This is a genomic window from Bradyrhizobium sp. CCBAU 11386, from assembly GCF_028128955.1.
Lineage (GTDB): Bacteria > Pseudomonadota > Alphaproteobacteria > Rhizobiales > Xanthobacteraceae > Bradyrhizobium.
Genome location: NZ_LBKA01000250.1, coordinates 111,245 through 153,624, shown reverse-complemented (window position 1 = coordinate 153,624; position 42,380 = coordinate 111,245). Strand labels below are relative to the sequence as shown.

Genomic DNA, 42,380 nt, shown 5'->3' with positions numbered 1-42,380 from the left:
GCTCGTTGCTCAAAACAACTAGCCGCACTGCAAAACCTGTGGCCCTGATGGCACGGGAATTGCTGAAATGTTAGGCTGATGGCAGAACAGGCAACGACCGCTGCCGCCGATTTGACTCTAATCTGACGGATTTAACTTGCTCGGATATCTCCTACGCCGAATCTTTGCCGCCGTGCCCGTGATGGGCGTCGTCGCGCTGTTCGTCTTCCTCCTGCTCCGCCTCACCCCCGGCGATCCCGCCGCGATTCTCGCCGGCGACAACGCCACGCCCGAACGGCTGGAGCGCATCCGTACCTCGCTCGGCCTCAACGAGCCCCTGATCGTGCAATTCATCACCTGGGTGAACAAGCTGCTGCACGGCGATCTCGGGACCTCGCTGATCTCCAACCTGCCCGTCATGAAGATGATCGGCCAGCGCGTCGAGCCGTCGATCTCGATCGCGCTGTCGACCATCATCCTCGCCGTCATCGTCGCGGTCCCCTTGGGCGTGATCGCGGCGTGGAAGCACGGCACCTGGATCGACCGTTTCGTGATGGGTCTCTCGGTGCTCGGCTTCTCGGTCCCGGTGTTCGTGGTCGGCTATCTCCTGATCGAGGTTTTCGCCATCGACCTGCGCTGGGTGCCGGTGCAGGGCTTCCGCAGCATCTCGAACGGCTTCGGTCCGTTCTTCGAGCGCATGATCCTGCCGACCTGCGCCCTCTCCTTCATCTACATCGCGCTGATCGCGCGCATGACGCGCGCGGCGATGCTCGACGTGCTCGGCGAGGACTATGTCCGCACCGCGCGCGCCAAGGGCATCAACGAGGTCGCCGTGATGATGCGCCATGCGCTGCGCAACGCCGCCGTGCCCGTGATCACCGTGATCGGCACCGGCTTTGCGCTTCTGATCTCGGGCGTCGTCGTCACCGAGAGCGTGTTCAACATCCCCGGCATCGGCCGCCTCACCGTGGACGCGGTGCTGGCGCGCGACTATCCGGTGATCCAGGCGATGATCCTGCTGACGTCGCTGATCTATGTCGTCGTCAATCTTCTCATTGACGTCGCCTACACCCTGCTCGATCCGCGGATCCGGTACTGAGGCAAGGATAAGGACAAAATGTCGGTCGATACCCTTCCCCAGTCGTCCATTCCGATCACGTCGCCGCTGCGGCCGCGCTTCGGATTCCTCACCTCGACGCCCATCATCGCCACGGCAACGGTCCTGCTCGCGCTGATCGTGCTGATCTCGATTCTGGCGCCGCTGATCGCGCCGCATGATCCGATCCAGCTCGCGCCGTCGCTACGATTGAAGCCGACCTCGGCGCAATTCCTGCTCGGCACCGATGCCTACGGACGCGACCTGTTGTCGCGCGTGATCTATGGCGGCCGCATCTCGCTGCTGATCGGGATCGGCTCGGCGATCCTGTCGATCGTCATCGGGCTGGCGATCGGCCTCGTCTCCGGCTTCTTCAAGCTGGTCGATGCCGTCCTGATGCGGATCATGGACGGCCTGATGGCGATGCCGAGCATCCTGCTCGCGATCGCCGTGGTGTCGCTGTCCGGCGCCAGCATCTGGACCGTGCTGATCGCGATCACGATCCCCGAAGTTCCGCGCGTCGCACGCCTGGTGCGCTCGGTCGTGCTGTCGGCGCGTGAAGAGCCCTACGTCGAAGCGGCGATCTCGGTCGGCTCATCCCTGCCGAAGATCATGTGGCGGCATTTGATGCCGAACACGATCGCGCCTCTGATCGTGCAGGGCAGTTACGTCTGCGCCTCCGCGATCCTCACCGAGGCGATCCTCTCCTTCCTCGGTGCCGGCATCTCGCCGGAGACGCCGACCTGGGGCAACATCATGGCCGAGGGCCGCCAGTACTTCCAGATCAAGCCGTCGCTGATCTTCTGGCCGGGCCTCCTGCTCTCGATCGCCATCCTCAGCATCAATCTGATCGGCGACGCCGCCCGCGACGCCCTCGATCCCCGCATGAAGCAGCGGGAGGGGAAGTGATGCGAGTACCACGGTCATTCCGGGGCGCGCCTTTTGGCGCGAGCCCGGAATCCATTTCACCGCTTGCGCTGACGCCCGATGGATTCCGGGTTCGCGCTGCGCGCGCCCCGGAATGACGAAAGATCCTGCATGACCAGCACCATCCTCGACATCAACAATCTCGTCGTTTCCATCGGCAAGAAGCCGAAGGGCGCGAACATCATCGACGGCATCTCGATCCAGGTGCACGAGCGCGAGACGCTGTGTCTCGTCGGCGAAAGCGGCTCGGGCAAGTCGGTGACCTCGCTGACCACGATGGGCCTGCTGCCGAAGGGCACGCTGGTGCCCACCGCCGGCAGCGTCAAGCTGGTCGGCGAAGAGCTGCTCACTGCAACCGACCGCCGGCTGCGCCAGCTCCGCGCGACGCAGATGGCGATGATCTTCCAGGAGCCTATGACCGCGCTCAATCCGGTCGTGCCAGTCGGCCGCCAGATCGACGAAGTGCTGCGCGCGCACACCAATCTCGATGCCAGGGCACGGAAGAAGCGCATCCTCGACATGATGGAGCAGGTGCGCCTGCCCCAGGTCGAGCGCATCTTCGCCTCCTACCCGCACCGCCTCTCCGGCGGCCAGCGCCAGCGCATCATGATCGCGATGGCGCTGGTGCTCGAACCGAAGCTGCTCATCGCCGACGAGCCGACCACCGCGCTCGACGTCACCACGCAGAAACAGATCCTGACCCTGATCCGCGACCTCCAGCGCGACCACGGCACGGCCGTGCTGTTCATCACCCACGACATGGGCGTGGTGGCGGAAATCGCCGACCGTGTCGCCGTGATGCGGCAGGGCCGCCTCGTCGAGACGGGTGCGCTCGAGACCGTGCTGCGCAACCCGACCATGGAATACACCCGCAACCTGCTCTCTGCAGTGCCGAGCCTGGTGCCGCGCGCGGCGCGGCCCGAGACCAAGGAACCGGTGGTGCTGGAAGCCAACGAGCTCAGCAAGGTCTACAAGGAGCGCGCCTTCTTCGGCAAAGGCCGCGAGGTCGTCGCCGCCGATAAGGTCACGCTGACGCTGCGCAAGGGCCGCACGCTCGGCATCGTCGGCGAGAGCGGTTCGGGCAAGTCCACGGTGGCACGCTGCATCGTCCGCCTGATCGACCCGACCTCCGGCGGCGTGCGCTTGTCCGGCCGCGAGATCTCCGACATCTCGCGTCGCCTGCTCCAGCCGCACCGGCAGAAGATCCAGATCGTGTTCCAGGATCCCTATCGCTCGCTCAACCCGCGCGTCACCGTCGGCGAGAGCATCGCGGAAGGCCCGATCAATTACGGCGTCTCGCATGCCGATGCGATGAAGCGCGCCCGCGAGCTGCTCGAGCTGGTCGGCCTGCCGGCCGATGCGGTGTCACGCTATCCGCACCAGTTCTCCGGCGGCCAGCGCCAGCGCATCGCGATTGCGCGTGCGCTCGCGCTCGATCCGGACGTGCTGGTCGCGGACGAAGCTGTCTCCGCGCTCGACGTCTCGGTGCAGGCGCAGGTGCTGGAACTGCTCGACGAGATCCAGAAGCGGCTCGGCATCGCGATCCTGTTCATCACCCACGATCTGCGTGTCGCCGCGCAAATCTGCGACCAGGTCGTGGTGATGCAGCACGGCCGCGTCGTCGAGCAGGGCCCCGCCGCAGAAGTGCTGACGCATCCGAAGGAGGCCTACACCAGGGCCCTGCTGGAGGCAGCCCCCGGCCGCGGCTGGGACTTTGCGAACTTCCGGCCGGTGTCGGAAGGCGTGGTGGCGACGGCGTAAGGTCTCTCCACATCGTCGTCCCGGTCTAGTGCGCAATTGCGCACTAGGCCGGGACGACACCGAGTGTGCGGTTGGCTGAATGGCTCACACCAACACCATCGCATCCGCAGCATTCCCAAAACGATCTGACCCTATGCACGGCGCGCTTGCTTCTCACCTTGCTCTCGCCGCAAGGGCAAGGCTAACGTCGAAGGCTAACGCGCGCTCTTTCAATCGCCTGGACTTGAGTTGATGACACGTATCGCCGTCGGCGGCTTCCTGCACGAGACCAACACCTTCGCTCCGACGAAGGCGACGTTTGCGGACTTCCAGCATGGCGGCGGCTGGCCGGCGATGACGCAAGGTGCCGACGTGCTGAAGGTGATGCGGCGCATCAATGTCGGGCTCGCCGGCTTCGTCGACAGCGCCGAAGCCAATGGCTGGGAACTCATTCCGACGATCGCCTGCGGCGCGAGCCCGTCGGCGCATGTCACCCGGGACGCCTTCGAGCGCATCGTGAAGGTGATGGTCGACGGCATTGCGGCGGCGGGTCCCATCGACGCGGTCTATCTCGACCTGCACGGCGCGATGGTGACGGAGCATCTCGACGACGGCGAAGGCGAGATTCTGGCGCGGGTGCGCCGCGTCATCGGCGAGAATGTTCCGCTGGTCACCAGCCTCGACCTGCATGCCAACGTCACGCCGGACATGATGGAACATGCCGACGCGCTGATCGCCTACCGCACCTATCCGCATGTCGACATGGCCGAGACGGGCCGCGCCTCGGCGCGACATCTCGCACTGCTGCTGAAGACCAAGCAGCGCTTCGCCAAGGCGTTCCGGCAACTGCCGTTCCTGATCCCGATCAGCTGGCAGTGCACCAACGACCAGCCGACCAGGGGCATCTACGAGAAGCTCGCCGCGATCCAGAGCGACGCGGTCCCGACGCTGTCCTTCGCGCCCGGCTTCCCTGCCGCTGACTTCCGCGATTGCGGGCCGAGCGTGTTCGCCTATGGCAAGACGCAAGCCGACGCCGATCGCGCTGCGGATGCGATCGTCAAGCTGATCGAAGGCCACGAGGACGATTTCGACGGCAAGATCTGGTCGCCCGACGACGGCGTGCGCCATGCGATGGAACTGGCGAAGGGCGCCAGCAAGCCGATCATCATCGCCGACACCCAGGACAATCCCGGCGCCGGCGGCGATTCCGATACCACCGGCATGCTGCGCGCGCTGGTGCGCAACAAGGCGAGCGCCGCGACCGGCGCGATCTACGATCCGGAATCGGCGAAGGCCGCGCATGCGGCCGGGGTCGGCGCCACGGTGACGCTGTCGCTCGGCGGCAAGTCCGGCATTCCAGGCGACGAGCCTTATCGCGAGACCTTCGTCGTCGAAAAATTGTCCGACGGCCGCTTCATCGCACCCGGCCCCTATTACGGCGGCCGCGAGATGGAGATGGGTCCTTCCGCGGCCCTGCGCATCGGCGACGTTCGTGTCGTCGTCTCCTCGCACAAGGCGCAGCTCGCCGATCAGGCGATGTACCGCTATGTCGGCATCGAGCCGACCGAACAGAAGATCCTGGTCAACAAGAGCTCGGTGCACTTCCGCGCCGATTTCGAGCCGATCGCGGAACGGCTGATGATCTGCGCCGCCCCGGGCGCAATGCCGGCCGACACGGCCTCCCTGCCCTGGACGAAGCTGCGCCCGGGCATTCGCATCAAGCCGAACGGCCCCGTTTTCAATCCTCCTTCACGCTAACCGGACAGGATACATGCCCACGATCGATCGCATCGACGGCTATGCCGACGAACTCACCGCCATTCGCCGCGACCTCCACGCCCATCCCGAGATCGGCTTCGAGGAAGTGCGCACCTCCGGCATCGTCGCCGACAAGCTGAAGAGCTGGGGCATCGAGGTGCATCGCGGTCTCGGCGGCACCGGCGTGATCGGCGTCATCAAAGGCAAGGGTTCGAGCGGCAAGCGCATCGGGCTGCGCGCCGACATGGACGCGCTGCCGATGGAAGAGAACACCAATCTGAAATGGAGCTCAAAAATCCCCGGCCGCTTCCACGGCTGCGGCCATGACGGCCACACCACCATGCTGCTCGGCACCGCGCGCTATCTCGCCGAGACGAAGAACTTCGACGGCACCGTTCATTTGATCTTCCAGCCGGCCGAGGAAGGCCTCGGCGGCGCCCGCGCCATGATCAAGGACGGCCTGTTCGAGAAGTTTCCCTGCGACGAGCTCTACGGCCTGCACAACGCGCCCGACCTCAACCATGGCGAGATCGCGATCCTGCCCGGCCCGGCGATGGCCGGCGCCGACTTCTTCGACCTCCGCATCACCGGCTACGGCGCGCATGGCGCGATGCCCGAACGCTCCAAGGACGCGGTGATCATCGCGACCACGCTGGCGCAGGCGATCCAGACCATCGTCAGCCGCAACGTCGAGCCGCTGCAATCCGCTGTCATCTCGATCACCCAGATCCATGCGGGTTCCGCCTACAACGTCATCCCCGGCGAAGCGCATCTCTGCGGCACCATTCGCACCTTCTCGAACGAAGTCCGCGCCATGATCAGCGAGCGCATCCGCACCATCTGTGCCGGCATGGCCGCCGCGTTCCAGTGCGAGATCGAGGCCGACATTCGCGACACCTTCGGCGTGCTGATCAATCAGGTCGAGCAGTCCAAGGTGGTCGAGGAGGTCGCGCGCACCGTCGTCAACCCCGCCAACGTAATCACCCGCGCCCAGCCGAAGATGGGCAGCGAGGATTTTGCCGACATGCTGCAGACCATCCCCGGCGCCTATTTCTGGGTCGGCCATGACGGCTCGGTGCCGGTGCACAATCCCGGCTTCGTGCTCGACGACAAGATCCTGCCGATCGGCGCCAGCATGTTTGCCCGCATCATCGAGACGCGCATGCCGGTAGGTGCTCATGCATAAAAAGAGCGTCGAGGAGGCGGTCACCTCGCTGCACGATCTGTCCGCGGTCGATCTGATCGCAGGCTATCGCGCCAAGCAGTTCTCGCCGAGCGAGGTGCTGGAAGACGTGCTCACGCACGTCGCTGCGTGGGAGCCGCACCTCAAGGCGCTCTATGCGTTCGATCCCGACGGCGCGCGGGAGGCGGCAAAGGCCTCGACCGCGCGCTGGACCGGCGGCGAACCGTCCGGCCCGCTCGACGGCGTGCCTGTCACGGTGAAAGACAACATCGCGACCAAGGGCGTACCCGTGCCGCTGGGGGCAGCCAGCGTCAAGCTCGTGCCGGCCGAGAAGGACGCCCCGCCCGCCGCGCGCCTTCGCGAGGCCGGCGCGATCATCTTCGCCAAGACCACCATGCCCGATTACGGCATGCTATCCTCGGGGCTCTCCAGCTTCCACGCGCTCGCGCGCAACCCCTGGGACCTCTCCAAGAATCCCGGCGGCTCCAGCGCCGGTGCAGGCGCAGCCGCCGCCGCCGGCTACGGTCCCCTGCATCTCGGCACCGACATCGGCGGCTCGGTGCGCCTTCCCGCGGGCTGGTGCGGCCTCGTCGGATTGAAGCCGAGCTTCGGCCGCGTGCCGATCGACCCCACCTATGTCGGCCGCGTCGCCGGCCCCATGACCCGCACCGTGGACGATTGCGCGCTGATGATGAGCGCGATCGCAAAGCCCGACCGGCGCGACGGCATGAGCCTGCCTGCCGAACCCCTCAACTGGAAAGGGCCGGAGAAGTCACCGCGCAAATTGCGGATCGGATTGATGCTCGATCCCGGCGTCGGCCTGCCGCTGGAAAAACCGGTGCGCGAAGTCGCGGTGAAGGCGGCAAAGGCATTTGAATCCGCCGGCGCAGTCGTCACCGAGGTCGATGGCATCCTCACGCGCGAGATGCTCGACGGCCTCGACAATTTCTGGCGCGCACGGATGTGGGACGATCTGTCCAGGCTGACGCCGGCCGAGCAGGCAAAGGTGCTGCCCTACATCTTCAAATGGGGCGAGTCCGGCGCAAAACTGTCGGGCGTCGACGTGATCCGTGGGTTCAACCAGACCATGGCGATCCGTGCCGCGGCCTCAAAACTGTTCTGCGAGCTCGACTATGTGATCTCGCCGACCGCGCCGAACGTGAACTATCCGGCGGAACGGGCCTCGCCCACCAACGATCCGACGAAGCCGTTCGAGCACATCGCCTATACCGTGCCGTGGAATATGTCGGAGAACCCTGCCGTCTCCATCAATGGCGGCTTCGACGCCAAGGGCTTTCCCATCGGCGTGCAGATCGTCGGCCGCCGCTTCGACGACATCGGCGTGCTCGGCATGGCCAAGGCCTTCGAGAGCTTGCGCGGCCCGCAGCGCCCCTGGCCCAAGCCGCCTGCGCGCTAGCGCCTCAGCGCAACTCGTCATGCGCGGGCTCGACCCGCGCATCCATCCTCTTCAAAAAAGATGGATTGCCGGGTCAAGCCCGGCAATGACAGAATTGATTCAAGAAATGACAGGGAAGGAAACCACCAATGGCGTATGAGACGATCAAATACGAGGTCGCGGAGCAGATCCTCACCATCACGCTGAACCGGCCCGACAAGCTCAACGCCTTCAACGCGCAGATGCAGGCAGAGCTGATCGACGCCTTCGACGCCGCCGACAAGGACGACAATGTCCGCGCCATCATCGTCACCGGCGCGGGCCGCGGTTTTTGCGCCGGCGCCGACCTCTCTTCCGGCGCCGATACGTTCGATCGGGACGCGCGGCGCGGGCCCGTGAAGCGGTTCGCCGACGGCAAGGTCGATTACAGCGATCCGCAGGTGCGCGACGGCGGCGGCCAGGTGACGCTGCGTATTTTCAAATGCCTCAAGCCCGTGATCGCCGCGGTGAACGGCCCTGCCGTCGGCATCGGCGTCACCATGCAGCTCGCGATGGATATCCGCATTGCCTCCGACGCTGCTCGTTTCGGCTTCGTCTTCTCCCAGCGTGGCATCGTGCCGGAGGCCGCCTCGAGCTGGTTCCTGCCGCGCATCGTCGGCATCTCGCAGGCGCTGGAATGGTGCTATTCGGGGCGTGTCTTCCCGGCGCAGGAGGCGCTTGCGGGGCGTCTCGTCAGCAAGGTGGTGCCGCCGGACGATCTCTTGCCGACCGCGCGTGCGCTCGCCAAGGAATTCGCGGCGAAAACCGCGCCGGTGTCGGTGGCGCTGATCCGCCAGATGATGTGGCGCATGATGGGTGCGGACGACCCGATGGAGGCCCACAAGGTCGACAGCCGCGGCATCTACGCCCGCGGCCGCTCGGACGACGTTCGGGAAGGCGTGGTGTCGTTCCTGGAGAAGCGCCCGGCGCAGTTCAAGAACAAGGTGTCCAGCGACATGCCGGACTATTTCCCGTGGTGGACGGAGCGGGAGTACAAGTGACGCGGAGCGTAGGGTGGACAAAGCGAAGCGTGCCCACCATTCCGGCTTCGATCGCCGATAGATGGTGGGCACGGCGCAGAGCGCCTTTGCCCACCCTACGGCATCGTCACTCCATCACCAGCGCCACGCGCCCGATCGCCTTGCGGTCGATCAGCAAGCGCATCGCCTTCGCGTAATCCTCAAGCGGCAGGCGGTGCGAGACGTTGGGGCGCAGCTTGCCTTCCTCCGCCCATGTCAGGAGCGCCTTCAGGCGCGCCTCGCCGAGCGCAGGGTTCTTCCGCACGGCCTCTCCGGCGCGCACGCCGAGCACGCTCGCGCCCTTGATCAGCAAGAGATTGGTCTTCGCCGAGCCGATCCCGCCGGTGAAGCCGATCACCAGCAGCCGCGCGCCCCAGGCGATGCAGCGCATCGAATTCTCGAACACCTCGCCGCCAACGGGATCGAACACCACGTCGGCGCCGCGCCCGTCGGTGATGCGCTTGACGGCATCGCGAAACGGCTCGCGGTCGTAGCGCACGAGATGGTCGACGCCGCGCGCCTTTGCAATGGCGAGCTTCTCGTCGCTGGAAGCGGTCGCGATCACGGTCGCACCCAGCAGCTTGCCGATCTCGACGGCGGCGAGGCCGACGCCGCCGCCGGCGCCATGCACGAGCAGAACTTCGCCCGGCTCGAGCTTGCCGCGATCGATCAGCGCGTGATAGGCGGTGCCGTGGCCGGCGAGATAGGTCGCAGCCTCCGCATAGTCGAACGTCGACGGCATCGGCACGAGCTGCGACGGCGCGACGACCGCTTCATCGGTGAAAGCGCCGTGGCGCATCTTCACGATGACCTTGTCGCCGACAGCGACGCCCCTCGCCTCCGCGCCCAATTCGGTCACGTCGCCGGCGGCCTCCATGCCGGGCGTGAACGGCAACTCCGGCTTGAGCTGATATTCCCCGGCCGCCATCAGCACATCGGGAAAGTTCAGCCCGGCGGCGCGGATCGCGACACGCACCTCGCCCGGCTTCAGGGCACGCGAGGGAAACTCCTCCAGCCGCAGCGTCTCGGGCGCGCCGAGTTCGCGGCAGACGACAGCGCGCACCATCAGGCCGCGCTCGCCCTGCGGCGCAGCAGCGCCTCGCGGATCAGCGGCAGGCGGTCATTGCCGAAATACATGTCGGTCTTGCCGACGAAGATCGTCGGCGAGCCGAAGCCGCCGCGCGCGACGACCTCTTCGGTATTGGCCTTGAGCTGGTCCTTGATGCCTTGCTCCGCGATCCCGGCGAAGAATTTCTGCTCGTCGATGCCAACCGTCTTGCAGATCTCGGCGAGCACCGCGTCCTGCGAGATGTCCTTGTCGCCGCCCCAATAGGTCTCGAACACGGCGGTCGCGAACGGCACCATATCCTGACCCAGCCAGATGCAGCCGCGCATCGCCTTGACGCTGTTCACCGGGAACACTGTCGGCGGCATCTTGATCGCGAGGCCCGCGGAGCGTGCCCAGTCCTCGAGATCCTTCTTCATGTAGCGCGCCTTCAGCGGCACCGGCGTCTCCCGCTGCGCGTAGACGCTCGGGTTGACCGTGTTGAAGATGCCGCCGACCAGGATCGGCCGCCAGACGATCTCCGCGCCGAGCTCCCTGGCCAGCGGCTGGATGTTGTGGAAGGCGAGATAGGTCCAGGGGCTGGAACAGTCGAAGAAGAATTCGATCATGGCGTTTCCTTTTTCTCTCGTCATTCCGGGGCGCGCCCTCTTGGCGCGAGCCCGGAATCCATTTCACAGCATTCGCTGCAGCTCGATGGATTCCAGGCTCGCGACTTCGTCGCGCCCCGGAATGACGCCGTGGCTGTCACTTCCTTCCCAACAATTCCTTCGCACGCTGGCCGAACATGATCTTGCGTGATTCCTCGTCGAACGGCTCTTTGACGAACTTGCCGATCGCAAGCCCCGCCTGCACCTGCGGCCTGGCGCGGACCTCCGCGTACCAGCGTTTCACGTTCGGATAGTCGTCGAGCGTAAAGCCTTGCGCCTTGTGGGTCATGGTCCAGGGAAAGCAGGCGATGTCGGCGATGGAATAGTCGCCGGCGACATAGGCCCCGGTCTTGCCGAGCTGCCGGTCGAGCACGCCATAGAGTCGCGCCGCCTCGTCACGGTACCGCTCGATCGCGTAAGGGATCTTCTCGGCCGCATAGAGCGCGAAATGACCGTGCTGGCCGAGCATCGGTCCCAGCCCCGCCATCTGCCACATCACCCACTGGATGGTGGTGGAGCGGCCGCGCAAATCTCCGGGCAAGAAGCGTCCGGTCTTCTCCGCCAGATAGATCAGGATCGCGCCGGTCTCGAAGGCCGAGAAAGGTGCACTGCCATCGGCGGGGTCGTGATCGACGATGGCGGGAATGCGGTTATTCGGGCTGATCGCGAGAAACTCGGGGCTGAACTGCTCGCCGGCGCGGATGTTGACCGGCTTCACGCTATAGGGGAGCCCGAGTTCCTCCAGCATGATCGAGATTTTCCAGCCGTTCGGCGTCGGCGCATAATAGAGATCGATCATGACCTTTCCCTTGGCCTTCCCCGTCGCCGCCGCTGGAATAGAGAGCGACTTTTGTTGTTCTGTACCTTGACGTTAGGACATGGCAGGAAGAGGCGCAACATAACCTGCCGGGAGGGCCGCCATGCTGTTTCCAACCACGATCGCCGGCTCCTTGCCGAAGCCCGAATGGCTCGCCGAGCCCAACATGCTCTGGGCGCCCTGGAAGTCGCAGGGCGACGAGCTCTTGCGCGCCAAGCGCGACGCGACGCTGATCTGGCTGAAGGTCCAGGAGGACGCCGGCATCGACATCGTCACCGAGGGCGAGCAGGCCCGCCAGCATTTCGTGCACGGCTTTCTGGAGAAGCTCGACGGCATCGATTTCGCCCACAAGGTCGAGATGGGCATCCGCAAGGACCGCTACAAGGCGATGGTGCCACAGGTGGTCGCGCCGCTCCGGCTCAAGGGCCGCGTCCATGCTTTTGAGGCGTCCGTCGCGCGTACGCACACCAGGAAGAAGCTGAAATTCACCCTGCCCGGCCCGATGACCATCATCGACACCATTGCCGATCGCTACTATGGCGACCGCGTCAAGATGGCCTTTGCGTTCGCCGAGCTGCTCAACGAGGAAGCCAAGGCGCTCCAGGCCGACGGCGTCGATCTCGTGCAGTTCGACGAGCCCGCCTTCAACGTCTACATGGACGAGGTCAACGACTGGGGCATCAAGGCGCTGGAGCGCGCCGCGCAGGGTCTGACCTGCGCCACCGCCGTGCACATCTGTTACGGCTACGGCATCAAGGCCAATACCGACTGGAAGGAGACGCTCGGCGCACAGTGGCGGCAATACGAGCAGATCTTCCCCGCGATCGACGCGAGCCCGATCCAGCAGGTCGCGATCGAGTGCCACAATTCCAAGGTCCCGCTCGACCTGCTCGCGCTGCTCAAGACCAAGATCGTGCAGGCCGGCGTGATCGACGTCGCCAGCGACACGGTGGAGACCGCCGAGGACGTCGTGCAGGTGATCGACGCGGTGTCGAAATTCGTGCCCAAGAGCAACATCATCGCCACCACCAATTGCGGCATGGCGCCGATGCGGCGCGACATCGCCGAAGCCAAGCTGATGGCGCTCGGCGCCGGCGCCGCGCTGGCGCGCGAGAAGCTGGGGTGATGACGGTAAGCCGCTGCGCTAGCTGCGCGCGGTCGGATGCAGCACAGGCCGATAGCCGGCGATGATCGCGCGCAGCGTGGACGGCGGTGTCAGCAGTTTTGCATCGGCGAGCTCGCGGTTAACAGGCGCATAGCCTGCCGGCGACCACAACAGCGCCCTGCCCTGCGCCACCAGAAGACTCTCCTCGCCCTGCCGCACCATCGCGCCGTCGGGCAATTCAGCCAGCGGCATCGGCAGCGCATGCAGCTGCTTCTTGCCGCGATCAAGGCGCTCGCGATGCAGCACTGCATCGATCGCCTTCGCGCTGACGTCGCTTGCAACATTCCCCGCTTCCCACGCGCTGCGAAAACGCCTGGCATCGTCGCGGCGACAGAAGAAGCAGGGTCGATGGCCCGCGGCAAAGGCAGTGGCTTCGTCGAGGAAGAACAGCTCGGTCCAGCTCCGGCGCGCCATCACCGGCCGCCGCCAGCCGCGGAATTCGCAGAGGCACGTAATCCAGGCCGGCGACGACCAGCGCTTCTTCAGAAGCGTCTTCGTCGCGGGATCGTGGATGATGCCACGATTGCCGGTGAACATGCCGCGATGCGGGGTGGCGATGATGTCGCCGGTCGGTGTGACGCGGCTTTGCAGAGGGCGAGTAGCGAATGGCGAATTGCGAGTGGAGGATCTACTACTCGCCATTCGCTACTCGCCATTCGCTTTGATCACGCCGCCCCGTCGCGGAGCGGCGGGTGATAGGACAGCGCGGTGTCCCAGGGGAAGAAGATCCAGGTGTCCTGCGACACCTCCGTGATGTAGGTGTCGACCAGCGGACGCCCCTTCGGCTTGGCGTAGACGGTGGCGAAATGCGCGTCGGGCAGCATCTCGCGGACCAGCCTGCCGGTCTTGCCGGTGTCGACGAGATCGTCGACGATCAACAGCCCCTTGCCGGTGCCGCCGCCGAGCTTCATCGCAGCGTCCGAGATGCCCTTGAGAACCTGGAGCTCGCCCTGCTTGGTGTGGTCGTAGCTGGCGATGCAGACCGTATCGATCACGCGCACGCCGAGTTCGCGCGCCACGATCGCGGCCGGCACCAGGCCGCCGCGGGTGATCGCGATCACCGCATGGAACGGACCGACCTCGTTGAGCCGCCAGGTCAGCGCCCGGCAATCCCGGTGGAACTGGTCCCACGAGACCGGAAAGGCCTTGCCCGCCCGCTCCTGCTCGCTCAGTTCCGGTGCTTCACCGCCCATCGTCTTCTCCTGCCAATCGTCGTCCGGCAGCCTTTCTGCTACCGGGTGATGTTCAATCCCGCCAGCATTTCCTTCACCGCGGCCATGGCTGCTGCGAGCTTGTCCGCATCCCGCGAGCGCACGACCAGATTGGTGTTCGGCTTCTGCTCCTCGTCCATGAAGGGATAGCTGCCGATGATGGTGTCGGGATGAGCGGCGGCGATCGTCCGCAAGGGGCTGCCGATGTCGCCTTCCCGCGCATTGGCGCGGACCGATTCGGAAAGCATGCGCACGCCCGATTTCAGCTTGGGCGAGACGATGTCCATCATCGCCTGCATGATCGACGGCACGCCCGCCATGACGATGACATTGCCGATCTTGAAGCCGGGCGCGAGGATGGTCGCGCTCTGGATCAGCTCGGCGCCGTCGGGAATGCGGGCCATGCGCAGGCGGGCCTCGTTGAGGTCCTGCTCGCTCCAGCGTTCGCGGAAACGGGCGACCACCTCGGGGTGGTGGTCGATGCCGACGCCGAACGCCTTGGCGACGCTGTCGGCGGTGATGTCGTCATGGGTCGGCCCGATCCCACCGGTGGTGAAGACATAGGTGTAGCGATGCCGCAGTGCATCCAATGCGGCGATGATGTCGTCCTCGTCGTCGGAGACGACCCGGACTTCTTTCAGGTCGATGCCGATATTGGTCAGGTATTCGGCGATGAAGCCGATGTTCTTGTCCTTGGTCCGGCCGGACAGGATTTCGTCCCCAATGACCAGAATGCCTGCCGTGACGATCTCGCTCATGCCTTAAGTCCCTCACCTGTAGCGCCGACTTTGCCGAGGTAACGCGTTGAAGTCACGCGGTTTTGCTGCCGAAATAAGCAGTCCTCAGCCATTTTTTCAGGCAAGCCGCCGGCCATCCCCGGTAAATGCTGCCAGACCATGCTTATCGCGCTGGCCCGGCCCTTGCTACCACATGAAAGTCATGCACTCTTGCCGCATGGCCAGGACGTTGCAGTCTTCATCAAGGCTTGGCGACCTGTCCAATGGCGCAACGCCTTGCGGAGACAAGTCGGGATCTATGGCAGTCGCGTTTGATGAAATGAATATTCCCGGCGGGGACCTTCGCCCTGCCTATCAGGAGCTGGCGCGCTGGCTCAAGGAGACGCCTCCCGAGGCGCTCGAATATCGCCGCCAGGAAGCCGAGCTCCTGTTCCGCCGGATCGGAATCACCTTCGCCGTCTACGGCGATTCCGAGTCGACCGAGCGCCTGATCCCTTTCGACGTGATCCCGCGGATCATGTCCGGCAAGGAATGGGCGCGGCTGGAGAGGGGCCTGAAGCAGCGCGTGCGTGCGCTCAACATGTTCCTGCGCGACATCTATCACGGCCGCGATATCCTGCGCGCCGAGGTCGTCCCCGACGATCTGATCTTCCAGAACCCGGTGTTCCGTCCCGAGATGAACGGCCAGCAGGTGCCGCACGACGTCTACGTGCACATCGCCGGCATCGACATTGTCCGGGTCGACGCCGAAGACTTCATCGTGCTGGAGGATAATGCGCGGACGCCGTCGGGCGTATCCTACATGCTGGAAAACCGCGAGATCATGATGCGGCTGTTTCCGGATCTGTTCGCCCGCCACCGGGTGGCGCCGGTCGAGCGCTATCCGGACGAGCTGCTCGCGGCCCTGCGCTCGGTGGCGCCGCAGAGCGCCTCGGGCGAGCCGACGGTCGCCCTGCTCACGCCGGGCGTCTACAACTCGGCTTACTATGAGCACTCCTTCCTCGCCGACAAGCTCGGCATCGAGCTGGTCGAGGGCCGCGACCTCATCGTCAAGAACAACGAAGTGTTCATGCGGACGACCGAGGGCGTGAAACGGGTCGACGTGATCTATCGCCGCGTCGACGACGATTTCCTCGATCCCCTCACCTTCCGCCCCGACTCCGTGCTCGGCGTGCCCGGGCTGATGTCGGCCTATGCGGCCGGCAACATCACGCTCGCCAACGCGGTCGGCACCGGGATTGCCGACGACAAGGCGATCTACTCCTACATGCCTGACATCGTGAAGTTCTATCTCGGCGAGGAGCCGATCCTGAAGAACGTGCCGACCTGGCGCTGCCGCGAGCCGAAGGATCTCGCCTATGTGCTGGACAATCTCGGCGAGCTGGTCGTCAAGGAAGTGCACGGCTCCGGCGGCTACGGCATGCTGATCGGTCCCGCCGCGACGAAGGCGACCATCGAAGCCTTCCGCGAGAAGCTCAAGCGCGAGCCGGAAGGCTTTATCGCGCAGCCGACGCTGGCGCTCTCGACCTGTCCGACCTGCACGGCCACCGGCCTTGCTCCGCGCCATGTCGACTTGCGGCCGTTCGTGCTGACCGGCAGCAAGAGCACCACGATCGTGCCGGGCGGGCTCACACGCGTCGCGCTGAAGGAAGGCTCCCTGGTGGTGAATTCGAGCCAGGGCGGCGGCACCAAAGACACCTGGATTTTGGACGAGTAGTCAGATGCTGTCGCGTACCGCCGAAAACCTCTACTGGCTCGCCCGCTACGTCGAACGGGCCGAATATCTCGCGCGCACCATCGATGCGACGCTGCGCGTCACCGCGCTTCCCGCCGCCTATATCGGCAAGACCAACGAATGGGACTCGGCGCTGCTGACCGCCGGCGTCGCCGCAAGCTTCTATCAGACCTACGAGGAAGCCAACGAGCACAACGTCGTCGAATACCTCTCGTTCTCGCCAAACAACCCGTCCTCGATCAGGAACTGCATCGAGGCGGCGCGGCTGAACTCGCGCTCGGTGCGCACCGCGCTCACCAGCGAGATGTGGGACACCATCAACTCGGCCTGGATCGAATTGCAGGAGGTCTGGAACAAGGGCACCTCGACGCGCGAGGATCTCGCCAAGTTCCTGCGCTTCGTGCAGGAGACCTCGCTGCGCTTCGACGGCTCGGCCTACCGGACCATGCTGCGCAACGACGCCTACTGGTTCTCGCGGATGGGCGTGCATCTGGAACGCGCCGACAACACCGCGCGCATTCTCGACGTGAAGTACCACGTGCTGTTGCCCGAGGAAGAGCATGTCGGCGGCCCGCTCGACTTCTACCAGTGGACTTCGATCCTGCGCTCGGTCTCGGCCCTGACGGCCTATCACTGGGTCTATCGCGAGACGCTGAAGCCCTGGCTGATCGCGGATCTCCTGATCCTCAACGACACGCTGCCCCGCTCGCTGGCCAGCTGCTACGGCAACCTCGTGCGCAATCTCGACCAGATCGGCGTCGCCTACGGCCGCCAGGGTCCCGCCCAGCGCCACGCCCGCGGCATCCGCAACCGGCTCGAACACAGCAATATGAACGACATTTTCCAGCACGGGGTGCATGAATTCATTCAGGAATTCATCGCGGACAATTCCAGGCTGGGCGAAATCATCACGAAGCAGTATTTGATCTGATGTCCCCCGACTGACGAAACGGGATATCGTCATGGCCGGGCTTGTCCCGGCCATCCACGTTCTTGCTGCCCGGACGGTAAGGAAGAGCGTGGATGCCCGGGACAAGCCCGGGCATGACGAGCTTCTTTGCGGAAGGCAGTCGGGCCTAACCACTAACTGCACGGTCCATCATGCGCCTGCGAATCCAGCACACCACGACCTATCGCTACGAGCCGCCGGCCACCAGCGTGATCCAGATCCTGCGCATGACGCCGTGCAGCCATGACGGGCAGTATGTGGCGGAATGGCAGATCGACGTCTCGACCGACACCAAGCTCGACACCCACGAGGACGCCTTCGGCAACGTCACCCATGTGCTGTCCTGCGGGCCTGTCGGCGATATCAAGATCACGGCCGAGGGACTGATCGAAACCCACGACACCGGCGGCGTGCTCCGCGGCGCCGACGAGCGTTTTCCGGCCGGCATGTTCCTGCGCACGACGGAACTGACCGAAGTCAATCCGGCGATGGCGGCGGTCGCGCGCCAGCTGCGCAGCGAGGCCGAGAGCGACACGCTCGGCTTCCTGCACACGCTGATGAGTGAGATCAGCGACCACATGACGTTCGACGAGGATCCGACCAACAGCGGCACGTCGGCGGCGGAAGCCTTCACGCTCAAGCGCGGCGTCTGCCAGGACTACGCGCATATCTTCATCGCCTGCGCCCGCACCGGCGGCGTGCCGGCCCGCTTCGTCTCCGGCCATTTCCTGCGCTCGGACGGCACGCTGCATCAGGACGCCGGCCATGCCTGGGCGGAGGCCTATGTTCCCGATCTCGGCTGGGTCGGCTTCGATCCCGCCAACAGCATCTGCGCCACCGACGCCCATGTCCGCGTCGCGATCGGGCTCGACTATCTCGGCGCAGCCCCCGTGCGCGGCACCCGCTATGGCGGCGGCACGGAAACGCTGTCTGTGGCCGTCAAGGTCGAGCAGGCCGGCCGCGGCGGGCAATCACAGTCACAGCGGCAGAGCTAGGCATAGCCGCATCTCGCCACGAAGTGCTGCCGGCCGACCGCATGAGCCGTGCTACAATCGCAAGGTCACACCCGACCCGCGAGGTACCCCATGGCGACCGTAAAGCTGCTTTCGGACGATGAGCTCTCCAGCGAAACGCGGGCCGTTTTCGACGACATCCGCAGGGTGCGGCGGTCGGATTTCGTCAACAATTTCTGGCGCGCGCTGGCGCATGATCCGAAGACGCTGCGGCGGACCTGGGAGAGCATCAAGGAGGTGATGGCGCCGGGGGCGCTCGATCCCAAGGTCAAGGAAATGCTCTATGTCGCGGTTTCGGTGGCGCACGGCTGCAGCTACTGCATCCATTCGCACACTGCCGGCGCACGGGCCAAGGGCATGACCGAGGCCGAATATGGCGAACTGCTCGCCATCGTCGGCATGGCCGCGGAGACGAACCGGCTGGTCACGGCGCTCGGCGTTCCCGTCGACGAGGCGTTTCTCGTCGATGCCGCTGACTGAGGTCAGCCGTCGCTCCCCGGAATGACGCCCTCCCCGCGGGAATCGGGGGTTTCATGCCTCCCCGAAATTCGCTAGTAATTCCGCGCAAACGCGTTCGGGGACTGGAAATGACCTATTGTTGCGGAATCCTGGTTCGGGACGGTCTGGTGATGATCGCCGATACCCGCACCAATGCCGGCCTCGACAACGTCTCGACCTTCCGCAAGCTGCACATCTTCTCCAAGCCCGGCGACCGCATCATGGCGATCGCCAGCGCCGGCAACCTCGCCATCAGCCAGTCGGTGCTGTCGACACTGACCGAAGGCCTCGAGGATCCCAACACGGGCGAGATCGAGACGCTGATGAACGCGCCGACCATGTTCCAGGCCGCCCAGCGCATCGGCCGGGCGATCCGGGCGGTGCATGCGACCGAAGGGCCCGCGCTGAAGTCCGAGGACGTCTCGTTCGACGTCTCCTTCCTGTTCGGCGGCCAGATCAAGGGGGCGCGCATGCGCCTGTTCATGGTCTACACCGCCGGCAACTTCATCGAGTGCACCACCGACACGCCCTACTTGCAGATCGGCGAGCACAAATACGGCAAGCCGGTGCTCGACCGCGCCATGCATTACGACGTCGAGCTCTACGAGGCGCTGAAGACCGGCCTGATCTCGATGGACTCGACCATGCGCTCCAATCTCGGCGTCGGCCTGCCGATCGACGTGCTGGTGGTGCGCGCCGACGCCTGCGATGCCGATCTCAACCACCGCATCGAGGCGGGCGAGCCCTATTTCCACGATCTGCGCTCGCGCTGGTCGGCAGCCTTGCGCGCCGCGCATCAGAACATTCCGCGCCCGCCCTACAAGAACGAAAAAGAACCCAAAACCTGACAACTTAAGAGAAAAGGCAGGAAACGATGAGTGAAGCGAAAAAGATCGCAGTGGTGACGGGCGCCGGCACCGGAGTCGGACGCGCGGCCTCGCTGGCGCTGATGAACACGGGCTTCACCGTGGTGCTCACCGGGCGCCGGCTCGACATGCTCGAGGAGACGGCGAAGCTCGGCCCCGCCGGCAAGAGCCTCTGCGTCACCGCCGACATGACCAAGCCGGACTCGATCGCCGCGCTGTTTGACAAGGTGAAGGCGACCTTTGGCCGCCTCGACGTGCTCTTCAACAATGCCGGCATGGGCGCGCCGGCCGTGAACTTCGAGGATCTCAGCCTCGAGCAGTGGCAGGCGGTGGTGAACACCAACCTCACCGGCCCGTTCCTGTGCACCCAGCACGCCTTCCGCATCATGAAGGACCAGACCCCGCGCGGTGGCCGCATCATCAACAACGGCTCGATCTCGGCGCACGCGCCGCGACCGTTCTCGGCGGCCTACACCTCGACCAAGCACGCCATCACCGGCCTCACCAAGGCGAGCAATCTCGACGGCCGCATGTACGACATCGCGGTCGGCCAGGTCGACATCGGCAATGCAGCAACCCCCATGACCGATCGCATGGTCAACGGCCCCGGCGTGCTCCAGCCCGACGGCACCACCAAGCACGAGCCGCGCATGGACGCCAAGGCGGTCGGCGATGCCGTCGCCTACATGGCCGGCCTGCCGCTCGATGCCAACGTGCTGACCATGACGGTCATGGCGACCAAGATGCCGTTCGTCGGACGGGGCTGAAGTAAAAAACGCGAAAACAACCCCATGCACAGTAGGCGGCGTGGGGCGCCTATTGCGGCTCGGCCGCCGGGGTGACGCGAGGTAAGTCCACGAGCTGCCTCAACAATCGTCATTGCGCACGCAGCGAAGCAATGATGGGCAGAGAGGTCGTCATGCCCGGGCTGTCCCGGGCATCCACGTGCTTGGTACCACCTGGCAAGACGTGGATGGCCGGGACAAGCCCGGCCATGACGCAGGGGACGCTTCGGTGCCCCAAGCTCTCACGTCAAATGCGATCACCATCGCCATTGGCGGATGAGAGAGCGAGCCCCCTACTCCAAACTCTCCACCCGCCGCAGGCTCGGAAACAGCTTCATCCACAACAGCGCCACCGCAACGGTGCAGACGCCGCCGAGCACCGCCGCCGGCATCGCGCCGAACAATGCGGCCGCCACGCCGCTCTCGAACTGGCCGAGCTGGTTGGAGGCGTTGATGAAGAGGAAATTCACCGCGCCGACCCGGCCGCGCATCTCGTCGGGTGTGGACAGCTGCACCAGCGAGAAGCGGATCACGACGCTGATCGTGTCGGCGGCGCCGAGGATCGCGAGCGACAGCACCGACAGCCACATCCATGACGACAGCGCGAACACGATGGTCGCGATGCCGAACACGATCACGGCCTGGAACATGCGCAGGCCCACATGCCGCGAGATGGCGTGGCGCGCCAGCACCATGGTCATCAGCAGCGCGCCGACCGCCGGCGCGGCGCGCAACACGCCGAGCCCGACCGGACCGGTCTGGAGGATGTCGCGGGCATAGATCGGCAACAGCGCGGTAACGCCGCCGAACAGCACCGCGAACAGGTCGAGCGAGATGGTGCCGAGGATCGCCGGATTGCGCCGAATGAAGCGGACCCCGGCAAAGATATTGTCCGAGCCCGTCCCCACCTTGGCCACCGCCTGCGGGCGCGGCCGGATGAAGCCGGTCAAGATCATCCCGAGAATCCAGAACAGCAGCATCACGGCATAGGCAAGATGCGGCGCGACCGCGTAGGCAAAACCGCCGAGCGCGGGACCCGTGATGGTCGCCACCTGCCCGGCGCCGCTCGCGACTGCCGTTGCCCGCTGGAGCGAGCCCTGCGGCGCGATCAGCGGCAGCAGCGCCGCGGTGGTCGGGCTTTCGAAGGCGCCGGCGATGCCGAGCACGAAGGTCGCGATGAAGATCTGCACTTCGCTGACCGCACCGAGATAGGTGATGATCGCGAGATAGAGCGCGGTCGCCGCTTCCACGAGCTGGCAGAGCTGGACCACGCGCTTGCGCTCAAAACGGTCGGCGGCGTGGCCGGCGACGAAGACGAGCAGCGCGGTGGGCAGGAACTGCACGAGGCCGACCATGCCGAGGTCGAAGGCCGAGCCGGTGAGGTCGTAGATCTGCCAGCCGATCGCGACCGCCGCGATCTGGCTGGAAAAGCGCGACAGGCTGCGCGAGAGCAGGAAGAACAGGAAGGCGCGGTGGGAGAGCAGCGCGCCGGCGCTGACCGGCGGATTATCGGATATTGGCTGCTCCGGCATCGCCTCTTGGATCGCCTTTTGGGTCACCCTCGACCGTTCGCCCCCTTGACCTCGACGTGCCCCCGCGTGACTGAGGCCGGCCTGCTTGTCAACAGCCTGGCGTTTCCCGCGCGTCCCGGCATTGCCTTTGCAACGCACGCGCGGCCATAATCACAGAGGGTTTGGGGACATCATGCTGCGGCTGCAATCGGCACTCGGCATTTTCGCATTGCTGCTGATCGCGTGGGCGTTGGCAGAGAATCGCCGCGCGGTCTCGCTGCGCCAGGCGGCGATCGGCCTTGTCGTAACCTTCGTCACCGCGGCCGTGCTCCTGAAGCTGCCGGTCGTCGCCCATGCCTTCGGCGCCATCAACGACGCGGTCGGCGCGATCTCCGCGGCCTCGCGCGCGGGCTCCTCCTTCGTGTTCGGCTATATCGGCGGCGGCCCCCTGCCCTTCGACCTGAAGGCGCCCGGCGCCGACTTCATCCTGGCGTTCCAGGCGCTGCCGATCGTCCTGGTCATGAGCGTGCTGACGACGCTGCTGTTCTATTGGCGGGTGCTGCCGCCGATCGTGCGCGGCATGGCCTGGCTCCTTGAACGCACGCTCGGCGTCGGTGGCGCGGTGGGCCTGTCGACCGCGGCCAACATCTTCCTCGGCATGGTCGAGGCGCCGCTGTTCGTGCGGCCGTATCTGGCGCAGATGACGCGCAGCGAATTGTTCCTGGTGATGACGGGCGGCATGGCCGGCATCGCCGGCACGGTGCTGGTGCTCTACGCCACACTACTCGCGCCGTTGATCCCCGATGCGGCTGCACACTTCGTCATCGCCTCGGTGCTGGGCGCGCCGGCTGCGATCCTCGTCAGCCTGATCATGGTGCCGGAGACATCGGACAAGCGCACCGGCGGCGCGCTGGAGGATCCCGAGATGGAGGTCTCCGGCACGATGGATGCGATCGTGAAGGGCACCGGCGCGGGGATTGAGCTGCTGATCAACATCGTCGCCATGCTGCTGGTGCTGGTGGCGCTGGTCTATCTCGTCAACGCCATCCTCGGCCTGTTGCCTGATATCGGCGGCGCCGCGATCTCGTTGCAGCGCCTGCTTGGCCTCGTCATGGCGCCGGTGTGCTGGCTGATGGGATTGCCCTGGGATCAGGCGGTGACGGCCGGCAGCCTGATGGGCACGAAAACGGTGCTCAACGAACTGATCGCCTATGTCGACCTGTCGAAGCTCGCGCCGGATGCGCTGGACACACGCTCGCGCCTGATCATGCTCTACGCGATGTGCGGCTTCGCCAACTTCGCCAGCCTCGGCATCATGATCGGCGGCTTAGGGGTGATGGCCCCGGAGCGCCGCGAGGAGATCAACGCGCTCGGGCTGAAGTCGATCGTGTCGGGGACGCTGACGACGTGCCTCATGGGGGCGATCGTGGGGGTGTTAGCGTAGCGAAGAGCCCGTAGCCCGGATGGAGCGCAGCGCAATCCGGGAAAGTGTGCGCCGTCGCAAGCAGCGGCCCCGGATTACGCTTCGCTCCATCCGGGCGACAAGGAGCCCGTCATTGCGAGGAGCTCTTGCGACGAAGCAATCCAGACTGCTTCCGCGGAGGGATGCTGGATTGCTTCGCTGCGCTCGCAATGACGGAGGAGCAAGCGTCTACGCCTTCAACTCCACCGTCTTGAACTCCGCCGGCAGGATCACCTCCAGCAGCTCGACGTCATCAGAATAATCCAGGATCATGTGCTTGATCTTCGGCGGCTGGGTCCAGGCGCTGCCCTCTTTCATCAGCGTCTCGCCCTGCCCGTCCATGTAGGTCTTCACCCAGCCCTTGAGGACATAGACCATCTGGAATTCGACGTCGTGGAAGTGAAGCTTTGAGACTTCTGCCGGATTGCAGGGCCCCTGCAGCCGGATCACGTGTGCTTGCGCGAGGCCGTGGCTTGCTTCGGCGATACCGAGGTCGCGGTACTTCGCGTAGGCGCGCAGGCCATCGGCCTTGAAGTCTTCCTCGCGGTGATGGCTGATCGCGACGCGCTGCCGGGGACGCACGGGCTTCTTCGGCGAGGTCGTGCGAGCCTTCGCCTTCACCGCCTTGCGCGCCGAGGATCGCGCCGCCGCCTTGGCGCCGCTCCGCTTCTTCACCGCGGTCTTGGTTGCGGGTCTTGATGCCTTTCGCTTGGCCATTGTCTGCCTCCCTGATCCGGGCCGTGCCCACCGGACGGGTACGCCCCGAAGGCAGACTATCCAGTCTTGGACGAGGCAGCAATCGCGGGCTTAGGCTAGTCACGCCATGACGCCGATCGGTCGTAGCTTGTCCCAAGCTGGCGTCGCGAGCGGCCGTCGTCTCGTATTGGCTCCCTCGCTGAATTAATCTCGTCAGAGAGATTCTGGGGGAATTGATTCATGAGCAACAGCGTAGGCCAGCGTGCATTCAAGAATGCCCGGCTTCAGAAACGGCAGGAAGCCGAGGTGCTGCCATTGCTCGGGCACGCCCTCCAGTTGCACAAGAAGGGGCTTCTCCGCGAGGCGCAGGCTGCCTATCGCCAACTCCTGCAACTCGCACCCAACCAGTTCATCGCGCTGCATATGCTCGGCGTTCTGGAGTCCGACGCCAAGAACTATCAGCAAGCCGAAATTCTGCTGAGCCGGGCGGTTGCCGTGGATCCGCGATCTGCCGATGCTCACATGAGCCGAGGCGTCGCGCTGAACGGGCTACGACGTCACGATGAGGCCTGCGAGAGCTATCGAAGGGCCCTCGCCTTACGCCCCAACTACGCCTTAGCCCTGTCCAATCTCGGCAACGCGAGCGTGACCCTCGATCTTCAGGAAGCGCTCGCGTGCTACGACAAGGCGCTCGCAATTGACGGAAACCTTGCCGAAGCCCACAACGGCCGGGGTTGGGTGCTCTGCCGTCTGCGCAATTATGACGAGGCCCTCGCAAGCTTGAACCGCGCGCTATCGATCAAGCCTGACTATGCCTCGGCGCTGGCGAACCGCGCCGTCGCATTGCAGGAGCTTCTGCGATTTGACGAAGCCATGGCGGATTGCAATCGGGCAGTCGCCCTGGCACCCGACGACGTGAACGGGTGGCTCTGGCGGGCCAGCGTCTCGCTCCATCTCCAGCAAATGGCCGAAGCATTGCCCGATTGCGAGAAGGCCCTCGCGATCGATCCCGATTCCGCTCAAGCTCACCTGGTGCTGGGCCTTTGTCTCGCCGGACTTGGCCGGGTCGACGAAGCCCTGGCCAGTTTCGACAGGGCTCTTGCCATCACGCCTGACTTCCCGAGCGCGATCTCCAACAAGATCTTCGCACTTGATTTCTTGGCCGATGCCAGCGTCGAGCAGCATCAGCAAGCGCGGCAAGTATGGTGGGAGCAGATCGGCGCGAAAGTCGCTTCAGAAGCGGCGAGACCGCACGACAACAGCCGAGATCCGGATCGCCCTCTGGTGCTTGGTTATGTCTCGGCGGACTTCAACGCGCATTCGGCCGCGTTCATCTTCAAGCCGGTCCTGCAATACCATGACCGGGAACAGTTCGAGATCGTGTGCTACTCTTGCTCGTCAAAAGCGGATGCGGCGACCGACGAATTTCAAAAGATCGCCGATCGCTGGCACGACGCCTCGCAATGGAGCGACGATCGCCTCGCCGGTCAGATCCGCGCCGATGGCGTCGATATCCTGATCGATCTGTCCGGCCATACCAAAGGAAACCGCCTCGGCGTGTTTGCGTGCAAGCCGGCGCCGATCCAGGTGCATGGCTGGGGCCACGGTACTGGCACCGGTCTGCCAACGATCGATTATCTGTTCTCGGACCCGGTCGCGATTCCTGCCGCGGTTCGGCATCTGTTTGCGGAAACCGTTGTCGATCTGCCGTGCTTTGTCACGCTGGAGCCGCTGCCGATCGAGCTTGCGCGAGCGTCAACGCCGGCGACCTCGAACGGCTTCGTCACATTCGGTGTCTTCAATCGCATCAGCAAGATTTCGGACGAGGCCGCGCAGACCTGGTCCAGGATTCTCGAGCGAGTGCCGGGGTCACGGCTGCTGATCAAGGATGTTGCGCTGGACGATCAACTGGTCCGCGACAATTTGCTGGCACGGCTTGCAACTTGCGGAGTGCCGGCCGAACGCGTCGATCTGCTCGGAACCACCTTGCGAATCGATCATCTGACATCGTTCCATCGCGTCGATATTGCCCTCGATCCGTTCCCGCAGAACGGCGGCGTCAGCACATTGGAAGCCTTGCAGATGGGCGTGCCCGTGGTGGCGAAGCTCGGGAACAGTCTGCCCAGCCGAGCCGGCGGCGCCATCCTCTCCGCGCTTGGCCTGCCGGACTGGGTTACGGATAGCGAGGAGGCATATGTCGACATCGCGGTGAGCCGTGCAGCGCAGATCGACGACCTCGACAAATTGCGCCGCGAGCTGCCCGGACAGGTCAGGGCTGCGCCCGCCTGCAACCCGGTCGCCTACGCGCAAGCGGTAGACGAGGCCTATCGCGCGATGTGGAAACGCTATTGCAGCGGCGGCGCCTGATCTCTGCTCAATGCAACCTGAACACGCCGTCGACTGCACGTAGTTCGGCCGGCTTGATCAGCTTGGAATGCGCGACGGTGACCGAGAACAAGGGACCGTCGAGCTTCTGCTGCCAGAATGCCAGGAAGTCGGTCAGCGCCGGGAATTTCGGAAAGAGATCGTAGTTCTGCCAGACATAGGTCTGGAGCAGCGAGGGATGATCCGGCATCCGATAGAGAATTTCAGCCGTCGTCAGCCCGTAACCCAGCACCTGTTTCCGGAAGTCGTCGGAAACCACCCCAACCCGCGAGACCATGCCAACCTCCTTTGCAGGAGCGCATTCAGGGGGCGGCTTGATCCGGTACGCTGCTTACGAGCCACCCGGTGGAGATGCGCTCACATGAGAGAAATGTGACGCAAACTGACAATCCATCTCAAGCCCAAAAGTTTAACAAGCTGTTGAAATTCAATGCGTTAGCAGCAGAGACGGCTCCGTGCTAATACGGTCCGGCTGACGGTTAACGATGGGAAAGAGATTCTGGCAGACAGGCCTTCTGAGTGCCGATTTTTCTGCTAGAAGCCCTTGCCCCCGCAAAATTCCTGTCCTATTTCAGCCTCGCCTGTGCTAGCACTCGCGGGCACAGACTGCCAACAATCTGAAATCATCAACCCGAGCAATTGCTTAGGAGGACTGCATGAAATTCCGTCCGCTTCACGACCGCGTCGTGGTCAAGCGCATTGACGCAGAAGAGAAGACCGCTGGCGGCATCATCATTCCCGACACTGCCAAGGAAAAGCCCTCGCAGGGCGAAGTCGTCGCCGTCGGCCCCGGTGGCCGCGACGAAGCCGGCAAGCTGATCCCGATCGACCTGAAGGTCGGCGACCGCGTGCTGTTCGGCAAGTGGTCCGGCACCGAGGTCAAGATCGACGGCGTCGATCTGCTGATCATGAAGGAAAGCGACATCATGGGCGTCCTCGACGTCCCCGCTTCCAAGAAGAAGGCGGCCTAAGAGCCCCCCTCTCGCCCCCAGCCAAACACCTAAGGAAAAATCCAGATGGCAGCTAAAGAAGTCAAATTCTCGGTTGAAGCGCGCGACAAGATGCTGCGCGGCGTCGACATTCTCGCCAACGCGGTGAAGGTCACGCTCGGTCCGAAGGGCCGCAACGTGGTGCTCGACAAGTCGTTCGGCGCTCCCCGCATCACCAAGGACGGCGTAACCGTCGCCAAGGAGATCGAGCTCGAGGACAAGTTCGAGAACATGGGCGCCCAGATGGTGCGCGAAGTCGCCTCCAAGTCCGCTGACGCGGCCGGCGACGGCACCACCACCGCGACCGTGCTCGCCCAGGCGATCGTGCGCGAAGGCGCCAAGTCGGTTGCCGCCGGCATGAACCCGATGGACCTCAAGCGCGGTATCGACCTCGCGGTCGAAGCCGTCGTTGCGGACCTCGTCAAGAACTCCAAGAAGGTCACCTCGAACGAAGAGATCGCCCAGGTCGGCACCATCTCGGCCAACGGCGACCAGGAGATCGGCAAGTTCCTCTCCGACGCCATGAAGAAGGTCGGCAACGAAGGTGTCATCACCGTCGAGGAAGCCAAGTCGCTCGAGACCGAGCTCGACGTCGTCGAGGGCATGCAGTTCGACCGCGGCTACATCTCGCCCTACTTCGTCACCAACGCCGACAAGATGCGCGTTGAGATGGACGACGCCTACATCCTCATCAACGAGAAGAAGCTCTCCTCGCTGAACGAGCTGCTGCCGCTGCTCGAGGCCGTGGTGCAGACCGGCAAGCCGCTGGTCATCGTCGCCGAGGACGTCGAAGGCGAAGCCCTCGCCACCCTGGTCGTGAACCGCCTCCGTGGCGGCCTGAAGGTCGCGGCCGTCAAGGCTCCGGGCTTCGGCGATCGCCGCAAGGCCATGCTCCAGGACATCGCGATCCTGACCGGCGGCCAGGCGATCTCGGAAGATCTCGGCATCAAGCTCGAGAACGTCACGCTCAACATGCTCGGTCGCGCCAAGAAGGTGATGATCGACAAGGAGAACACCACGATCGTCAACGGCGCCGGCAAGAAGGCCGACATCGAGGCGCGCGTGTCCCAGATCAAGGCGCAGATCGAGGAAACCACCTCGGACTACGACCGTGAGAAGCTCCAGGAGCGTCTCGCCAAGCTCGCTGGCGGCGTCGCGGTGATCCGCGTCGGCGGCGCGACCGAGGTCGAGGTGAAGGAGCGCAAGGATCGCGTTGATGACGCGATGCATGCGACCCGCGCGGCCGTGGAAGAAGGCATCGTCCCGGGCGGCGGCGTCGCCCTGCTCCGTGCCTCCGAGCAGCTCAAGGGCCTGCGCACCAAGAACGACGACCAGAAGACCGGCGTCGAGATCGTGCGCAAGGCGCTGTCGGCTCCCGCTCGCCAGATCGCGATCAACGCCGGTGAAGACGGCTCGGTGATCGTCGGCAAGGTGCTGGAGAACAAGTCGTACGCCTACGGCTTCGACTCCCAGACCGGCGAATACGGCGACCTCGTCAAGAAGGGCATCATCGACCCGACCAAGGTGGTCCGCACCGCGATCCAGAACGCAGCCTCGGTTGCGGCTCTGCTGATCACCACGGAAGCCATGGTCGCCGAGCTGCCCAAGAAGGGCGGCGCCGGCCCCGCGATGCCTCCGGGCGGCGGCATGGGCGGCATGGACTTCTAAGGCGACGAAGTCGTCCCGGACGCAGTGCAGCGCGAAGCGGTGCACTGCAAATCCGGGATCTCGCTCCACAACTACGAAACCCCGGCAGCGATGCCGGGGTTTTTTTTGAGAAACTCTCTTCCCTCGTCAGCGTGCCGTGCTTCCTGCTTGCGAGGATGTAGACGTAGTAGGCCATTCCATCCGCCTGGGGTTATGGATTCCGGGCTCGCGCTTCGCGCGCCCCGGAATGACAGCCGAGACAGTCGAGCCTCACCACACCTGCCCCAGCCGCTCCATGTGCGGCTCGCCGTTTTCGTCGAGCGACCAGAAGATCCGCGTCACCCGGCCGACGAGATGGTCCATCGGGACGAAGCCCATCACCGACATCATGCGGCTGTCGGTGGAGTTGTCGCGGTTGTCGCCGAGCGCGAAGAAATGGCCTGACGGCACCGTGTAGACGCTGGTGTTGTCGAGGTAGCCATTGTCGACGCAGTCGTAGGTCAGATAGCTCGCGCCGTTCGGCAGCGTCTCGCGCCAGCGCTTGACCTTCGCGCCGGGATCGAGCCCGCAGGCGGAGTCGCCAGGCACGCTCGCCAGCGCAATGCGGGTCACCGGCTTGTTGTTGAGGATGAGCCGGCCGTCGCGCATCTGGACCCGGTCGCCCGGCAGCGCCACCACGCGCTTGACGTAGTCCACCGAGGTGTCCTTCGCCGTGCGAAACACGACGACGTCGCCGTAGTCGGGATCAGTGGCGAAGATGCGGCCCGAAATCCAGGACGGCGCGAAAGGAAACGAATAGCGGTCGTAGCCGTAGGCCGATTTCGCGGCAAAGACGTAGTCGCCCACCATCAGCGTCGGCGCCATCGAATTGGAGGGGATGTTGAACGGCTGGTACAGGAAGAAGCGAAACAGGAACGGCGGCGACCACAGCACCGGAATCAGCAGGATCAGGATGACGATCGCCTTCCATTCCCGCGATTGCGCCGAGGGGCGGATGGTGTCCTGAAAAGTGGTCATGCGCCTGCCCTGTCCCAACCCGCAACTGCCGCGAGATTACGCAACCTTCGCGCGTATGCAACCCTCGCAAGTCTTCGAAATTTGGTCGCACCTCGCGCAGACTGCGTTCAACGCAAGGCCCTCGGCACCGACTTGCGGTCAGCCGGACGACAAATCCTTGAAGCAGTGGCGGATCCAGTCGATCGTCAGGCGCGTCGCGGGATCGCGCTTGAGGTGGTTCTGCACCAGCAGCCAGACGTCGCGGCGCCTCGGCAGAAGCGTGGCGCGCAGGCTGCGGTCGGCAAGCAGCGCCCCACAGCTGTGCTCGGGCAGCACGCCGACGGCCTGATGCGACTGGATCATGGTCCTGACGATCCGGACATTGTCGGTGACGCAGCGGACGTTCTTCAGCCGCTTCGCGCGCAGGAACTGCTGTTCGGGAATGGCATCGAGCTCGTCCGGAAAGACGCAGGCGACCGGCTCGCCGCCGCTGCGGTCCGTGGGTTCGAAGAAATACAGCCTGACATCGGCGAGCTTGGAGATGGTGAAGTCGCCCTTCTCCGGCTTGCGCAGGCGAATGGCAAGGTCGGCCTGCCAGCGGGAGAATTTGACGTTGCCGCTGGAGGTGAGGAATTGCAGGGTCAGGCCGGGGTGATCGCGCAGGAAGGCGCCAGCGCGCGGCGCCAGCAGCTCTTCGGCGACCGCATTGGTCGAGGCGATGCGCAGGCGGCCGACCGCCCCCGGCCGGCTCTCACCGATACGGTCGATCGCCGCGACATGCGCGGCCATCGCGCTGACATGCTCGAGCACCGCTTCGCAATGGCGCGTCGGCCGCCGCTGGCCGTCCACCGCATCGAACAGCGGCACGCCGAGATCGCGCTGGATGCGCGCGAGCCGGCGGCCGACGGTGGTCTCGTCGATGCGCAGCCGCGCGCTGGCGCCGGCATAGGTGCCCTCGTCCCTTACTGCGGCGATGATGCGCAGATCGTCCCAATTCATGGGGATGAGCCTAGCAGGCGCCGCCTCGCCCTGCAAATCTGCAGCCGTATGCTGCAACAATCCTGCACAATGGCAGGCCTCCGCCGCGCTAGTGTCGCCGCATCGATTGCTCCCGAAAGGCCTGACCAGTATGACCGCTCCCAAGACCCTGCTCGAACTCGCCGGCGCCGATCTCACTCCGCCCAAGCTCGCCGATTCCTGCCTCGTGCTGATCGACATCCAGAACGAATATCGCGCCGGCCCCCTCGCCTTGCCCGACGCCGAGCCCGCGATCGCCATCGCCGCGAAGCTGCTCGCGCGCGCCCGGCAGAGCGACGCCGCGATCTTCCACATCGCGCACAAGGGCCGCGCCGGCAGCCTGTTCGACCGTGAGGCCGAGCGCGGCGCGATCGTCGCCAGCCTGGCGCCGCTCGCGACCGAGCCGGTGATCGAGAAGGCGCTGCCGAATGCGTTTGCCGGCACCGACCTGCAGGCACGATTGGCGGCGACCGGGCGCACGAACATCGTGCTGGCGGGCTTCATGACCCACATGTGCGTCTCGTCGACCGCGCGCGCGGCGCTCGACCTCGGCCTGCGCACGACCATCGCGGCCGACGCCTGCGCCACGCGGGACCTGCCCGACGGCCGCGGCGGAGCCCTCTTGGCAAGGACCATTCACGAAGTCGCGCTGGCGGAATTGTCGGACCGCTTCGCGATCATCGCGCCAAGCGATGCGCTGGCGTGAGGGGAGCGCAGGTTGAGCGCGCGCGGCACGACAGGGGCGAGCACTTACACCCTCAATAACCTGCCGCCGGGCTCTCCCTTCGCCTTTACGGTCGATGCGCAGTTCGAACGCGGCAGCGGCAAGCGCAATGAGGCGCGTGCCTGCAACCTGGTTTTCGTCAAACGCTGATCGTGCAGAAAGCGGTGAGGCGCGCTGCGCCTCACTCCACCCGCGCCAGCACCGCGAGCTTGCGGATGCCCTTGTTGCGGTAGGCGTCGAGAAACGCGTAATAGTCCTTGAACGACACGCAGCCGTTGGAGTCGCCGTTCGGCCCGAGCATGAAGGTGTGCGCGAGCAGGCCGTCGCGGCCGTAGATCGCGCTCTCGCCGCCGATCGGGGTCAGGCGCAGCGCCGGCACGCCGTGGAACAGCGCCTCGCGCGGCTTCAGCGTGTAGATGTGCGGCGGCGTCACGCCGCGCATGCGGACGCGCGAGGAACGGGGATCGTCGAGATTGGAGCCGAGGCCGGAATGCGCCTCGAGCTTGGTGCCGTCGGGCAGATAAACCGTCTTGGCGGTGATGTCGTAGACCGCGGTGTCGCGCTCATAGGGCGCCGAACCGCCGAGCATGGGGTTCTGCTCCCTCGGTGCGATGGACGCGGTCACGCTGGCATCGGCCGAGGCATAGGCGAGCAGTCCGCCGGAGGACTCGCGCTTGCCCCAGAGCCTCTCGACCATCGACTGGCGCGGCCCGGTGATCGACATCACCGCGGCCTTGGCGCGGTCGGCAAAGGATTTTGGCTTCGCTTCGGGCGCCGGCACGATCTCGGCCGGATCGGCCGAAGCCAGCTGCACCGTCGCATCCGGCGCACGCTTGGCCTTGTCCGCGGTCTTGTCGGCAACCCTGGCCGGGGCCGCCGGCTTCAGCGCTTCCGCGACCTTCGCGATCACGCTCTGCTTCGGGGCCTCGGCAATCTTGGTTGCGGGGGCGGCGCTCGCCGCATTCGACTCCACGCCTTGCGTCGCAGCCGCGGCGAAGCGCTCGTTGAACATCTCGCGCGAGATGGGGGCTGCGACCTGCAAACGGTCCGGCAGGAGCGCAAAAGCTTCCTTGATGGCATCGCCCGCCTCGCGCAGCGCGACCTTGGGCGCGCGCTTGATCACGGGCTCGTCGTAGCCGTTGCTGCCGACGGTCGGATAGACGCTGGCGGCGAAGATGTTGCTGTAGACGGTCCAGCCGGCGCCAAGCACGACGCAGCCGATCAAAGCGGCGCCAAGCACGTTTTGGGTAGTCATTTTCCGGGAAGGCTTCCGATATGAATTCTTGGACTTCCGTGCCGCGTTGTTTTGCGCAGCGATACTCGTACTCATTCGCCTTGCGTCCAGGACGGTGTCACTCAGTCCCCCTTCGAAGTGCCGCTGCTGGTCAAGTTCCGGGAACAGCATCTCGCAGAGGGCCGGAGCGTCATTAAGGCGACTTTTAGTTAAATGCGGATTAAGTTCGGGCAGATATGGGGCAACTCGTTAACGCCGTCCCATTTCGAGAAAAAAGCCCGCAGAACTACGGACTTAGACGCGTCTGTTAACTATAATTCTCGGCCGGATCGGTGCGGTCAGAGGACGTCTTTGACCGCCTCTCTAGGCGCATCCAACCAAGTCATTTTCGTGGTCTTCAATGCGGCCTGACCATAGCGGCGAAGCGTTGCGCGAGGCTGGCGCGCGCGGGCGTTCCCTCCGTCTTTCGGCGCCCCGACGTCAGCGGAATGGCGGCAACGCTCACACACATCACACACCGCACCGAGCGCTCACGCAGCACGGCGCCCTGACCGAAAGTTGATCGCGCAGGTCTGGAAAAGGCCGCGGCAACGAAATACCTGCGAGAAGCGGCACTTTTCAGCAGCCTCCGCGTGAGATACGGTACCGTATCAACATCGCCTTGAACTGTGCCACGCACGCAAACCACGCACGCAAACGGAGGCTGGCATGAGAGGGATCGCACGTGCCGGGTTTTTCGCTCTGGCGTGGTCGTCGTTGTTGACGGGATACGTGGCCGCGCAGCCTGCCAATGCGGGCTGCACGGCGTCGCCCTCCGCCGCCGGCACGCAGACCTGGCGCTGCGACAACGGGATCACCATCGTTGCGGAAAACGGCGCCAGATTTGAACTTAAGGACGCCAACCGCGACGGACATATAGACTCCGTGGAGTTGAGCAGCAAAGCGCTGCTGGTCCAGGTGCCCAAAAAGCCCGGCGGCAATCCCTTCAAGGTGCTGACGCCGCAGGCGATCGCCGCGGTGCGCGGCACCAAATGGGCCGTCGACGTCGCCGATGCAAAAACTGCGGTCTTCGTCGCCGACGGCCGTGTCGGCGTGAGCCGCAGGAGCCGCGGACGCGGCGTCGTTCTAGGCCCTGGCGAAGGCGTCGATGTCGAGGCAACCGGTCCATTGACCGTCAAGACATGGGGCCAGCCGCGCGTCGACGCGCTGATGGCAAGACTGGGTCAATAAGGCCCGGATGACAAAACGAAGAAGATTGCAGTACGTAAAGAAGATTGCAGCACGTAATGACTAGACGCGTTCAGATCCTGGTGGCACTCGTCCTCACCGCGCTGTGGGGTGCAGGCATCTATGCCGCTCACGCCAACGGCCATCTGCGCTTTCTCGACCGCCTCGAAGCAACCCTGACCGACCTGCGGACGCAAGTCCGCGGCGTGCAGACTCCGCCCGATCTCGTCACCATCGTCGCGATCGACGACACCGTCGTCAAACGCGGCGGCAGCTATCCCCTGCCGCGCGCCGATCTCGCCCGTGTCGTGGACACCATCGTGCAGTTCAAGCCGAAGGTCGTCGCGATCGACCTCTTGCTGGTCGACCGCAGCGCCGCGATCGGCGACGCCACGCTGGCCAACACGCTCGCCACCGGTCCCATGGTCCTCGCCGCCGCGGCGATCTTCCCGACTGCCAGCGAGACCGTGGCGCCCGGCAGCGAGGGTCCCCTCGCCGTCCTGCCGCAAGCCGAGCGCTTCCTGCTGCCCTTGCCCGCATTTGCCGATCACGCCGAGGTCGGCGTCGTCAACGTCGCGACGGGACAATCCGGCTCGCCGCTCTCGGTACCGATGCTGTTCCGGACGCACGACAAGGTCGAGCTGTCATTCCCCTTGCGCGTCGCGATCCGCGCGCTCGACAAGCCGCTGACGATCGCGCCGGATCACCTCATGCTGGGCGATCGCGCGGTGCCGACCGACACCGACTTCGCGCTGCCGATCACCTATTACGGCCCGCGCCGCACCATCCGCACCGTCAGCGCGCAGAGCATCTTCGACGGCACGCTCAGTCGCGCCGCCATCGAGAACCGGATCGTCGTGATCGGCGCCTCGGTCGCCGGCGGCGGTGATTTCTATCCAACGCCGTTCGATTCCCTCATGCCCGGCGTCGAGGTGATCTCCACCGCGATCACCCATCTGGTCGCCGGCGACGGCATCGTGCGCGACCGCAAGGTGCATATCGCCGACGCGCTCGCCGCGATCCTGCTGCCGATGCTGCTGGTGGGCCTGCTCGCCTGGCGGCGGAGCGCGATCGGCGTCGTCGCGGCAGCTGCGGTGATGCTCGCCTGGGCCGGGCTCAATCTGTTCGCGTTCACCCATGGCATCTGGCTGAATGCCGCGACCACGCTCGCAGCCGCGGTGCCGCCGGTTGCGGTGTTTGCCGGCGTGCAATTGTGGGCGGGAGGACGTCGCACGCAGTATTTCGTCGCCAAGAGCAGATCGCTCGCGCTATTCCAGGCACCCGCCGTGCAGGACTGGCTGGCGCGCGATCCGAACTTCCTGTCGAAGCCTGTCCGGCAGGATGCCGCCGTGGTCTTCATCGATCTCTCCGGATTCACGGCGCTGAGCGAGCGGACCGATCCGGACGCGCTCAGGGATCTCCTGAAGGCGTTTCACGCGTTGATCGACCAGGCGGCAGTCGATTGCGGCGGCATGGTCACCGGCTTTCTCGGCGACGGCGCCATGATCCTGTTCGGACTGCCACACGCAATGCCGGATGACGCGGCGCGCGCGCTGAAATGTTCGATCGACCTGCATCGCGGCGTCGAACGCTGGATCGCCTCGCTGCCCCCTGCGATCGGGGGCCAGCTCGGCTTCAAGATCGGCGCGCATTTCGGCCCGATCGTCGCCTCCCGTCTCGGCGAAAGCCACCAGCACATCACGGCGACCGGCGACACCGTCAACGTCGCGAGCCGGCTGATGGAGGTCGCCGCCCAGAACGATGCGCGGCTCGCGCTGACCGATACGCTGCTGGATGCCGCCGACTTCCACGGCGCTCCCGACGGCGTCCTGACAGGCCCCCTGCTCACGCAGGTCCGCGGCCGCTCCGGCGTCGTGACCGTCTGGTTCTGGCGCAACCGGAACGGGCCCAGCCAGGCCGCGACCAAGGCCGAGATGATCGACTGAGGCCCTGGCCACCCCACCAAACACTCCGCCGTCGTCCCCGCGAAAGCAGGGGACCCATACCCCCAGGGAGAGGTTTGGCGAAGACTGCTAGTGAGCGGTTTTTCGCGCGGTACGAGCACCTGCGCTTATCGAGAGATCACGCTGTATGGGTCCCCGCGTTCGCGGGGACGACAGTGTGGAGGCAGCGGAGCCGGCTACCGCGCTTCCGGTGGCGGCGAGCGGTCCAGCACGTCGCCCTTGGCGCCTTCGAGCAGATCGATGCCGTAGGTCTCGACCACGAGCGGCCCGCGCTTGCGCTGCAATTGCGCAACCTGCGTCACCTGCGCAAAGAGATCGTTGACGGCGGGATGGCCGCCCTGACGCAGCTCATCGATATAGAGCAGCTTGCCGGCAAGCAGCTTTGGATCGGGCTCGGGCATGTTGACCCAGCGGATGCGCTGGTTCTGCTGCACCACGCAGGTGCCGCGCGGCAGATAGAAGGCGAGCCAGCCCGTGGTGCCGTAATCCGGCGCCAGCACGCACGTCGCACCGGTGCGGGCGCGCACGGCTTCGATCTCCGCGGCGAGCTCGCGCCAGCCGACGCCGACGCTGCGCACGGTCGCATCGCGGCGATAGCCGGACAGCCAGCCGGTGTTGGCCTGCACAATGAGGGCTGCGAACATCACGATGCCGGCAGGCGCAGCCCAGCGCAGACAAAAGTCAGCCAGGTGGCGCGCACGCGGTTTCCACTGCACGAGGTTGGCGGCGGCCGCAGCCGCAACCACGAAGGGCGGATAGACCGGCGCGAACCAGTTGGCCTCGACGCGGGCATGCAGCGAATGCCAGACGAAATAGGCGACGATGGTCCAGAACAGCGTCTCGATCAGCACGCGCGAGGCCAGCGCGCCGGCCCGGCGCCAGGTCAGCGCGTGCAGCCCCATCGCGCCGAGGATGAAGACCAGCGGCGTTGCGAACGCGATCTGGGTCGGGATCAGCTCGGCGATGAAGACGGGACGGAAATCCTCGATCCTGGCGCGCCCGAGCTGCTTTGCGAACGAGACCCATTGGTGATCCGCATTCCAGAGGATCACCGGCGAGAACAGCGCAAGGGCGACGAGGCCACCGAGATAGGGCCAGGGTGAGAGGAACCAGCGCCTGAGTTTCGGCACGGCCGCGAGCCAGATCAGGATCGCCGGCCCGAAGAACATCGCGGTGTATTTCGACAGCAGCGCCGCACCGACGGCTGCACCGACCGCGAGCCACCAGACGCCGCGGCCGGTCTCCAGCACTTTTGCGAGAAAGAACAGCACGAAGCTGGAGGCGACCAGCAGCGGCGCATCGGGCGTGACGATCAGCGTGCCGACCGCGGCCAGCAGCGTCACGTTGAGCAGGATGGCACTGGTGGCCGCGAGGCGGGCGCCCCCGAACAGGATCGCGGCCGAGCGATAGATCGCATAGCTCATCGGCAGCGCGAGCAGGATCGAGACGAGGCGGACGCCGAGCTCGGTGTCGCCGGCGATCATCGTGCCGGCGCGAATGACGTAGGCAACCATCGGCGGGTGGTCGTAATACCCGCCCGCCAGATTCTTCGACCACATCCAGTAATAGGCTTCGTCGAAGGTGATCGGCGTGAAGGCGGCCGCGACCAGCCGCAAGCCGACCAGCGCAAGGATCACCAGCGTGGTATTGCGGACGACCCGCGCGTCAGCCCCACCCATCGTGAGCTATTTCTTGCGCCAGACGAACAGTCCGGACATCGCGTAGTTCCACACCACGCCCATCAGCGCGCCGGCCATGCCGGCCAGCCACCAGATCGGCTCCTGGTCGTAGACCGAGAAGGCGACGCCGACATTGGCGAGCAGGCCGACGCTGCACACGATGTAGAAGGCGATCAGGCCGCGCAGCAGCGCAAAGCCCTTCAGCCGCTGATCGCGATAGGTGAGGAAGTTGTTGAGGATGAAATTGCTGGTCATGGCGACGATGGCGCCCGCGGCCTGCGCCTCCGCGAACGGCGCCTTGAAGACCCGAAGGGCGATGAACAGCGTGGTCAAGTGCACCACGAGACCGATGCCGCCGACCATCGCGAACAGGATGAAGCGCAGCGAGACGATGTCGTTGCTCAGCTTGGCCAGCACCAGGCCAAGGAAGTCGAGCGCGACCATGGAATCCAGCTTGCTCTCGCCGTGCTGGCGGGCGCCGAAAGTGTAGGGAATTTCGACGGCGCGCAAGCTGCCGTGGGCGGTGGCGACGAGGTCGAGCAGGATCTTGAAGCCATGCACCGAAAGTTTCGGCGCCAATTCCTCGAAACGATCGCGGCGGACCATGAAGAAGCCGCTCATGGGATCGGCGATCTCGACCCGCAGCATCTTCCTGGCGACCTCGGTCGCCAGAGCGCTGGCGCCGGCGCGCTGCTTGTTGAAGCCTTCGCTCTTGTAACCCTCGATGTAGCGGCTGCCGACCACCAGATCGGCCTCGTCGCTGGCGAGCAGCAGCAGCATCTTCGGCAGCTGCGTCTCGTCGTGCTGAAGGTCGGCGTCGATCACGGCGACAAAGGGCGCGCTGGAGGCCAGGATGCCCTCGATGCAGGCGCCGGACAGGCCGCGGCGGCCGATGCGGCGGACACAGCGCACGCGGCTGTCGCGCTGCGCCAGCGCGCGTACGACATCCCAGGTGCCGTCGGGTGAATTGTCGTCAACGAACACGACTTCCCAGGCGACGTTGGCGAACGTCGCCTCCAGGCGCCGGTACAGCACCATGACGTTGTCGCGCTCGTTGAAGGTCGGGACGATGACCGACAGTTCCGGCCCCTCTTGAGCCTGGGGCGGATTGTCGGAGCCCGGTCTGATCGCTTCATTCATGACGGCAGCGTATATCCGCCGCGTCCTGCGCTGCCAAGCCGGGGTTTCCAAGGGGAAGGGCCTAAAAGCGCCCCAAAATGCCAACGACCCCGGAACGGCGGACCGCGCGTACATCCGGCGCAGCCTGAGCTATTCCAAGGTCGTCCCAGCAACGGAGATCGTGACTCAACGTTGCCGTTGACAACCAAATGGGGACGGCAAGGCCGCTTTTCAAGGGGCAAAAGCACCCGTTTTGAGGCTTACCGCTAGTTCGGGACTTCCTTGATCACCGGGCCGCGCGGCGCGGGCGCGGCAGGGGCTGCCGGCGCCATGGCCGCCGGGGCCTGATCGACCTTTGCCGGCTTGGGCGGCTTGCCGTACTGGCCGATCGGCCCGAGGACGACGGCGACCGCAAGCACGACCGCCGCGACGATCGCACCCAAAATGCCACCCACCGACTCAGACGACATGGAAGCCCATCCCTGTTCCAGATGCGATCATTGATACCACGGATGCGCGCGCGGCCGGAAGAGCTGCCGAAGAGGCGAATAGCGAATGGCGAGTAGCGAATGAGGCACCCCTGGCTTCTGCCCCTACTCGCTATTCGCCACTCCCCATTCCCTACTTCGCCGGCGGCCTGTGCTTGACGAAAGCCGTCACGATGTCTTTCTGCGCCGACTCCACCGCCCTGTTCGCGGTCGCGAGATGGGCGCCGGAATCGATGTTCGGATATTGCGTGGTGAGATAGTCGAGCAATGCCACCCGGTAATATTGCCGCTCCGACGGACAGGCGCCCGCAACCGAGCGGCCAAAATCCTGTTCCGACAGGCCCTGATTGCTGTCGCGCGAATATTCCCGCGCCAGGCAATGCCAGTAATCGTCGCGCCCCTGCATGGCGAGCTTCTGCGCGCCCCTGGCATCGTCGTCATCCGCCATGGCAGAATATGTCATGGCAGCAGATGTCATCATGAGCGCCGCGCCCAGCATCAGCATCCGCATCTTGTTCTCCGTCTTCGCAGATGATCTGGTCGGAAGCTTAGACGGGCCGCGGCAACTGGCCAATCACAACTCGTTTGACTAGGATGCCGGCCTCCCCTCCACGTCGATGCGAGATCCTCCCGTGGCCAAAGCAAAAACCGTGTCCAAAAAATCCGGCAATATCTTCATCGGCATCGGCGGCTGGACCTTCGAGCCCTGGCGCGGCGTGTTCTATCCGGAGAAGCTGACGCAGGCGAAGGAGCTGTCCTATGCGGCATCGAAGCTGACCTCGATCGAGATCAACGGCACTTATTACGGCTCGCAGAAGCCGGAGAGCTTTCGCAAATGGGCCAGCGAAGTGCCCGAGGGTTTTGTCTTCTCGGTGAAGGGGCCGCGCTTTGCCACCAACCGCCGCGTGCTCGCGGAAGCCGGCGATTCCATCAAGCGCTTCTATGATTCCGGCGTGCTGGAACTCGGCGACCATCTCGGGCCGGTGCTGTGGCAGTTCGCGCCGACGAAGAAGTTCGACGGTGCCGATTTCGGCAAGTTCCTCGAGCTGCTGCCGCGCAAGCTCGACGGACGCGGGCTGCGCCATGTCGTCGAGGTCCGCCACGACAGTTTCTGCACGCCGGATTTCGTTGCGCTGATCCGCGAGTTCGAGACGCCGGTCGTGTTCGCCGAGCACGGCAAATATCCGGCGATCGCCGACGTCGCCGGCGATTTCGTCTATGCCAGGCTTCAGAAGGGCAATGACGAGATCAAGACCTGTTATCCGCCGAAACAGCTCGATGCCTGGGCCAAGCGCTTTCAGGACTGGGCCGAGGGAAGTGAACCGGACGATTTGCCGAAGGTCGACAAGGCCAAGCCGAAGAAAGAACCGCGCGACGTGTTCGCCTACGTCATCCACGAAGGCAAGGTGCGCGCGCCGGCCGGCGCCATGGAACTGATCGCGCGGGTGAGCTGAGCGCGCCGTGACCTATGTCGCTCGCAGTTAGGCGCAGCAAAGCCTCCACACGTCATGGCCGGGCACAGCCGTCCAAAGGACGGCGTCGCTTCCGCTTGCCTATGCCCGGCCATCCACGCTCTGCTGTGCGGCACGAAAGAACGTGGATGCCCGGGACAAGCCCGGGCATGACGACCTCTCATGTCGTGACCCGAGGTGTCCCATGGCAAAGGCGAAGAAGCTCTTCACCATCGGTTATGAACAGACGCCGCCCAAGGCGGTGCTGGACGAGCTGGAGCAGGCCGGCGTCAAGCTCGTGGTCGACGTGCGCGCGGTGACCTCGTCGCGTCGGCCGGGCTTTTCCAAGAAGCAGCTTTCCGCGGGACTGGACGAACGCGGCATCGCCTATGTCCATCTCGCCGCGCTCGGCACGCCCAAGGAGGGGCGCCTTGCCGCGCGCAGCGGTCAGTACGACGTGCTGGAAAAGATCTATTCAAGGCACCTGAAGACGCCGCAGGCCAGGGAAGAGATGGACGAGCTCTCGGCGCTGGTGAAGAAGGCCGGCCCGGTGTGCCTGCTCTGCTACGAGCGCGACCACACCCACTGCCACCGCCAGATAATCGCGGAGGCGATTGAGGAGCGGGATGGCGTGACAGTGAGGAATTTGGCGGGGCGGCAGGTGTAGCTGCCGCTCGGGCGGGAGGACGAAACGACGACTCTATCCGTAGCCGTCATCCTGAGGTGGCCGCTTCTTCAGCGGCCCTCGAAGGACGACGGCGTGCCGCCGATGTTGCACCTCGGCCGTGCATCCTTCGAGGCTCGCAAGGGCTCGCACCTCAGGATGACGGGTCTACAGCGGCGCGCAACGCGAGTCCGCAATGATATACGGAGAACGCCTACCCCTCCCCCGCTAGCCGGAACGTCCCTTCCATCATCTGCACGCAGCTGCCGCCGACATGGGCGGACACGATCTTGCTGTCCTGCTTGCGCACGCGCGTCAGCAGGATGCTCGGACGGCCCATGTCGAAACCCTGGCCGACGGTGAGCTTCAACTCGCCATCGCGCGCGGGATCGAGATCGGCGAACAGCGCGGCGGCGGCGACCGTGGCGCTGCCGGTGGCGGGGTCCTCGATCAGGCCGCTGGCGCCGGGGAAGAACATCCGCGCCTGCCGCTCGCATGGAG

General features: G+C 65.1%; 40 protein-coding genes and 1 pseudogene (1 of these 41 cut by a window edge). 24 read left to right on the top strand and 17 right to left on the bottom strand.

The genetic code is table 11. The annotated features are described in order from the left end of the window. The first annotated feature begins 136 nt into the window (after positions 1-136). The 7 genes from XI09_RS32985 (at position 137) to XI09_RS32955 (ending at position 9,119) form a co-directional block, all read left to right on the top strand. Positions 137-1,078 (top strand): ABC transporter permease, encoded by a 942-nt coding sequence (locus XI09_RS32985; RefSeq protein ID WP_271570581.1) that lies wholly within the window; start codon positions 137-139, stop codon positions 1,076-1,078. Positions 1,079-1,096: 18 nt separating this feature from the next. Continuing rightward, positions 1,097-1,984, top strand: a complete 888-nt coding sequence (locus XI09_RS32980; protein WP_271570580.1) for an ABC transporter permease — start codon at positions 1,097-1,099, stop codon at positions 1,982-1,984. A 129-nt stretch (positions 1,985-2,113) separates the two neighbouring features. Further along, the gene (locus tag XI09_RS32975; protein ID WP_271570579.1) at positions 2,114-3,763 is read left to right on the top strand and encodes an ABC transporter ATP-binding protein; all 1,650 of its coding nucleotides are present in this window, start codon (positions 2,114-2,116) and stop codon (positions 3,761-3,763) included. A 231-nt stretch (positions 3,764-3,994) separates the two neighbouring features. After that, positions 3,995-5,500, top strand: coding sequence for a M81 family metallopeptidase (locus XI09_RS32970; RefSeq protein ID WP_271570578.1), 1,506 nt, complete (start codon positions 3,995-3,997; stop codon positions 5,498-5,500). Positions 5,501-5,513: 13 nt separating this feature from the next. Further along, the gene (locus tag XI09_RS32965) at positions 5,514-6,686 is read left to right on the top strand and encodes a M20 aminoacylase family protein (protein WP_271570577.1); all 1,173 of its coding nucleotides are present in this window, start codon (positions 5,514-5,516) and stop codon (positions 6,684-6,686) included. Continuing rightward, positions 6,679-8,100 (top strand): amidase, encoded by a 1,422-nt coding sequence (locus XI09_RS32960; protein WP_271570576.1) that lies wholly within the window; start codon positions 6,679-6,681, stop codon positions 8,098-8,100. Before XI09_RS32965 ends, XI09_RS32960 begins: the two co-directional genes overlap by 8 nt. A gap of 128 nt (positions 8,101-8,228) precedes the next feature. Continuing rightward, positions 8,229-9,119 carry a crotonase/enoyl-CoA hydratase family protein gene (locus XI09_RS32955; protein ID WP_271570575.1) on the top strand — a complete coding sequence of 297 codons (891 nt, stop codon included), beginning with the start codon at positions 8,229-8,231 and terminating at the stop codon, positions 9,117-9,119. A 106-nt stretch (positions 9,120-9,225) separates the two neighbouring features. Here the strand turns inward: XI09_RS32955 and XI09_RS32950 are convergent, their stop codons facing one another. The 3 genes from XI09_RS32950 to XI09_RS32940 form a co-directional block, all read right to left on the bottom strand. Further along, complete coding sequence (locus XI09_RS32950; RefSeq protein WP_271570574.1) at positions 9,226-10,203, bottom strand: NADPH:quinone oxidoreductase family protein; 978 nt, start codon at positions 10,201-10,203, stop codon at positions 9,226-9,228. Then, entirely contained in the window at positions 10,203-10,811 is a 609-nt protein-coding gene (locus XI09_RS32945) for a 2-hydroxychromene-2-carboxylate isomerase (protein ID WP_271570573.1), read from the bottom strand. The genes XI09_RS32950 and XI09_RS32945 overlap by 1 nt, the downstream gene beginning before the upstream one ends. 136 nt (positions 10,812-10,947) lie before the next feature. Beyond that, a complete protein-coding gene (locus XI09_RS32940; RefSeq protein ID WP_271570572.1) occupies positions 10,948-11,649 on the bottom strand; it encodes a glutathione S-transferase N-terminal domain-containing protein in 702 nt (233 codons plus the stop codon). Between the two features lie 121 nt (positions 11,650-11,770). On the opposite strand from XI09_RS32940, the gene XI09_RS32935 reads away from it, so the two are divergent. Then, complete coding sequence (locus XI09_RS32935) at positions 11,771-12,793, top strand: methionine synthase (RefSeq protein ID WP_271570571.1); 1,023 nt, start codon at positions 11,771-11,773, stop codon at positions 12,791-12,793. Between the two features lie 18 nt (positions 12,794-12,811). On the opposite strand, the gene XI09_RS32930 is transcribed toward XI09_RS32935, so the two are convergent. From XI09_RS32930 to XI09_RS32920, 3 genes are read right to left on the bottom strand one after another with little or no spacing between them, the layout of a single operon-like run. After that, the gene (locus XI09_RS32930; RefSeq protein WP_271570570.1) at positions 12,812-13,474 is read right to left on the bottom strand and encodes a hypothetical protein; all 663 of its coding nucleotides are present in this window, start codon (positions 13,472-13,474) and stop codon (positions 12,812-12,814) included. Between the two features lie 23 nt (positions 13,475-13,497). Beyond that, positions 13,498-14,025, bottom strand: coding sequence for a xanthine phosphoribosyltransferase (gpt, locus tag XI09_RS32925; protein WP_271570569.1), 528 nt, complete (start codon positions 14,023-14,025; stop codon positions 13,498-13,500). Between the two features lie 38 nt (positions 14,026-14,063). Then, positions 14,064-14,801 (bottom strand): competence/damage-inducible protein A, encoded by a 738-nt coding sequence (locus tag XI09_RS32920; RefSeq protein ID WP_271570568.1) that lies wholly within the window; start codon positions 14,799-14,801, stop codon positions 14,064-14,066. Positions 14,802-15,078: 277 nt separating this feature from the next. Here XI09_RS32920 and XI09_RS32915 point away from each other — a divergent pair, with 277 nt between their 5' ends. From XI09_RS32915 to XI09_RS32890, 6 genes are all read left to right on the top strand, one after another. Continuing rightward, positions 15,079-16,497: a circularly permuted type 2 ATP-grasp protein gene (locus XI09_RS32915; protein ID WP_271570567.1), complete on the top strand. Its 1,419-nt coding sequence runs from the start codon at positions 15,079-15,081 to the stop codon at positions 16,495-16,497. Positions 16,498-16,501: 4 nt separating this feature from the next. Then, the gene (locus tag XI09_RS32910) at positions 16,502-17,446 is read left to right on the top strand and encodes an alpha-E domain-containing protein (protein WP_027547020.1); all 945 of its coding nucleotides are present in this window, start codon (positions 16,502-16,504) and stop codon (positions 17,444-17,446) included. Positions 17,447-17,616: 170 nt separating this feature from the next. Continuing rightward, complete coding sequence (locus XI09_RS32905) at positions 17,617-18,459, top strand: transglutaminase family protein (protein ID WP_271570566.1); 843 nt, start codon at positions 17,617-17,619, stop codon at positions 18,457-18,459. Positions 18,460-18,549: 90 nt separating this feature from the next. Continuing rightward, positions 18,550-18,957 carry a carboxymuconolactone decarboxylase family protein gene (locus tag XI09_RS32900; protein WP_271570565.1) on the top strand — a complete coding sequence of 136 codons (408 nt, stop codon included), beginning with the start codon at positions 18,550-18,552 and terminating at the stop codon, positions 18,955-18,957. A gap of 107 nt (positions 18,958-19,064) precedes the next feature. Continuing rightward, on the top strand, positions 19,065-19,823 hold the full coding sequence (locus tag XI09_RS32895) for a proteasome-type protease (protein WP_011088363.1): 759 nt from the start codon (positions 19,065-19,067) through the stop codon (positions 19,821-19,823). A 26-nt stretch (positions 19,824-19,849) separates the two neighbouring features. Then, positions 19,850-20,608: an SDR family oxidoreductase gene (locus XI09_RS32890; protein ID WP_092191580.1), complete on the top strand. Its 759-nt coding sequence runs from the start codon at positions 19,850-19,852 to the stop codon at positions 20,606-20,608. A gap of 311 nt (positions 20,609-20,919) precedes the next feature. Here the strand turns inward: XI09_RS32890 and XI09_RS32885 are convergent, their stop codons facing one another. Further along, on the bottom strand, positions 20,920-22,158 hold the full coding sequence (locus XI09_RS32885; RefSeq protein WP_271570564.1) for an MFS transporter: 1,239 nt from the start codon (positions 22,156-22,158) through the stop codon (positions 20,920-20,922). A 172-nt stretch (positions 22,159-22,330) separates the two neighbouring features. Here XI09_RS32885 and XI09_RS32880 point away from each other — a divergent pair, with 172 nt between their 5' ends. Next, the gene (locus XI09_RS32880) at positions 22,331-23,581 is read left to right on the top strand and encodes a NupC/NupG family nucleoside CNT transporter (RefSeq protein WP_271570563.1); all 1,251 of its coding nucleotides are present in this window, start codon (positions 22,331-22,333) and stop codon (positions 23,579-23,581) included. Between the two features lie 207 nt (positions 23,582-23,788). Here XI09_RS32880 and XI09_RS32875 read toward each other — a convergent pair whose 3' ends face one another. Then, positions 23,789-24,316, bottom strand: a complete 528-nt coding sequence (locus XI09_RS32875) for a cupin domain-containing protein (protein WP_271570562.1) — start codon at positions 24,314-24,316, stop codon at positions 23,789-23,791. A 219-nt stretch (positions 24,317-24,535) separates the two neighbouring features. Between XI09_RS32875 and XI09_RS32870 the strand changes: the two genes are divergently transcribed. Further along, positions 24,536-26,662 (top strand): O-linked N-acetylglucosamine transferase, SPINDLY family protein, encoded by a 2,127-nt coding sequence (locus XI09_RS32870; protein WP_271570561.1) that lies wholly within the window; start codon positions 24,536-24,538, stop codon positions 26,660-26,662. Between the two features lie 7 nt (positions 26,663-26,669). On the opposite strand, the gene XI09_RS32865 is transcribed toward XI09_RS32870, so the two are convergent. Further along, positions 26,670-26,957, bottom strand: a complete 288-nt coding sequence (locus XI09_RS32865; protein ID WP_092192329.1) for an usg protein — start codon at positions 26,955-26,957, stop codon at positions 26,670-26,672. 379 nt (positions 26,958-27,336) lie between these two features. Here XI09_RS32865 and XI09_RS32860 point away from each other — a divergent pair, with 379 nt between their 5' ends. Both XI09_RS32860 and groL read left to right on the top strand, forming a co-directional pair. Beyond that, entirely contained in the window at positions 27,337-27,651 is a 315-nt protein-coding gene (locus XI09_RS32860; RefSeq protein ID WP_014494241.1) for a co-chaperone GroES, read from the top strand. A gap of 45 nt (positions 27,652-27,696) precedes the next feature. Continuing rightward, complete coding sequence (groL, locus tag XI09_RS32855) at positions 27,697-29,337, top strand: chaperonin GroEL (protein WP_135174232.1); 1,641 nt, start codon at positions 27,697-27,699, stop codon at positions 29,335-29,337. A 249-nt stretch (positions 29,338-29,586) separates the two neighbouring features. Here groL and lepB read toward each other — a convergent pair whose 3' ends face one another. Together lepB and XI09_RS32845 are read right to left on the bottom strand one after the other, a co-directional pair. Continuing rightward, positions 29,587-30,333, bottom strand: a complete 747-nt coding sequence (lepB, locus tag XI09_RS32850) for a signal peptidase I (RefSeq protein ID WP_271570560.1) — start codon at positions 30,331-30,333, stop codon at positions 29,587-29,589. 138 nt (positions 30,334-30,471) lie between these two features. Continuing rightward, entirely contained in the window at positions 30,472-31,311 is an 840-nt protein-coding gene (locus tag XI09_RS32845; RefSeq protein WP_271570559.1) for a LysR family transcriptional regulator, read from the bottom strand. A 130-nt stretch (positions 31,312-31,441) separates the two neighbouring features. Here XI09_RS32845 and XI09_RS32840 point away from each other — a divergent pair, with 130 nt between their 5' ends. After that, positions 31,442-32,035, top strand: coding sequence for a cysteine hydrolase family protein (locus tag XI09_RS32840; RefSeq protein WP_271570558.1), 594 nt, complete (start codon positions 31,442-31,444; stop codon positions 32,033-32,035). Next, positions 32,036-32,203 (top strand): annotated as a pseudogene (locus tag XI09_RS32835) (caspase family protein); the annotation flags it as partial. It abuts the gene before it with no gap. 31 nt (positions 32,204-32,234) lie between these two features. Here XI09_RS32835 and XI09_RS32830 read toward each other — a convergent pair. Continuing rightward, positions 32,235-33,308, bottom strand: coding sequence for a DUF2778 domain-containing protein (locus tag XI09_RS32830; RefSeq protein WP_271570557.1), 1,074 nt, complete (start codon positions 33,306-33,308; stop codon positions 32,235-32,237). A 687-nt stretch (positions 33,309-33,995) separates the two neighbouring features. Here XI09_RS32830 and XI09_RS32825 point away from each other — a divergent pair. Together XI09_RS32825 and XI09_RS32820 are read left to right on the top strand one after the other, a co-directional pair. Continuing rightward, positions 33,996-34,517, top strand: a complete 522-nt coding sequence (locus tag XI09_RS32825; RefSeq protein WP_271570556.1) for a FecR domain-containing protein — start codon at positions 33,996-33,998, stop codon at positions 34,515-34,517. 56 nt (positions 34,518-34,573) lie between these two features. After that, on the top strand, positions 34,574-36,460 hold the full coding sequence (locus tag XI09_RS32820) for a CHASE2 domain-containing protein (RefSeq protein ID WP_271570555.1): 1,887 nt from the start codon (positions 34,574-34,576) through the stop codon (positions 36,458-36,460). A gap of 194 nt (positions 36,461-36,654) precedes the next feature. Here XI09_RS32820 and XI09_RS32815 read toward each other — a convergent pair whose 3' ends face one another. From XI09_RS32815 to XI09_RS32800, 4 genes are all read right to left on the bottom strand, one after another. Beyond that, positions 36,655-38,157, bottom strand: coding sequence for a glycosyltransferase family 39 protein (locus XI09_RS32815; RefSeq protein WP_271570554.1), 1,503 nt, complete (start codon positions 38,155-38,157; stop codon positions 36,655-36,657). 6 nt (positions 38,158-38,163) lie between these two features. Continuing rightward, positions 38,164-39,297, bottom strand: a complete 1,134-nt coding sequence (locus tag XI09_RS32810) for a glycosyltransferase family 2 protein (RefSeq protein WP_271570553.1) — start codon at positions 39,295-39,297, stop codon at positions 38,164-38,166. 245 nt (positions 39,298-39,542) lie between these two features. Then, positions 39,543-39,746 (bottom strand): hypothetical protein, encoded by a 204-nt coding sequence (locus XI09_RS32805; protein WP_271570552.1) that lies wholly within the window; start codon positions 39,744-39,746, stop codon positions 39,543-39,545. A gap of 151 nt (positions 39,747-39,897) precedes the next feature. Next, positions 39,898-40,275: a hypothetical protein gene (locus tag XI09_RS32800; RefSeq protein WP_271570551.1), complete on the bottom strand. Its 378-nt coding sequence runs from the start codon at positions 40,273-40,275 to the stop codon at positions 39,898-39,900. Between the two features lie 106 nt (positions 40,276-40,381). Between XI09_RS32800 and XI09_RS32795 the strand changes: the two genes are divergently transcribed. Further along, positions 40,382-41,218 carry a DUF72 domain-containing protein gene (locus XI09_RS32795; protein ID WP_271570550.1) on the top strand — a complete coding sequence of 279 codons (837 nt, stop codon included), beginning with the start codon at positions 40,382-40,384 and terminating at the stop codon, positions 41,216-41,218. A 202-nt stretch (positions 41,219-41,420) separates the two neighbouring features. After that, positions 41,421-41,882: a DUF488 domain-containing protein gene (locus XI09_RS32790; protein ID WP_271570549.1), complete on the top strand. Its 462-nt coding sequence runs from the start codon at positions 41,421-41,423 to the stop codon at positions 41,880-41,882. Between the two features lie 211 nt (positions 41,883-42,093). Here the strand turns inward: XI09_RS32790 and XI09_RS32785 are convergent, their stop codons facing one another. After that, positions 42,094-42,380, bottom strand: the end of a protein-coding gene (locus XI09_RS32785) for a PhzF family phenazine biosynthesis protein (protein WP_271570548.1). The gene runs 628 nt beyond the window's last position; only the last 287 of its 915 coding nucleotides appear in the window; the start codon falls outside the window, past its right edge; its stop codon occupies positions 42,094-42,096.

What these genes read in the sequence shown, in the direction of transcription:
- XI09_RS32980 (WP_271570580.1), top strand. Translation starts at nt 1,097, where the DNA reads ATGTCGGTCGATACCCTTCCCCAGTCGTCCATTCCGATCACGTCGCCG.
- XI09_RS32975 (WP_271570579.1), top strand. Translation starts at nt 2,114, where the DNA reads ATGACCAGCACCATCCTCGACATCAACAATCTCGTCGTTTCCATCGGC.
- XI09_RS32970 (WP_271570578.1), top strand. Translation starts at nt 3,995, where the DNA reads ATGACACGTATCGCCGTCGGCGGCTTCCTGCACGAGACCAACACCTTC.
- XI09_RS32965 (WP_271570577.1), top strand. Translation starts at nt 5,514, where the DNA reads ATGCCCACGATCGATCGCATCGACGGCTATGCCGACGAACTCACCGCC.
- XI09_RS32960 (WP_271570576.1), top strand. Translation starts at nt 6,679, where the DNA reads ATGCATAAAAAGAGCGTCGAGGAGGCGGTCACCTCGCTGCACGATCTG.
- XI09_RS32955 (WP_271570575.1), top strand. Translation starts at nt 8,229, where the DNA reads ATGGCGTATGAGACGATCAAATACGAGGTCGCGGAGCAGATCCTCACC.
- XI09_RS32950 (WP_271570574.1), bottom strand. Translation starts at nt 10,203, where the DNA reads ATGGTGCGCGCTGTCGTCTGCCGCGAACTCGGCGCGCCCGAGACGCTG.
- XI09_RS32945 (WP_271570573.1), bottom strand. Translation starts at nt 10,811, where the DNA reads ATGATCGAATTCTTCTTCGACTGTTCCAGCCCCTGGACCTATCTCGCC.
- XI09_RS32940 (WP_271570572.1), bottom strand. Translation starts at nt 11,649, where the DNA reads ATGATCGATCTCTATTATGCGCCGACGCCGAACGGCTGGAAAATCTCG.
- XI09_RS32935 (WP_271570571.1), top strand. Translation starts at nt 11,771, where the DNA reads ATGCTGTTTCCAACCACGATCGCCGGCTCCTTGCCGAAGCCCGAATGG.
- XI09_RS32930 (WP_271570570.1), bottom strand. Translation starts at nt 13,474, where the DNA reads ATGGCGAGTAGTAGATCCTCCACTCGCAATTCGCCATTCGCTACTCGC.
- gpt (WP_271570569.1), bottom strand. Translation starts at nt 14,025, where the DNA reads ATGGGCGGTGAAGCACCGGAACTGAGCGAGCAGGAGCGGGCGGGCAAG.
- XI09_RS32920 (WP_271570568.1), bottom strand. Translation starts at nt 14,801, where the DNA reads ATGAGCGAGATCGTCACGGCAGGCATTCTGGTCATTGGGGACGAAATC.
- XI09_RS32915 (WP_271570567.1), top strand. Translation starts at nt 15,079, where the DNA reads ATGGCAGTCGCGTTTGATGAAATGAATATTCCCGGCGGGGACCTTCGC.
- XI09_RS32910 (WP_027547020.1), top strand. Translation starts at nt 16,502, where the DNA reads ATGCTGTCGCGTACCGCCGAAAACCTCTACTGGCTCGCCCGCTACGTC.
- XI09_RS32905 (WP_271570566.1), top strand. Translation starts at nt 17,617, where the DNA reads ATGCGCCTGCGAATCCAGCACACCACGACCTATCGCTACGAGCCGCCG.
- XI09_RS32900 (WP_271570565.1), top strand. Translation starts at nt 18,550, where the DNA reads ATGGCGACCGTAAAGCTGCTTTCGGACGATGAGCTCTCCAGCGAAACG.
- XI09_RS32895 (WP_011088363.1), top strand. Translation starts at nt 19,065, where the DNA reads ATGACCTATTGTTGCGGAATCCTGGTTCGGGACGGTCTGGTGATGATC.
- XI09_RS32890 (WP_092191580.1), top strand. Translation starts at nt 19,850, where the DNA reads ATGAGTGAAGCGAAAAAGATCGCAGTGGTGACGGGCGCCGGCACCGGA.
- XI09_RS32885 (WP_271570564.1), bottom strand. Translation starts at nt 22,158, where the DNA reads ATGCCGGAGCAGCCAATATCCGATAATCCGCCGGTCAGCGCCGGCGCG.
- XI09_RS32880 (WP_271570563.1), top strand. Translation starts at nt 22,331, where the DNA reads ATGCTGCGGCTGCAATCGGCACTCGGCATTTTCGCATTGCTGCTGATC.
- XI09_RS32875 (WP_271570562.1), bottom strand. Translation starts at nt 24,316, where the DNA reads ATGGCCAAGCGAAAGGCATCAAGACCCGCAACCAAGACCGCGGTGAAG.
- XI09_RS32870 (WP_271570561.1), top strand. Translation starts at nt 24,536, where the DNA reads ATGAGCAACAGCGTAGGCCAGCGTGCATTCAAGAATGCCCGGCTTCAG.
- XI09_RS32865 (WP_092192329.1), bottom strand. Translation starts at nt 26,957, where the DNA reads ATGGTCTCGCGGGTTGGGGTGGTTTCCGACGACTTCCGGAAACAGGTG.
- XI09_RS32860 (WP_014494241.1), top strand. Translation starts at nt 27,337, where the DNA reads ATGAAATTCCGTCCGCTTCACGACCGCGTCGTGGTCAAGCGCATTGAC.
- groL (WP_135174232.1), top strand. Translation starts at nt 27,697, where the DNA reads ATGGCAGCTAAAGAAGTCAAATTCTCGGTTGAAGCGCGCGACAAGATG.
- lepB (WP_271570560.1), bottom strand. Translation starts at nt 30,333, where the DNA reads ATGACCACTTTTCAGGACACCATCCGCCCCTCGGCGCAATCGCGGGAA.
- XI09_RS32845 (WP_271570559.1), bottom strand. Translation starts at nt 31,311, where the DNA reads ATGAATTGGGACGATCTGCGCATCATCGCCGCAGTAAGGGACGAGGGC.
- XI09_RS32840 (WP_271570558.1), top strand. Translation starts at nt 31,442, where the DNA reads ATGACCGCTCCCAAGACCCTGCTCGAACTCGCCGGCGCCGATCTCACT.
- XI09_RS32830 (WP_271570557.1), bottom strand. Translation starts at nt 33,308, where the DNA reads ATGACTACCCAAAACGTGCTTGGCGCCGCTTTGATCGGCTGCGTCGTG.
- XI09_RS32825 (WP_271570556.1), top strand. Translation starts at nt 33,996, where the DNA reads ATGAGAGGGATCGCACGTGCCGGGTTTTTCGCTCTGGCGTGGTCGTCG.
- XI09_RS32820 (WP_271570555.1), top strand. Translation starts at nt 34,574, where the DNA reads ATGACTAGACGCGTTCAGATCCTGGTGGCACTCGTCCTCACCGCGCTG.
- XI09_RS32815 (WP_271570554.1), bottom strand. Translation starts at nt 38,157, where the DNA reads ATGGGTGGGGCTGACGCGCGGGTCGTCCGCAATACCACGCTGGTGATC.
- XI09_RS32810 (WP_271570553.1), bottom strand. Translation starts at nt 39,297, where the DNA reads ATGAATGAAGCGATCAGACCGGGCTCCGACAATCCGCCCCAGGCTCAA.
- XI09_RS32805 (WP_271570552.1), bottom strand. Translation starts at nt 39,746, where the DNA reads ATGTCGTCTGAGTCGGTGGGTGGCATTTTGGGTGCGATCGTCGCGGCG.
- XI09_RS32800 (WP_271570551.1), bottom strand. Translation starts at nt 40,275, where the DNA reads ATGCGGATGCTGATGCTGGGCGCGGCGCTCATGATGACATCTGCTGCC.
- XI09_RS32795 (WP_271570550.1), top strand. Translation starts at nt 40,382, where the DNA reads ATGCGAGATCCTCCCGTGGCCAAAGCAAAAACCGTGTCCAAAAAATCC.
- XI09_RS32790 (WP_271570549.1), top strand. Translation starts at nt 41,421, where the DNA reads ATGGCAAAGGCGAAGAAGCTCTTCACCATCGGTTATGAACAGACGCCG.